The 57,671-nt window shown below is 59.2% G+C and carries 48 protein-coding genes (2 of these 48 running past the window's edge); 26 read left to right on the top strand and 22 right to left on the bottom strand.

Features of this window, described 5'->3' with window-relative positions; genetic code table 11:
* The 3 genes from malQ to Enr13x_RS00885 all read right to left on the bottom strand — a co-directional run.
* Window positions 1–957, bottom strand: partial view of a 4-alpha-glucanotransferase gene (gene malQ, locus Enr13x_RS00895; protein WP_145384252.1) — the 5' portion only. The gene continues 591 nt to the left of window position 1, outside the view; 957 of the gene's 1,548 nt are visible here — the first part of the coding sequence; the start codon lies at window positions 955–957; its stop codon lies off the left edge, out of view.
* A gap of 573 nt (window positions 958–1,530) precedes the next feature.
* Window positions 1,531–2,973, bottom strand: coding sequence for a DUF1552 domain-containing protein (locus Enr13x_RS00890; RefSeq protein ID WP_145384250.1), 1,443 nt, complete (start codon window positions 2,971–2,973; stop codon window positions 1,531–1,533).
* Window positions 2,974–3,007: 34 nt separating this feature from the next.
* Window positions 3,008–5,617 carry a DUF1592 domain-containing protein gene (locus Enr13x_RS00885; protein ID WP_197455682.1) on the bottom strand — a complete coding sequence of 870 codons (2,610 nt, stop codon included), beginning with the start codon at window positions 5,615–5,617 and terminating at the stop codon, window positions 3,008–3,010.
* A 575-nt stretch (window positions 5,618–6,192) separates the two neighbouring features.
* On the opposite strand from Enr13x_RS00885, the gene Enr13x_RS00880 reads away from it, so the two are divergent.
* Window positions 6,193–6,411 carry a carbon storage regulator gene (locus tag Enr13x_RS00880; RefSeq protein WP_145384246.1) on the top strand — a complete coding sequence of 73 codons (219 nt, stop codon included), beginning with the start codon at window positions 6,193–6,195 and terminating at the stop codon, window positions 6,409–6,411.
* A gap of 438 nt (window positions 6,412–6,849) precedes the next feature.
* Here the strand turns inward: Enr13x_RS00880 and Enr13x_RS00875 are convergent, their stop codons facing one another.
* The 3 genes from Enr13x_RS00875 to Enr13x_RS00865 form a co-directional block, all read right to left on the bottom strand.
* On the bottom strand, window positions 6,850–7,329 hold the full coding sequence (locus tag Enr13x_RS00875) for a universal stress protein (RefSeq protein ID WP_145384244.1): 480 nt from the start codon (window positions 7,327–7,329) through the stop codon (window positions 6,850–6,852).
* 130 nt (window positions 7,330–7,459) lie between these two features.
* On the bottom strand, window positions 7,460–9,649 hold the full coding sequence (locus tag Enr13x_RS00870; protein WP_145384242.1) for a cation:proton antiporter domain-containing protein: 2,190 nt from the start codon (window positions 9,647–9,649) through the stop codon (window positions 7,460–7,462).
* Window positions 9,650–9,858: 209 nt separating this feature from the next.
* A complete protein-coding gene (locus tag Enr13x_RS00865) occupies window positions 9,859–12,135 on the bottom strand; it encodes a SulP family inorganic anion transporter (RefSeq protein WP_145384240.1) in 2,277 nt (758 codons plus the stop codon).
* 737 nt (window positions 12,136–12,872) lie between these two features.
* Here Enr13x_RS00865 and Enr13x_RS00860 point away from each other — a divergent pair.
* The 8 genes from Enr13x_RS00860 (at window position 12,873) to Enr13x_RS39520 (ending at window position 25,872) form a co-directional block, all read left to right on the top strand.
* Window positions 12,873–14,411, top strand: coding sequence for an ATP-binding protein (locus tag Enr13x_RS00860; protein ID WP_197455681.1), 1,539 nt, complete (start codon window positions 12,873–12,875; stop codon window positions 14,409–14,411).
* Window positions 14,412–14,451: 40 nt separating this feature from the next.
* On the top strand, window positions 14,452–15,900 hold the full coding sequence (locus Enr13x_RS00855) for a sigma-54-dependent transcriptional regulator (RefSeq protein ID WP_231744025.1): 1,449 nt from the start codon (window positions 14,452–14,454) through the stop codon (window positions 15,898–15,900).
* Window positions 15,901–16,167: 267 nt separating this feature from the next.
* Window positions 16,168–17,697, top strand: a complete 1,530-nt coding sequence (locus tag Enr13x_RS00850; RefSeq protein WP_145384233.1) for a DUF3375 domain-containing protein — start codon at window positions 16,168–16,170, stop codon at window positions 17,695–17,697.
* The gene (locus tag Enr13x_RS00845) at window positions 17,694–18,368 is read left to right on the top strand and encodes a DUF4194 domain-containing protein (protein ID WP_145384231.1); all 675 of its coding nucleotides are present in this window, start codon (window positions 17,694–17,696) and stop codon (window positions 18,366–18,368) included. Before Enr13x_RS00850 ends, Enr13x_RS00845 begins: the two co-directional genes overlap by 4 nt.
* Entirely contained in the window at window positions 18,361–21,768 is a 3,408-nt protein-coding gene (locus Enr13x_RS00840) for an ATP-binding protein (RefSeq protein WP_145384229.1), read from the top strand. The genes Enr13x_RS00845 and Enr13x_RS00840 overlap by 8 nt, the downstream gene beginning before the upstream one ends.
* Window positions 21,765–22,919, top strand: a complete 1,155-nt coding sequence (locus tag Enr13x_RS00835; protein WP_145384227.1) for a Wadjet anti-phage system protein JetD domain-containing protein — start codon at window positions 21,765–21,767, stop codon at window positions 22,917–22,919. Before Enr13x_RS00840 ends, Enr13x_RS00835 begins: the two co-directional genes overlap by 4 nt.
* Before the next feature lie 274 nt (window positions 22,920–23,193).
* The gene (locus Enr13x_RS00830; protein ID WP_145384225.1) at window positions 23,194–24,447 is read left to right on the top strand and encodes a putative DNA modification/repair radical SAM protein; all 1,254 of its coding nucleotides are present in this window, start codon (window positions 23,194–23,196) and stop codon (window positions 24,445–24,447) included.
* Window positions 24,448–24,456: 9 nt separating this feature from the next.
* Window positions 24,457–25,872, top strand: a complete 1,416-nt coding sequence (locus Enr13x_RS39520) for a UdgX family uracil-DNA binding protein (RefSeq protein ID WP_145384223.1) — start codon at window positions 24,457–24,459, stop codon at window positions 25,870–25,872.
* A 588-nt stretch (window positions 25,873–26,460) separates the two neighbouring features.
* Here Enr13x_RS39520 and Enr13x_RS00820 read toward each other — a convergent pair.
* Entirely contained in the window at window positions 26,461–27,600 is a 1,140-nt protein-coding gene (locus tag Enr13x_RS00820) for a sialidase family protein (protein ID WP_145384221.1), read from the bottom strand.
* Between the two features lie 333 nt (window positions 27,601–27,933).
* On the opposite strand from Enr13x_RS00820, the gene Enr13x_RS00815 reads away from it, so the two are divergent.
* Window positions 27,934–29,037 (top strand): hypothetical protein, encoded by a 1,104-nt coding sequence (locus Enr13x_RS00815; protein WP_145384219.1) that lies wholly within the window; start codon window positions 27,934–27,936, stop codon window positions 29,035–29,037.
* A 465-nt stretch (window positions 29,038–29,502) separates the two neighbouring features.
* Here Enr13x_RS00815 and Enr13x_RS00810 read toward each other — a convergent pair whose 3' ends face one another.
* Entirely contained in the window at window positions 29,503–30,267 is a 765-nt protein-coding gene (locus Enr13x_RS00810; protein WP_145384217.1) for a hypothetical protein, read from the bottom strand.
* Window positions 30,268–30,796: 529 nt separating this feature from the next.
* Here Enr13x_RS00810 and Enr13x_RS00800 point away from each other — a divergent pair.
* Together Enr13x_RS00800 and Enr13x_RS00795 are read left to right on the top strand one after the other, a co-directional pair.
* Window positions 30,797–31,270, top strand: a complete 474-nt coding sequence (locus Enr13x_RS00800; RefSeq protein ID WP_145384214.1) for a DUF1579 domain-containing protein — start codon at window positions 30,797–30,799, stop codon at window positions 31,268–31,270.
* A 6-nt stretch (window positions 31,271–31,276) separates the two neighbouring features.
* On the top strand, window positions 31,277–32,218 hold the full coding sequence (locus tag Enr13x_RS00795) for a histone deacetylase family protein (RefSeq protein ID WP_145384212.1): 942 nt from the start codon (window positions 31,277–31,279) through the stop codon (window positions 32,216–32,218).
* Window positions 32,219–32,231: 13 nt separating this feature from the next.
* Here Enr13x_RS00795 and Enr13x_RS38735 read toward each other — a convergent pair whose 3' ends face one another.
* Both Enr13x_RS38735 and Enr13x_RS37570 read right to left on the bottom strand, forming a co-directional pair.
* On the bottom strand, window positions 32,232–32,369 hold the full coding sequence (locus Enr13x_RS38735) for a hypothetical protein (protein ID WP_231744024.1): 138 nt from the start codon (window positions 32,367–32,369) through the stop codon (window positions 32,232–32,234).
* A 108-nt stretch (window positions 32,370–32,477) separates the two neighbouring features.
* A complete protein-coding gene (locus tag Enr13x_RS37570; protein WP_197455680.1) occupies window positions 32,478–32,615 on the bottom strand; it encodes a hypothetical protein in 138 nt (45 codons plus the stop codon).
* A gap of 274 nt (window positions 32,616–32,889) precedes the next feature.
* Between Enr13x_RS37570 and Enr13x_RS00790 the strand changes: the two genes are divergently transcribed.
* Complete coding sequence (locus Enr13x_RS00790) at window positions 32,890–33,348, top strand: hemerythrin domain-containing protein (protein ID WP_145384210.1); 459 nt, start codon at window positions 32,890–32,892, stop codon at window positions 33,346–33,348.
* On the opposite strand, the gene Enr13x_RS00785 is transcribed toward Enr13x_RS00790, so the two are convergent.
* From Enr13x_RS00785 to Enr13x_RS00750, 8 genes are all read right to left on the bottom strand, one after another.
* Window positions 33,333–33,752, bottom strand: a complete 420-nt coding sequence (locus Enr13x_RS00785; RefSeq protein ID WP_231744023.1) for a c-type heme family protein — start codon at window positions 33,750–33,752, stop codon at window positions 33,333–33,335. The two genes, Enr13x_RS00790 and Enr13x_RS00785, sit on opposite strands and share 16 nt — an antisense overlap.
* A 296-nt stretch (window positions 33,753–34,048) precedes the next feature.
* Window positions 34,049–34,384, bottom strand: coding sequence for a cupin domain-containing protein (locus Enr13x_RS00780; protein ID WP_145384208.1), 336 nt, complete (start codon window positions 34,382–34,384; stop codon window positions 34,049–34,051).
* Between the two features lie 239 nt (window positions 34,385–34,623).
* Complete coding sequence (locus Enr13x_RS00775) at window positions 34,624–35,094, bottom strand: PA2169 family four-helix-bundle protein (protein ID WP_145384206.1); 471 nt, start codon at window positions 35,092–35,094, stop codon at window positions 34,624–34,626.
* Window positions 35,095–35,292: 198 nt separating this feature from the next.
* Complete coding sequence (locus Enr13x_RS00770) at window positions 35,293–36,498, bottom strand: AI-2E family transporter (RefSeq protein ID WP_145384205.1); 1,206 nt, start codon at window positions 36,496–36,498, stop codon at window positions 35,293–35,295.
* Between the two features lie 71 nt (window positions 36,499–36,569).
* Window positions 36,570–37,535, bottom strand: coding sequence for an AarF/UbiB family protein (locus Enr13x_RS00765; RefSeq protein ID WP_145384203.1), 966 nt, complete (start codon window positions 37,533–37,535; stop codon window positions 36,570–36,572).
* Window positions 37,511–38,230: an ABC1 kinase family protein gene (locus Enr13x_RS39295; RefSeq protein WP_145384201.1), complete on the bottom strand. Its 720-nt coding sequence runs from the start codon at window positions 38,228–38,230 to the stop codon at window positions 37,511–37,513. Before Enr13x_RS39295 ends, Enr13x_RS00765 begins: the two co-directional genes overlap by 25 nt.
* A gap of 222 nt (window positions 38,231–38,452) precedes the next feature.
* Entirely contained in the window at window positions 38,453–38,917 is a 465-nt protein-coding gene (locus Enr13x_RS00755; protein ID WP_145384199.1) for a response regulator, read from the bottom strand.
* A gap of 358 nt (window positions 38,918–39,275) precedes the next feature.
* Window positions 39,276–40,523: a mechanosensitive ion channel family protein gene (locus Enr13x_RS00750; protein WP_145384197.1), complete on the bottom strand. Its 1,248-nt coding sequence runs from the start codon at window positions 40,521–40,523 to the stop codon at window positions 39,276–39,278.
* A 300-nt stretch (window positions 40,524–40,823) separates the two neighbouring features.
* Here Enr13x_RS00750 and Enr13x_RS00745 point away from each other — a divergent pair, with 300 nt between their 5' ends.
* The 11 genes from Enr13x_RS00745 (at window position 40,824) to Enr13x_RS00690 (ending at window position 48,646) form a co-directional block, all read left to right on the top strand.
* Window positions 40,824–41,255, top strand: coding sequence for a CsbD family protein (locus Enr13x_RS00745; RefSeq protein ID WP_145384195.1), 432 nt, complete (start codon window positions 40,824–40,826; stop codon window positions 41,253–41,255).
* A gap of 2 nt (window positions 41,256–41,257) precedes the next feature.
* Complete coding sequence (locus tag Enr13x_RS00740; RefSeq protein WP_145384193.1) at window positions 41,258–41,665, top strand: hypothetical protein; 408 nt, start codon at window positions 41,258–41,260, stop codon at window positions 41,663–41,665.
* On the top strand, window positions 41,662–41,865 hold the full coding sequence (locus Enr13x_RS00735; protein WP_145384191.1) for a hypothetical protein: 204 nt from the start codon (window positions 41,662–41,664) through the stop codon (window positions 41,863–41,865). Before Enr13x_RS00740 ends, Enr13x_RS00735 begins: the two co-directional genes overlap by 4 nt.
* A gap of 6 nt (window positions 41,866–41,871) precedes the next feature.
* On the top strand, window positions 41,872–42,357 hold the full coding sequence (locus tag Enr13x_RS00730; protein WP_145384189.1) for a phage holin family protein: 486 nt from the start codon (window positions 41,872–41,874) through the stop codon (window positions 42,355–42,357).
* 4 nt (window positions 42,358–42,361) lie between these two features.
* The gene (locus Enr13x_RS00725; protein ID WP_145384187.1) at window positions 42,362–42,625 is read left to right on the top strand and encodes a hypothetical protein; all 264 of its coding nucleotides are present in this window, start codon (window positions 42,362–42,364) and stop codon (window positions 42,623–42,625) included.
* Window positions 42,626–43,459: 834 nt separating this feature from the next.
* Window positions 43,460–43,735: a hypothetical protein gene (locus Enr13x_RS00720; RefSeq protein WP_145384185.1), complete on the top strand. Its 276-nt coding sequence runs from the start codon at window positions 43,460–43,462 to the stop codon at window positions 43,733–43,735.
* 139 nt (window positions 43,736–43,874) lie between these two features.
* The gene (locus Enr13x_RS00715; RefSeq protein WP_095741812.1) at window positions 43,875–44,054 is read left to right on the top strand and encodes a YqaE/Pmp3 family membrane protein; all 180 of its coding nucleotides are present in this window, start codon (window positions 43,875–43,877) and stop codon (window positions 44,052–44,054) included.
* Window positions 44,055–44,151: 97 nt separating this feature from the next.
* Window positions 44,152–45,195 carry a mechanosensitive ion channel family protein gene (locus Enr13x_RS00710; protein WP_145384184.1) on the top strand — a complete coding sequence of 348 codons (1,044 nt, stop codon included), beginning with the start codon at window positions 44,152–44,154 and terminating at the stop codon, window positions 45,193–45,195.
* Between the two features lie 147 nt (window positions 45,196–45,342).
* Window positions 45,343–46,476: an endonuclease/exonuclease/phosphatase family protein gene (locus tag Enr13x_RS00705; RefSeq protein ID WP_145384183.1), complete on the top strand. Its 1,134-nt coding sequence runs from the start codon at window positions 45,343–45,345 to the stop codon at window positions 46,474–46,476.
* A 311-nt stretch (window positions 46,477–46,787) separates the two neighbouring features.
* A complete protein-coding gene (locus tag Enr13x_RS00695; protein ID WP_145384179.1) occupies window positions 46,788–48,251 on the top strand; it encodes a sigma-54-dependent transcriptional regulator in 1,464 nt (487 codons plus the stop codon).
* Between the two features lie 50 nt (window positions 48,252–48,301).
* The gene (locus Enr13x_RS00690; RefSeq protein WP_145384177.1) at window positions 48,302–48,646 is read left to right on the top strand and encodes a hypothetical protein; all 345 of its coding nucleotides are present in this window, start codon (window positions 48,302–48,304) and stop codon (window positions 48,644–48,646) included.
* A gap of 19 nt (window positions 48,647–48,665) precedes the next feature.
* Here Enr13x_RS00690 and Enr13x_RS00685 read toward each other — a convergent pair whose 3' ends face one another.
* Complete coding sequence (locus Enr13x_RS00685) at window positions 48,666–49,397, bottom strand: DUF2071 domain-containing protein (protein WP_145384176.1); 732 nt, start codon at window positions 49,395–49,397, stop codon at window positions 48,666–48,668.
* 901 nt (window positions 49,398–50,298) lie between these two features.
* Here Enr13x_RS00685 and Enr13x_RS00675 point away from each other — a divergent pair.
* The gene (locus Enr13x_RS00675) at window positions 50,299–51,114 is read left to right on the top strand and encodes a glycosyltransferase family 2 protein (protein WP_145384175.1); all 816 of its coding nucleotides are present in this window, start codon (window positions 50,299–50,301) and stop codon (window positions 51,112–51,114) included.
* Window positions 51,115–51,144: 30 nt separating this feature from the next.
* Window positions 51,145–52,131 carry a sulfotransferase family protein gene (locus Enr13x_RS00670; RefSeq protein WP_197455679.1) on the top strand — a complete coding sequence of 329 codons (987 nt, stop codon included), beginning with the start codon at window positions 51,145–51,147 and terminating at the stop codon, window positions 52,129–52,131.
* A 75-nt stretch (window positions 52,132–52,206) separates the two neighbouring features.
* Here the strand turns inward: Enr13x_RS00670 and Enr13x_RS00665 are convergent, their stop codons facing one another.
* The 3 genes from Enr13x_RS00665 to Enr13x_RS00655 form a co-directional block, all read right to left on the bottom strand.
* On the bottom strand, window positions 52,207–56,013 hold the full coding sequence (locus Enr13x_RS00665; RefSeq protein WP_145384173.1) for a DUF4347 domain-containing protein: 3,807 nt from the start codon (window positions 56,011–56,013) through the stop codon (window positions 52,207–52,209).
* 353 nt (window positions 56,014–56,366) lie between these two features.
* Entirely contained in the window at window positions 56,367–57,323 is a 957-nt protein-coding gene (locus tag Enr13x_RS00660) for a glycosyltransferase family 2 protein (protein ID WP_145384172.1), read from the bottom strand.
* A 169-nt stretch (window positions 57,324–57,492) separates the two neighbouring features.
* Window positions 57,493–57,671, bottom strand: partial view of a glycosyltransferase gene (locus Enr13x_RS00655; protein ID WP_145384171.1) — the 3' end only. The gene runs 1,159 nt beyond the window's last position; the window shows 179 of its 1,338 coding nt (coding positions 1,160–1,338); the start codon falls outside the window, past its right edge; it ends in the stop codon at window positions 57,493–57,495.

The raw sequence follows: 57,671 nt of genomic DNA, 5'->3' as shown, positions 1-57,671 counted from the left end.
GGCCGCGAATCCGCGAAAGTGATCCAGACGCACCAGATCCACTTGGGCGAGCAACGCGCGGACACGATCGATGTACCAGCGGTAACCGGTCGCCCGCAGCGCCGGCCAGTCGTAAACCGGATTCCCCCACAGCTGGCCATCGGCGCTGAAGTAGTCGGGCGGGACTCCGGCGACCTGACGCGGTTGACGCTGTTCGTCCAGCAAGAACATTTCCGGGTTGGCCCACACGTCGCTCGAGTCGGCTGAGACGAAGAACGGCAAGTCACCGATCAATCGCACGCCCTTGGCATGGGCATAGGCTTTCAGTCGGCCGATCTGGCGGAACACCAGGAACTGCGAAAAGCGAACCTGATCGATTTCGGTCGCCAGATCGCTTTCGGCTTGGGCCAACGCGCTCGGATCTCGATGAACCAGTTCACTCGGCCACTGCAGGTAATGTTCGCCGTGCCGATCACGCAGCACGCTGAACATCGCGAAATCGTCCAGCCAGTGTGCGGCAGCCTGACAGAATTGTTCGTAAGCCGGTCGCAGTTCCGCCTCACCGGCACCGCCGCGAAAGTTGGTCCAGACCGTCGAGAGCAACCGCTGTTTGAGGGCGATGACGGCGTCGTAGTCGACCAACGTCTCCGAGCCGGCCGGATCGGGGCTGAATTCGGCGGCCTGATCCTCGGCCCGCAACAGTCCGTCGGCGACCAGATCGTCGGGGCTGATCATCAGCCAGTTGCCGGCGAAGGACGAGAGCGAAGAATACGGCGAGTAACCACACCCGATCGGCCCCAGCGGCAAGACTTGCCAACAGGTTTGTCCGGCGTCGTGGAGCCAGTCGATCCAAGCCCGCGACTCGGGACCGAAGTCGCCGATGCCGTAGCGTGACGGCAGCGAGGTGACGTGCAACAGGACGCCCGCAGCGCGATCATGGAGGGAAAACACAGGGGTTGGCTGGCGCTCATCTGTCATGCGGGTCCCTTTGATTGGCTGTCATCATCTCGTGGACGAGTAGACCGCAGCCGGCCAGACCGCAGCCGGCCAGGTGGAGTGCGTGCAGACTGTTGCGGCATCCCACTCGTCGCAAACGGCCTGCAACAGATCGGGCGACGGGGGATCAGTCAAGCCGGTCACCCGGCTATCGCGGTTCAATCCGCGTTGCCATGCCCTAGCGCCGGTTTCATCCTCGAATGCGGCAGCGATTCCACCGGGCTAACCATGGAAAAGAAGACCCGCCGATAGCAGCGCGAACCCACGGATGACAGGCTGCAAAAAATCCGTGGGTTCGCGCTGCCATCCGTGGGCCCAGTCATCCTTTCATCGTTCCGCAAGTTGCAGCCTGGTCTACCTTCGCTCGACCAACACCACCCTCGATTCAAATCGAGACAAAGCACTAGTGCTTCGTCAACTTTTATACTTAGGGTACCGCGGAAAAGGGGTCAGGCACCAAAAATGCGAAGCACCCTGCGGGCCATTTGGTTTTTGGTACCTGACCCCTTTTCCGCTCGACAAACGCAGGCTCGAAAATTGAAAGCTGACAAGGCACTAGGCACGAATCGCATCCACGGCTCTCGCGTCACGTTTCTGGGGTCCAAGGCGATCGTTGCACCCCATCGCGGTCAGCATCGTGTTGTAGACATCGACCCCCTCGGCGCCCACGTCCAAGATTTGGCCGGTTTTGAAGCGGCCTCCGGCACCGCTGATCGCATGAAAGACGCCGGAGAGTTCCCGTTTGACGTCGTTGTGGCGTCCGTCGCCGGACTCGGTGGAAATCGTGATCAGCGAGTTTTCCAAAATCGTCTTGCCGTTGGCGTCGATCGAATCCGTGGTATCGAGCCGGCTGAGGAAGTAGGCGACCTCGCGCATCTTCAGGTGCGCGTGGGCACGCAGCGCTTCGTTCTTTTTGTTTTCCTTGAACTGATGCCACCACTCGTGGCTACAGCCCGCCGAGCCGGACTTTTTATGTTGCCCTTCGTCGTCGAACTGAAACACCTTTCGTCCGTCGTATTCGTAATCTCCCTTCAAACGAATCCGCTCGCCGGCGGCCAAGAACGTCAGCGCGCCGAACCGCGTGCGATCGGTTTGAATCGCCAACGCGTACAGATCGGCCATCAGACGCCATTCCGACGAGAGTTCGTCCAAGGTGATGTCGATCCCTTCGCCACCCGGATCGGCCGATCCGCCATGCAGTATTTTTGACCGCGCCGGCAACGGAGGCGCGCCGGCGACTTTGCCCTTCATCGCATACGCCCGCTGTTCGAATTCACGAATCCGGTCCAGGTGCTCGGCGATCCGTGCCTTGGAAGTGGACCCGAGTGGCGAGTTGGCTCCGGTGTAGAACTTGTACTGGTCGACCACCGCATCGAGCACGCTTCGTTTCAGACGGTCGCGTCGTTCGTTGGGATCGTCGCCCGTCGCACCGATGGTGCCGAACACGCGTTCGAACAAATCCCGCGGTTTCTCCTGCATCGTCGCGGCGACCGTCCCGTCGGCGTTGTAGCTGTGAACGTAGCGACCGATCCGGCTGCGGCGAAAGAACGTGCCGGCGACCAGCGTGGGCACCATGCCGGCCGGCATGCCGTCGCGATAGTGGTTGCGACGAATCACTTGATCGATCGAAGCGCCACCGGCCTTCGCTTCACCATCGGGCGGCTCGGCGGTGAACGCCGCGGTCGCCCCGTCGTAGTGCGCGTTGATGCCTTTCTCGTCAGCGCGCAACTGATCGACGCCACGCATGATCAGCAATTTTTTGCTCAGCGGTTGGAGCGGCTCCAGCACTCCGTCAAATCCTTCTTGCTGCAGCGGTGCGGGAATGCCGAGTCCGAAAAAGACATTGAAGGCCCGGACCGGAACATCCACCTGCTCGGCAGCCATCGCCTTCGTCAGCGTCATCTCCTCCAACAACGGCAACCCGATCGTGACCGCCCCGGCGCCTTGGAGCGCGACACCTTTCAGCATGGTGCGGCGGTCGATTGGTTTCCTGTTCATCAGCCTGTTCTCCCGAAATCGGTTTGTTTTGGTGCTACTGGATCGCTTCGGTTCTGGCCCGCTGAACCAGATCACTCATCACAATCGCGGTGATCAAATCGGCGTAGGTTCCGCCGGCTTGTTGCGCCGCTTGGTGGATCTTGGCGACAATCGGGGCATCTTCGGCAACCAGCGGTCTGCCCAGCGCGAACTGTGTCACTTTCCAGGTCAAACTTTGCCGCACCCGCTCGCTGGTCGCCAACAGATCCATCAACTCGGCCGAATTCTGATAGGCGACCGGTTTCGCCGTGCCTGGAAACAGCACTTCGCCGTCGTCGCGAAGCTTGTTGCCGTGTTCGTCGGTTTCGTGGTACGCACCGATGCCGTCGAACTTTTCCAGTCCGAACGCCAGCGGTTCGAAACGCGTGTGGCAAACCCCGCACTTGTTGTCCGCGATTCGACTCTCCGCGATCCCGCGCTGGGTCAGCCCCGTTTTGGTCGGCGGCGGAACGGTGTTGACGCAGGGCGGAGGCGCGTTGATCGTGCCTCGCAGCAAATCGTTCAACACAAACAGACCGCGGGAAACCATCGACGCTTCATCTCCGCCGATCGTCAAGACACTCGCTTGGGTCAGCAAGCCGCCGCGGCTGGGAACCTTTGACAGATCGTATCGAGCGGTCTGCTTGCCGGTCGGTTTGATGCCGTAATGCCGCGCCAGGGCCGGTGTGGCAAAGGTGACTTGGGTGTTCAACAGATCCGACAGCGGTCGATTCTGTGTCCAGACCACCTCTTTAAAATAGGCCAATGTTTCCTGTTGCATGTCCGCGGCCAACTGCGCGTCCCAGTTCGGAAATGTTTTGGCATTGGGCCGCAAATTGGCCAAGCGTCCCAGGTTCAACCACTGGGAAACAAACTCCTGCGAACGATCCATCGTGCGCGGATCGTTGAGCATTCGTTGGACATGGGATTCGACCACGTTTCGGTCCGACAATTCGCCCTTGTCCGCCGCCCGCAATAACGCTTCGTCCGGCGGCGCTCCCCACAAGATGTAGCTGATCCGCGACGCCAGTTCATAGTCATCCACGGGCCGCGAACTGCCGTCACCGTGCTGGTATTCGATGCGATAGACGAACCGCGGCGATTGCAGCATGGCTTGCACGATGTAGCCGATCGCTTCCTTGAAATCACCACCGGCGCTGGCGACCGTCGTCGCGATCCCGCTGTACTTGTTGATCTCCTGGTCGTCCAGCGGTCCCCGCAGCAACCATTTGCCCATCGCCGCGACGTGATCGCGCATCGTGTCATCGGTGGAAAGTTTACGACTTTTGGAGAACCGCCCGGCAAACTCCAGGATGTCCATCCGGCCGACGATGATTTCCGCCAACTTGTTGTAGGCTTCGACGTGTTTTAAATCGATGTTCAAATTGTAGGCGGTGTTGTTGAAGCCATCGGCCCGCAAGTCCGGCGGCAGAATCTGACGAGCCTCCGTGGCGATCTCGACGCCGACGGCGCTGCGGACCGTGGCGATGTACTCGTTCACGGTCAGCCGCTGCAACCAGACCTCACCCGCCTGCCCTTCGTTTAGATAGACCGCCGGATCGATCGCATCGACGGGCCACGTCGCACCGGAGTCGATCCACTTTCGCAGCGAGTCCTTTTCGTCGGATGACAGCGGTGGGCGATCTTTCGGCATGTCATCCGAGGAAACCAATTCCCACAGCAGACTCTGTGACGCGTTGCCCGGCACAACCACCTTGCCGCTTTCGCCCCCGGCCACGGCGGACGCCTTGTGGGACAGATCCAGTTCGCCCTGCTTGATCGCCGCGTCGTGACATTCCAAGCAATGCTTTGCAAACAGCGGCGCGACGTGTCGATCGAACAGCCGGATGTTGGCGTCGACCATGCGTTCCTTCGCTGACGCCGCTTCGGCACGGCTTCCGGCTGCGAAGTTCTGCTGGACGTCTTTGTCCGTGAGCGCCCGGTCGTAGATGGCCACCCGATGCAGCTCGCCTAACCAGGGGCGATCCTTTGTCGCTTCATTGGCCAGAAACAAACGCTGCCGATTGTCCCAATTGCGAAAGTTTCCCTTGACCGTCTTGCTGGCCACGCGTTTCCCATCCAGATAAATCAACGCCTTGCCCCTCGCATCGCGGGTGAACACGACATGCGTCAACCTTGTTTGCAGGGACCGCTTGGGACTACTCGTTGATGGCAATCCGTTGTTGTCGCTGCCGGTCGCTCGCAGCCGGACATCGTAAAGATCCTTGTCTTGGCCCAGGGTCAGATTGCGATTGCTGGTGTCGGCGGAGATGGAAACGATCCGGGCCGGGCCGGCTTGGGATCGATTGGCCGGTTTCAGCCAGGCTTCGACGCTGATCGCATTGGACTTCTTGACCGCAGCGATGATTTTCGTGGCCGGCTCGGTCGACGCGATCGACGAGGACGATTCCACCACCAGTGCCCCGCCGGACCGTCGCACCCGACTGGATCGATCGATCACCAAGTTCAGCGGCTTGCCGACGCCGCCGCGATCGACAATCGTCTGCCCGTCGTCTTCGCTGAAGTCGTATCGCACCAGCAAGCCACGTTCGACGCGATCGGCGGCAAGTGAGACCGGCCCAACAAACGCCACGCAGACCAACGTCACCAGAATCCGAAATTGCACGAGATGCCTCATCAGGTTTGATCACACTTGGAAACGGGACGCGACGGTCATGCAACACATTGACGTCATGCATTCGCGAGGAAATCGACACATGCCCCAGAACGTGGACTGGGCGACGACCGCGGCCCCCCTTCAACCTTGATCCAGTCAGTCACGTTGGAAATCGCAACCAAGCCATTGTAACGTGAGACCGTAAGTCGTGACGACTTCCGCTACCGCCGGGGGCCTCATTTCTGACTTGGACCAGGCACTCGCCGGTGGTCGGAAGCCGGCGGCCGGAAACGGTTCCACGACAAACGAACGTGATCGGGGCGGCGTTGGAAAGAATCCTGCCAAACCGGCAAACTTTTTCTGCCCCCTGCAGTCGGCTGCAGTCAAAACAACCGATGCTTGCAAATGGATCGGGCGCGCCAGGGTGCCGAAAAACGTCACCACGGTCAGGATTTCCCGTTATCCGCGGAAACTTTTGCCAAAATGGGACGATTGGCTCAAGATTTGCAAACCATGAAAGTTCATCTGCCGCGGTGCCCGACGCACTGGTGGGCAGCGCCCCACAATCTTCTCAAGGATGGACGATGTTAGTGCTCACTCGCAAGATCGGCGAATCGATTCAAATCGGATCCGACATCATTATCAAGGTTTCAAATATCTCCGGCGGCCGAGTGCGGATCGGCATCGACGCGCCCCGCGACGTGGCCATCCAGCGAAGCGAGTTGGTGCCGTTCAGCGGGCCTGCGCCTGTGCCGTTTCACTCGACGCCCGCCTGCGGTGATCTCAACACGCAAGTGTCCTAACGCGTAGTACAGCGTCTATCGGTAGATGTCATGCGAGAGAGCCATGGACCATCTGGCAATCGGCTTCCCTGGATCGATCGAACAGACGATCTCCGATACCACAGCAATGGATCACACCCACGGATGGCAGAGCGAACCCACGGATCCCAGGCTGCTTTTCATCCGTGGGTTCGCTCTGCCATCCGTGGGTTCATTTAAATCGGGCACTCGGGGCTGTCTTCAGGCTGACGCTTCCAGCGTCGCACTGCAACCCGCCGGTTTGACTCCGCGATCCAATCAGACGGATGACCGACGCATGACGTTTACCGCTAGACGATCCAGTAGTGCATGCCAACGGGCCGTCGGGCATCGCCTGGGCCGTGCCGGAACTCGAACGCACAACCGTTGGTTGAAAGATGCACCCATGGCGTGGTGGTTGTTCGCCGCAAACGTCCCGATTCACTCCCGCAGCACCAGGACCGGACAGTGCGCCAGCCGCGCGACGCGTTCGGCGGTGGAACCGATTAGCAGACGTTTCACACCGGTGCGGCCGTGTGATGGCAAGACGATCAAACCGAACGCGTGGTGTTCGGCATACTCGGTGATCCCGTGGGCGGCTTCGTTGACGGCGGTGTCAAAATTCAACCCTTGATGGCGGCCGTCACTGAACTCGTTCTTCAGCGACTCGAGCGCCTTTTTTTCATGTTGATCGTCGATCTCGCTGGCCAAATCGACATCGGGCACCCCCAACACGCGCCCGGCGCCCAGTTCTAGCGCCATGTCGCCGGAATACCCATACAGTGGCGACGGATCGACGACGTGTAAGACGGTGACGTTCTCGTTTTTTCCCGCGATCTTGATCGCCGTTTCCACGGCCGCCCGAGAGAACTCGGAAAAGTCGTAGGGTGCCAGGATTTTCGTGTTATCAAAATAGTTCATGTCGGGCGCTCGTGGAAATAATGCTGTCGTCTCTTCAATGGCACACCAGGGACGCACTGGCGATCCGTCCATCCGTTCAGTTTACCTTTTTCCATCGACGATGAACCGCCTTTCCGCAACTGCAAACGGTTCAACTGCGGACGATCAGCCGATGCAACTCGGCGGGGTCGGCGGCGGCGAGAATGCGTTCCCGCTGCGACTGCGTACCGATCAACCGCGCGATGTAGGAGAGACAGGCCAGGTGTTCGTCGGGCTGGCCGGCGGGGCTGAGCAACATGAACACAATTTCGATCGGCAACTCGGTCAGCGGACAGAACAATGGACTCGTCGGACGTGCGACCATCAAGGTTGCGCGATCGACGGCGCTGGACCAAGTGTGCGGCAACGCGATCCCGTGCCCGAGCAAGCTGGTGTAGTCCTCTTCGTGTCTCCAGATCTCGACCAGCATCTGCTCCGCGTCGATGCCGGGCAACTGATTTCGCAGCTGAAGCAGCATCTCGCGATAGAGCTCGCGGAGATCGGTTTGCGAGGTAAAAATGACGTTCTCTTGGATGAGCGGAAGGACACTGGTCTCCTGTTCCCCGCGGGGATCGTACACCAACCATTCAACATCGTCGTCATGAAGCTCACGAGCGTCCCCGGGCACCACTCTGCCATCGCGCACCGTGATCAAGACGTTCTCGGGCTCGGGTAACGCGTCCGTCGCGCGCAGGCGGATGTCCAATGGCGGCGATTCACTGTTGGGATGCATCCAATGATTCAGTGGCAATTCGGTCCAGATCCGCCGTCCGACCAGCAGGTGTTCATGGTTCGCCGTTTGATAGCCGGACTTCTCCCAGCGAAACAACGTCGCCTCCTCCAGCAATTCCGACCAACGGCGACACAGCATCCGGTTTAAATCGGCGTTTGCCGTCAGTGCCAGTAGATTCCCGCATCGGTAGAACGCGGCATGCTTTTCCGGATTCACTTGCATGGCGTCTTCATTGATGGCGATCAATCCGTCGCGTTCGGCCGCCCGCACCTCGCGAGCGTTGGTGTCGATCAACACGACATCCACGCCGTGCCGGGTAAAGAACTTTGCGACTTCACGCCCCAGTGCATGCGCCCCGACGATGATCCACCCGGTGGGCACCGGACGGACAACACCCAGCCACCGTCCGACCGATCCCGCCGTGAACCCCTGTACCACGACCGTCCCGGCGATGACCGAGTACGTGAAGGATTCGAGAAAGACCGCGTTTTCAATGCCGCGTCGACGCAATTCCAACGCGAAAACCGACGCCATCGATGCGGCCACGATCCCGCGGGGGGCGATCCAACACAGGAACAATTTCTCTTTCAACGTCAGGATACTTTGACCGGTCGAAAGAAAGATGTTCAGCGGCCTGACGATCAGCATGATCCCCGTGACGGCGAGAATCAGATTCCAGCCGAACTCGATGAACGCACGCAATTCCAGGTTGGCGGCCAGCAAAACAAACAACAATCCGATCGCAAAATCTTTCAGTTCAATCTTGTAGCTGACAATCTCGCGCAACTGCGGCGTCTTGCGGCTGCCGAGAACCAGACCGGCCACCGTCACGCTCAACAACCCGCTCTCGCCGATCGCCAGATCAGCGACGGCAAAGTTCAACATCGCCATCGCCAGGACGAAGATGTTGGTTTGTCCCTTGCTGATCCATTGCCGTCGCAACAACAAATCCATCAGAAAACCGAACGCGATCCCGAACACCACGCCGACCGCAAACCGCAGCAGAAAGTCTTTGACGACCAACTGTTGCGTGCCATCGGTACTCACGTAGAACTCGAAACTCAACAGCGCCAGGAAGACGCCGATCGGATCGATCAGTACGCCCTCCCAGTGAAGAATGTGATGCAGTTTGGACTGGACCCGAATCCGATGCAGCAACGGGCCGATCACGGTGGGACCGGTCACGATCACCAGACTGGCCGCGAGCACGCAGAAGGCGATGTCAAACCCAAAGATCAATCGCAACAGGACGGCGGTTCCGATCCAGGTGACCAGCACACCGATCGTCAACACCCGGCAGATTTCCTGACTGACGGTCCGGTATCCGCGCAGATCGAGCGTCAAGCCGCCTTCGAACAGGATGATCGCGACGGCCAGCGAGACGATCGTCCGAAGTCCATCGCCGAGCGCATCGGGATGCACCAGCCCCAGCACCTCGGGACCGGCCACCACCCCGCCGACAAGCAACAGGACGATCGGCGAGGTCCGCAGGTAGGACGCCACCGTGAACAGGCACACGCCCAGCGCTGCCGCCAGCGTGAAGCTCGTCAAGATTTCGTTGGTATGCATCCAGCTTCCTGCGTCCGATCATGATCTCGGCCCCAACGCACACGCGCAAACACACCGCTGGGCATGACCACTTCGGGTGATGCCGCAGCTCGGGATGTCGAGCGGAAAAGGGGTCAGGTAACAAAAATGCGAAGCACCCTGCGAGCGATTTGGTTTTGGGTACCTGACCCCTTCTCCGCGGCACCCTCAGTTTAAAAGTTGACGAAGCGCTAGACGTTTGCTTGGCGCGATGCGTGCGAAGCGGCCGCGTGGTCCGTCATGAAATCAATTTCGCCGGTTTTGACATCATACAGCGCACCGACGACCATCGCTTCGCCGGTTTCGACCGCTTGGCGGATGGCCTGGCTGCGGTCCATGATCTCGCGGACCGTTCGTTGCACGTTTTTCCGCGCGACCGCGTCGATACAGGCGTCCTTGGCCTCCGGTGTCATGCTGCTGATGCCACGACACTCGTCGGGATCGATCACTTGCTGGATCTCCGTCACGATGGAGTGCAGGTGGCCGCAACCACTGGCCTGCTCGACATCCGCTCCATCTTCGAACAGCTCCACCGACGACGTGACCGCGCCGCAGCGGGTATGACCGAGCACCACGACCAGTTTCGCGCCGGCGACCGCGACGCCGTATTCCATGCTCCCCAACGACTTGGTGCCGATGATGTTGCCGGCAACCCGCACGCTGAAGATGTCGCCGATGCCGAGATCGAACACCAGTTCGGCGGGAACGCGCGAGTCGATGCAGCTGAGCACCACGGCCAACGGGCTTTGCCCCGTCGCCGTCGCGCCCACCTGACGACCGAAATCGCGCGTGATGCGGTGCCCACTGCGGAACCGCTCGTTGCCGTCCCGCAGAATCTTCAGCACCTGATCCGGCGTGATGCGACTTTGTAGCTCGCGTGTCGAATAGTCCGCGAACTGGATGTCATCGTGTAGTTCATACTTCTCTCGAAATCCGCGCAGGCTGACGCTGACACCCCGGGCGGGTCCGATGTTGTTCTTGAAGTCACGAATCAGGCTCAGGATGTCGGGGTCGATGTAATCCGAACCCGAAGCGTCGATCAACAGCTTGGTCCCCCGGGCCGAACTGGTAAACAATTTGTCCAACGCGGCACGATTTAAAAAGCTGACTTGATCGGCCAATTCGATGTGGACGATGTCGCCATCGAGGTGCGTCTCGACGACCCGGCGGATCGGGCGACGCAAGTTGCTGTTGAGGATGAACAACACACTGATCATCAATCCGATCAGAATGCCGATCAGCAAGTCCGTCAACACGATGGCCAAAACCGTCGAGATGAACGGGATGAATTGATAACGACCCTCCTTCCACATCTGCGCGAACAATTGCGGGCTGGCAAGTTTGAATCCCGTCACCAACAAAATCGCCGCCAACGAGCTCAGCGGAATCATGTTCAGATAGACCGGGAACAAACCGACACAGACCAGCAGCAAGACGCCGTGAAACACTGCCGATAACTTTGACTTGGCACCGGAGTTGACGTTCACGCTACTGCGGATAATCACCGACGTGACCGGAATACCACCGATCAAACCGGACGCGACGTTGCCGCACCCCTGCGCCAATAGCTCGCGACTGGGCGGAGAACTTCGGCGTTGAGTGTCGAGCTTGTCGGTTGCTTCCAAGTTCAGCAACGATTCCAGTGAGGCGACGATGGCGATCGTGATACCGCCGATGTAGACCGCGGGGTTGGCCCATTGGGAGAAATCAGGCGTCCGCAAAAAACTGCCGAACTCCGAGAAGCTTTCCGCCACCGGAATTTGGACCAAGTGCGTCACGCCGATCACCCAGCCGCCGCCGAACCCGGCAAACAGAGCTTGCAGTGCGACGCCCACCAACACCACCACCAACGGCCCCGGGACGATCGAGTTCTTCAGCGGTTTCGTCCGATCCCAAATCAAGAGCAGGACGAGCGAGAGCAGTCCCACCACGGCGGCACCAAAATGCAAATCACCGGCGATCAACGTGTAAAGTTCTGAGAACGTGTTTTGTTCATCCGGCTGCGAAAACGACATTTCGCCTTCCGGGTCGGTGTCGTGACCGAACAGGTGGGGGATCTGTTTCAAGATCAGGATCACCCCGATCGCAGCCAGCAGACCCTTGATCACGCTGGAGGGGAAAAACGCCGAAAGCGCCCCCGCCTTGGCGATGCCCAACCCGATTTGGATCAAACCGCCGACGACGACCGCCAGCAAGAACGCGTCGAACGTGCCCAAGTTCGCGATCTGGGCCGCAACCACCGCCGTCAATCCCGCCGCCGGGCCGCTGACGCTGGTATGCGATCCACTCAACGATCCGACAACGATCCCGCCGACGATCCCAGCGATCAGACCGGAAAACAACGGCGCACCGGACGCCAGCGCGATCCCCAGGCACAACGGAAGTGCCACCAAAAACACCACAATCGACGCCGTGAAGTCACGCAGAAGATTGGTCGGTGCGAGTATCGAGTTGGATGAGTCATCCATAATCCAGCTGTTCTCCATCAATGTTGAAACGAATCTTTCGCGTAATCGTGCGACACGCGCACGTCGAAGCGGGTTTTCGCTTAGCAAAGGTCGGGCCAACTCGCTCGGGCTGGTCCAACGGCACCCTGGAATACCTCTGCAATCCTACTGAAATTCCACCTGACGTGCAGACCGATCGCCGATTTAACGCTCGATCGCAACGCGGAACCGGTCTAATGTTTGTTTCAATTGTCGATTTTCAGTCGCGCTGACTGTTTTTCGCCCCTGGCTGGCGGTACTGGCTGGCTGAACTGCCTGCCGAACTGCCCGCCAGGCAAGACGAGCCAGGAAACACAATCGGGGTCGCGGTGGGTGATCGGAGACCAATGGATCGGAAACCCCAACCGCAACGCTGTGAGGCATTTTTTAGCGGTAGGGCGCGAGCCCTCCGGTGTTTGGGCAAAGTTGCGGAACCGGAGGGCTCGCGCCCTTCCGCTAACACCTTAAGAACCACAGGAAAAAATGCTTCACAGCGTTGCCCCAATCGGATCGGAACCAAAAAAGCGTCGCAAACCAATGATCCAACGCATCCTGGGCACGGCGTTTGCCAAAGGGCGATCGGACGTGTCGCGTGTCCAGCAGGAATCAACCCTGTCCGGGTTTGCTTCAGCCACTCCATCGACGTCACACCACCAACCGACCGCGCTCCAATTCCCGACGATCTGGCTGGATTTCATGCACATCACGAGACCGATTCCATGAAGCTGCGCGACAAGATTGGTTGCTTTCTGCCCGTCACCGGATGCATCCTGTTGTGTCTGGGCATTTCGGGCGCGTGGTACGTGATTGAAATTCAGAAACAGAATTCGCGTCTGCTGGACATCAACGTCGCAAGTATTCGATGCGCCGAAGAATTGGAATTGATCGCCCGTGAGATGCGACATGAACTGGACCGTTTTCTATTGACGATGGACCGCAACTACCTCGTCAGGGCGGCGGAAAAACAGGGCACGGCCAACGAGTGGCTGTCCAAGGCACGGCAACTTTCCGGATCCGACCAGGAACAAAGATTCGTCGCCGATCTTGCGCACCGACTGGAAAAGTATTTTGGCCAGCTGCATCAGTTGATCGATGACCCGGACACCGAAATCTCCTCCGAGGTGGTCGATCAGCTGGAAGAAAAAACGCTTTCCGAGCAAATCTTGGTCGCCGCCCACCACTACCTGAAGTTCAACGAGTCGGAACTGGAACAAAGCAATCAAGAAAACCAACGATTGGCCCAGAAGCTGGCCATGGTGATGGTTTTCTTGGGCATTTGCGGTGCCATCGCCGGTTTGGAAGCCGGCTACGGTGTCGCCCAAGCAATCAATCGAACCATGTTCATGCTGTCGGTCCCGATCCGTGATGTCGCGGGCAAGCTCGAAACCGTCGTCGGACCGGTCGAGGTCTCCGCAGACCCCAGCCTACGCGATCTTCAACGGGTGCTCGAAACCGTTTCGTCGCGTGTCGGTTCGGTCGTCGAACAGTTGCATCAACGGCATCAAGAGATCGTCCGGGCGGACCAGTTGGCGGCGGTCGGAAAACTGGCCGCCGGTCTGGCACACGAATTGCGCAACCCGCTGATGTGCATGAAGACGTTGGTGCAATCGGCCCGACGCAACCCCGATTCGGCCGGCTTGAACGCCACCGACATCGCCGTCCTGGATGAAGAGATCACGCGGGTCGATAGTCTGCTGCAAACGTTCCTCGATTTCGCCCGCCCCTCCGACCCCCAGTTCTGTCTGGTCGAGCTTTCACCGATCGTGCATCAAACCGTGGACTTGGTGACAGGCCGCGCCGAGACGCGAGACATTCGCATCGACTGTCAACTTCCCTGCGCATCCGCTCAGGTCCGCGGCGACGCCATGCAGTTGCGACAGGTGTTGCTCAATCTGCTGCTCAACGCCTTGGATGCGGTGCCCACCGAAGGCAGGATTACCGTTACGGTGGAACGGATCGGCCACGAAGATGTCCCGAGTGCAGCGCCGAATCGGCCGACCGAGTGGGTATGCTTGAGCGTCGCCGACAACGGTTGCGGGATGCCCGCCGACCAGCGTGACCGAGACCGCATGTTTGAGCCGTTTTTCAGCACCAAGGATCCAGGTCTGGGGCTCGGTTTGGCGATCTCCCAACGAATCATCGACGCACACGATGGCCAGCTGCTGGCCGAAGATCGTCCTCAAGGCGGTACGGTCGTCAAGGTGATCCTGCCGTTGCCACCGACCGGCTCGCAACCCCGCCTCAACGCGCATTGCTAACCCTTTCCCGCATTGGACCTTTCCCGCATTGGAATCGAATGTGCCGAAATTAATCATCATTGATGACGAACCCAACCTCCGCTACTCGCTCAAGAAAAGTCTCGAAACAGACAGCTTGGAAGTGGTGACCGCTGCGACCGCCGAAAGCGGCATCGCGGCCGTTCGCGAGCATCAGCCCGATGCCGTCATCTTGGACGTGCGGTTGCCCGACATGTCCGGGTTGGACGCCTTCAGCATCATCCACGACCTCGATGCCCGTGTCCCCGTGATCATCATCACGGCGTATTCGACGACTGAAACCGCGATCGATGCGATGAAGCGGGGCGCATTCGAATACCTGCTCAAACCCGTCGAATTCGAAAAGTTACTGACCACCGTCCAAAACGCCATCGACGTCAGTCTGATGAGTCGCACCCCGGCCCAGTTCGGGATCGATTCAGACGGCGACACCTCCGCGGACCAAATCGTCGGCCGGTCCCAGGCCATGCAAGAAGTCTACAAGTTGATCGGCCAGGTCGCCCCGCAAGACGTCAATGCGCTGATCTTGGGTGAAAGCGGAACCGGCAAAGAAATGGTCGCCCGCGCGATCTACCAACACAGCCGCCGCGCCGAACGACCGTTCCTGGCCATCAACTGCGCCGCCCTGCCGGAAAACTTACTCGAAAGCGAACTGTTCGGACACGAACGCGGTTCCTTCACCGGCGCCGACAAACGCCGCATCGGAAAGTTCGAACAGGTCAACGGCGGCACCATCTTTCTGGACGAAATCGGCGACATGACTCCGGCAACCCAAGCCAAGGTGCTGCGGCTGCTGCAAGACGGCAGTTTCGAACGCGTCGGCAACAACGAAACCATCCGCGTCGACGTCCGAATCATCGCGGCGACCAACCGCAACTTGCTGCAGATGGTCAAAGAAGGCACGTTTCGCGAAGACCTGTATTACCGCATGAGCGTCTTCATGATCCAGTTGCCGCCGCTGCGTGAACGGCCCGAGGACATCCCGGTGCTCGCCGAACACTTTATCCACCTGCTCAACCGAGACATGCAAAAACAGATTCGTTCCATCGCGCCCGACGCGATGCAGCGGCTGAAACACTACCGCTGGCCGGGCAACGTCCGTGAACTGCAAAGCGCGATGAAGCACGCGCTGGTGCGAAACGTCGGCGAAGTGCTGACGGTCTCCTCCTTGCCGGATACCTGCCGCGACCTTCAACCGGACGCTTCGGAACAACATCGGTCGGAGCTGGATGCCGAGAACATTCGCATCTTCATCCACGATCTGCTGTCCCAGGAACAACCGAACGTCTATCACGAATTGCACAGCGAAATCGACCGCATCCTGCTTCCCGAGGTGCTCAACCACGCCGAGGGGAATCAGGCCCACGCCAGCGAATTATTGGGCATCGCCCGGAGCACGCTGCGAACCAAGATCACCGATCTGGGACTGACCTTCGAAAAACGGCTCAAAGCGGATTCCGACAGCCGTTGAGGCAACGCCGTGAAGCATTGACTCCCCGCGTTTTGGGAGGTTTTAGCGGCAGGGCGCGAGCCCACTGCCACTTACTTTGACGCCAAACGGGGTGTTTTTGTTGGCGGTAGGGCGCGAGCCCTCCGGTCTTTCACGGTGTTTTTTGAAGCGCAACCGGACGGCTCGCGCCGTTCCGCTAACACCTTCACAGCGCAGCCGTTGAAGCGGCAAATCCGAACGTCGATCTCGGCTCTGACCCTGCGCTCCCGTTGTGATTAAAATCGGGCCATGAACCTCGACGCCGTCACAACCTTTTTGGAGTCTTCCCCCACCGCCCGATTGCTCAAGGCGGACCTCGGGGCGTTCGTCGTTTACTTTCTGCGGCAAGCGTTCAAATCGAACACGCAAGATTCCGCGATCTCGTTTTCCCACGACGAGCTGGTCAGCCGATTGCAGGTCTTTCAAGACGAACTCCGCGACGACGAACGCCCCGTCTTGCTCGGCGCGCCCGATCGGTACTTGCGCGAGTGGTCCGATGCCGGCTGGCTGCGACGCTTTTTGCCCGCCGACTCCACCGGCCCCCACTACCAACTCACCCGCTACAGCGAAGACGCCATCCGGTTTGTCGATTCCATGCTCCATCGTGACACCCGTCTGGTGGGCACCGAGAGCCGGCTGCGGTTGGTCATCGACACCTTGGTCGACCTCGTCCGCAACGCGTCGCCGGACCCCGATCGGCGATTGAAAGACCTGCTCGCCCAGAGGCAGCGGATCGACGACGAGATCGCTTCGATTCGTGGCGGCGGCGAAGTGGAAACCTACCACCCCGCACAGATCCGCGAGCGGTTCTACACCGCCGTCGATCTGCTCAAGACCCTGCAAAGTGATTTTCGCGCCGTCGAAGACCGATTCGAAGCGATCGGCCGCCAAGTGCAGCGCGAGGCGATGAAGGACGACCGTCGCCGCGGTGAGATCCTGGCCACCGCACTTGATGCCGAAGACCTGATCAAACAACAGGACGAAGGCGTCAGCTTCGACGCCTTCGTCGCCTTTCTGTTCGCCCCGCATGCCCAAGCCAAACTGCGTGAAACGATCGCCGAAGTCACTCACCTGGACGCCATCGCGGACCAGCGGGCGGCGCTCCGGCACGTTCGCGCCATGGTGCCGTCACTGTTGGCCGAAGCCGACAACGTGCTGCGGCAAACCGGACGCCTGTCGCAAACCCTGCGTCGATTGCTGGACGACCAATCCGCCGGACACCGCAAGCGGACCGCCGAAGTGCTACGCGACCTTCGCACGCTGGCGTCGCGATTGAAACACGACGTCGCCCAGTCCTGCCAGGAACCACCCGAAACCCTCGGCTTGAACGTCGAAACCTCGATCGGGTTGACGTCCCCGCTGACGCGCCCGTTTTGGACCCCGCCCCAAGTCTTTGACGTCGCCCCGGAAACACACGTCGTCGATTTCGAAACGGCCCGGCGCGAAGCCAAAAAACTGGCCCACCTGCAGCGACTCGAATGGGACCGCATGCGCGACGTGATCGCCCACGCCACCGGGAATTCGCCCTCGGTTGGACTGCCCGAACTTCTAAAGATCCGCCCTCTCCACGTCGGCATCATCGAACTGGTGGGATGGATCCAAATCGCGCACGAAGACGGGCACCGCATCGATCGCGACGCAACCGAAACCATTGCCGTGACCACAAAAGACCCCAGCACAGGAAAAGAACACCCGTTGTGCGTGGTCGTTCCGCGGGTCACCTTTCACCGCACACATGAAAAAGCCACGGTGCCGATTCGAACGAAACGACCACGATGATGAACGAATCCAAACACGAATCCTTGGACCCCGACTCGCTGCCGCCTCCGGTCCCCTGGGCACCCGCCGCCGTCCGATTGCTGCAAGGCATCGTCTATCACGATGACGCCGGCGACAACTGGGAACGAATCCTCGCCGGTGTGACGCCGCTGAGCGATTACTTTGCCCGGATCGGACTGATGTTGATCGTCAACGAAGAAGACGGCATGGCTTACTTGCGGCAGATCGAAGCCGAAGTCTTGCCGCCGGATTATCCGCCGATCCCAAAACTGTTTCGCAGCATCCGCCTGAGCTTTGAGGCCTCGCTGCTGTGCGTGCTGCTGCGCGACGAACTGCGCCGATTCGAAGAAGAAATCCATCGCGACGACCGCTGCGTCATCACCCAGGCTTCACTGTTGGATATCTGGCAATCCCTCGTCCCGGGCAACGACGACGCGGTTCGCGCGAATCGCAACCTGGGCGGCCAACTCCGCAAACTGGAGGAACTCAAGTACGTCAGGCGTTTCGAGAAACAACCGCCCAGTTGGGAGATCCGCCGCATCCTCAAAGCCAGGTTGCCGTTGGCGGAATTGGAACGATTGCGAACGGATCTGACCGCTGAATTGAAACGCCGCGAAGCACAGGCTGCGGACGCCGAACCCGAAGACGCCATGGAGACAACGGATGACTGAATCCACGTCGCGGCCACGCCCCCTGTCGCTGTTTGACACCGGCGCAGACGCCGCCGAATCGCCTCGACAAAGTGGTTTTCGCCTGTCCACCTTCGAAGTCTTCAACTGGGGAACGTTCGACGGGCAAGTCCACTCGTTCAAACCCCACGGTGCGACCTCGCTGCTGGTCGGTGAAAATGGCGCCGGAAAATCGACGCTCGTCGACGCCATGCTGACGCTGCTGGTCCGCCCCGGTGTTCGCAACTACAACGTCGCCGCGGGGGCCACCAAAAAAGAACGTGACGAACGGACCTACATCCGCGGCGCCTACGACCGCACCGCCGGACGCGACGAGAAACCTCAAATCCAATACCTGCGCGACGGCAGCGGGTTTTACACCGCGCTGCTGGCGACCTTTGCCAGCGGCACCTCGGACAAACAGTTCACACTCTGCCAGGTCATGTACTTGACCGCCTCGGGTGATCGCAAAATCTATTACGCCTTCGACACCCGAGCCCGCAGCATCGCCGGCGATCTGGGCGGATTGAAGTCCGGCAGCGAGATCAAATCCGCCCTGACCGATCGGGGATTCCAAGTCACCGAAAGCTACAAGCAATACCACGGCTGGTTCCAACGACAGGTCAAGTTTCGCCCCAAGGCGATGGACATCTTCAACCAAACCGTCGCGGTCAAAGATGTCCAGCGTCTCGATCAGTTCATCCGCGACCACATGCTGGAAAAGAAACCTTGGAATGACAAAGTTTCCAGCCTGTTGCAGCATTTCGCCGAACTCAGCGAAGCCCACCGAGCGCTCGTCCAAGTGCGCCAACAATCCGAGTTGTTAACACCGATCATCAAAACGGGCCGCCGCTATCGAACCGCCAACGATCGATTGCAACAGGCCCGCGACCAACACGAATCCGCACCGCTGTTCTTTGACACCGCGATCGCCGACTTGCTGCGTCCGCTGTGTGATCAATGGAAACTGCGAATCGAGCACCTGGACCAAGAGATCCAACTGCTGGACCAATCACTCAACGCTAGACGCAGTGATGCGGCGCGACTGGAACACGAGATCGCCCACAGCGGCGGAGCCAGATTGCAGCGGCTGCCGGACTTGATCGCCGCAGAGGAGCAGCAAGCGAGATCGAAACGTGAAAAGCGGCTTGTGCTCGAAGCGAAATTGAAACAAGCCGGCATTCAGATCGCCATCAACAGTGCCCAGCAGCTTGAAAAAGCGCACCAACTCGTTTCGCAAACCCGTCAGGCTCTGATCGAGCGTCGGCAGACCGCCACCGAACAATTAAGCCGCTGCGATTACGAACTAGGTGTCCTGCGGAATCAACTTGACGACGATGCATCGGAGCTGGAATCGCTGCGCCGCCGCAAGGGCAATTTGCCGGACGCCTTCATCGAAGTCCGCGCGGCGATTTGTTCTGCCTTTCAATTGTCTCCCTCGGATCTGCCCTTTGCGGCCGAGTTGGTCACCGTCAACCCCGATCACGCCCGCTGGGAAGCGTCGATCGAACAGGTGCTGCATTCGTTCGCGCGCACGCTGTTGGTGCCCGACGACCTGTACGCCAAAGTTTCCGGCTACGTCGACGCAAAACGCCTGGTCGATGGCCGCGGTCGGGGGCTGCGATTGACCTACGATCGGGTCGCACCGACGGCATCCCCCACCGATCCGGTTTCCGATGAACTGTCGTTGCCGGAAATGTTGCACTATCGCGACGACCATCCGTTGGCGTCTTACGTCCGCGGTGAAATCCTGCATCGCTTCGACCACCTCGCCTGTGAAACGATTGCCGAGTTTCAAATGGCCAACCGACGGGCGATGACCATCCATCGACACGTCAAACAAAACCATCGCCAACACGCCAAGGATGACCGCAGCCGCCAAGACGATCGCCGACATTTTGTCCTCGGCTGGGACAACCGCTCCAAGCGTGAAGCTCTGGAACAATCGATTCGAGATCAGCAGACACAGATCGCAACGCTTCAGTCGCAGATCGCGTCGCTCCGCCGAACCAGCGATCAAGCCACGTCGCTGTTGACGGTTCTGGACGAAGTTGCCGTGATGACGGATTTTGATGCCATCGACGATCACCGCCATGAGTTCGACGCCTCGCAGTTGCGTCTGGAAAAAGAAAAACTGGAAGCGTCCAACGACCGCGTCAAACAACTGAAAGCCAAGTTGGCCGATGTCAACGCCGAGCTCGAGGGGCTGGAGTCGGACCGCGATCGCAATTTCGACGAACGATCCAAAACGCAACATCAACTCGACAACGGCAACCGCACCCTGCAATCGGTCCAGGAGGGACTGGCCGCGGCCCGTGACGACGGCAGCCTAGACCGCGCCCAACAACACTTCGCCGGAATCGAAACGCAACTGGGCGACCGAAAACTGACCATCGAGAACATGGGGCGGTTGCCGACCGAAGTCACCCACCAGCTTTCCGCTCAGGTCAGCGATCGAGAAAAACGTGTCAGCCCCATTCGTGACGACCTGACCCGGGCGATGGGTCGATTGCTGACGAAGTTCCCGGTCTTTGAGTCCGAACTGAGCCCGACGCCGCAGTCGCTGCCCGACTTCGAGACGCTGCAACAACGAATCATCCAAGACGATTTGCCCAGGCACGAACGCCGCTTTCGACAACGTTTGAAAGAAAAGGTGCTGCAGGAAATCGGTTTGCTGCACGGTTCGCTCGAAGACGAACGCGAAGAGATCCGCAGCAAGATCGAAGTGCTCAATGAAGCCCTGCGACGACTCGATTGGCGACCGGGAACCTACATGCGGCTGGAACCGAGTGAGACCACCGACGCGGAAATCCGTGACTTCCGCCGCGATTTGGCCGGCTGTTTGGAAGGCACACTGGGTGGAACCGACGATGCCAACGAAGCCACGTTCGGCCGCATCGAAAAACTTGTCGGACGATTGCGCGACGATGCCAATTTGCGATGGCGTGAAAAAGTCATCGACGTGCGAAACTGGTTCAAGTTCGCCGCCCGCGAGTACGATGCCGCCACCGCAGAACCCGGCAGCTACTACGACGGCGGCACCGGGCAATCGGGTGGTGAAAAAGGCAAATTGGCATTCCTGGTGTTGGTCGCCGCGATCGCCTACCAATACGACTTGCGGCCCGATGAAACCGACAGCGATCGTTTTCATTTTGTCATGGTCGACGAAATGTTCTCCCGTAGCGACGACACGCGGGCCAAGTACGCGCTGAACTTGTTCGCCCGCTTCGGACTGCAATTGGCAATCGTCGCCCCCTTGGATGCCAAAGCGAAAATCACCGAAAGCTATGTCGGGATGTACGGACACATCATCAAAGACCCCGACACCAACCGCAGCGAACTGATCAGTTTGACGGCCGAACAATACCGCGCCGTCCAGGGCGAGGAAGACACAAACGGATGATCACGCCGGATGCGATTGCCGACAAAGCGAAACGGATTTACCCCAAGGCCGTCAAGGCCTGGCTGTCGGGCCAACTGGACGCGTTCTTTCCGCATCGTGTGCCGGCCAACCTTTCCCTTGCCAAGGACCACGCCGCCGCGATCGAGCAAGTCGACCGGCTTCGTCAAGCATCCAAAGACATCACCGGCACGGGTTACACCGTCCGGTACGAATCGCGTCGCAGCCGAACGCATGGATTGAATCAGTTCCCCACCGCCATCGTGATCGATTCGATGCAGGATCTGGTCCGTTTGGCGGGGTGTGCGGCCGAGTGGACAGCACTCCGTGGGGCGGCCGAAACACTTCGCCGCCGCAAACCGGAACTGGTGCCCTGGCTGATCCAACGCGGCAACTGGAAACAACTGTTGGACGTCGCCGACGTCCTGGACGGGTTGCTCGACATCGTGGACTATTTCCAATCGCATCCGCGCCCGGATTGTTTCGCCCGCGAATTGCCGCTGGCGGTTTCCACCAAGCTGCTGGAGACCCATCGACGCCGACTGGCAACCTGGCTGGACACCGTTCTGCCACCGCACACCATCGATCATCGCTACGGTTACGACGCGTTTGAGCCCCGCTACGGATTGCGTTACGCCCGCCCGCATTTCTTGCTGCGAATCCTGGACGACGCGTTACAGGCTGAACTCGGTCTACCGTTCGAGGAACTGTCGCTGCCCGCCGAGTCGCTTTCGCAATTGCCGGTGACCGAGGCGAGGATTCTGATCGTTGAAAACAAAATCAATCTGTTGTCATTGCCCGGCCTGGAACGCGGCGTGGCGTTGGGCGGACTGGGAAACGGCGTCACTCAATTGGCCGATGTCCGCTGGCTTCACGAGAATCCGGTGTTTTACTGGGGAGACATCGACGCCGATGGCTTTGTCATCTTGGACCGATTGCGGCAAGCCTTGCCCGGCGTGCAAAGCCTGCTGATGGACGAGAGCGTGTTGGATCAATTCCAAGACTTGGCGACAGCCGGAAATGGATCTCAACCAAAAGAGTTGTCGCACCTCAACGACGCCGAGCGAGTGTGCTACGAAACGGTTTGCCGTACCAACCGAAGGATCGAACAAGAACACCTGCCCATGGAACGGTTGGTCGAGCTGCTCGGATGATGCCGCAGCACGGCCGCCTGGGATCGCCAGCACATCACGCCACGTCCGCTCGCTCCCAGCGAGAGCAGGTCGTGTCTTTTCCTGCGTCACCCTCCCTGGCAGGGAGGATCGAGCGAAGCGAGGGGAGGGTCGGTTGGTTGACCCTCAGTGATCGCCGCCTCAGAGCCCCCTTTCCGGCAGCACACACCTCAACGTCCGGCCGGCTTGCCAAACGCCTACCATCCCAAGGTTTCCTGCCTTTACAACTCATCTCTCTGGTTCTGCCTCAGCGGAAATGGACGTTCGTGACAAACTTGCGATTCTCGCCGACGCGGCCAAATACGATGCCTCCTGCGCCAGCAGCGGCTCCAAGTCCACTCGGCCCGGCAGCAAGATCGGCAGCACCGAGGGAATGGGGATCTGCCACAGCTACACGCCGGACGGGCGATGCATCTCGTTGCTGAAAGTCCTGCTGACGAATTACTGCATCTACGATTGCCAATATTGCGTCAATCGGATCTCCAGCGACACGCCGCGGGCTCGATTCTCCGTCGACGAAGTGGTCTCGTTGACGATCGAGTTTTACAAACGCAACTACATCGAAGGACTGTTCCTCAGCTCAGGCATCATCCAGACTTCGGATTACACGATGGAGCAACTAATCTCGGTTGCGAAGAAATTGCGAACCGAACAACACTACGGCGGCTACATCCATCTGAAAACCATCCCCAACGCGTCACAGCCCCTGATCGAAGAGGCCGGCATGTGGGCCGATCGATTGAGCGTCAACATCGAACTGCCCACCGAAGGCGACCTTCACAAGCTTGCTCCAGAGAAGAAGAAACCTGAAATCGTCGACGCGATGCAGGGGATTCGGCAAAAGATCGACGAAACCCAAGACGATCAGAAAGCGGGGCTTCATCCGCCAAGCTTCGCACCGGCCGGGCAAAGCACACAGATGATCGTCGGGGCGACGGACACACCGGACGTCGAGATTTTGAAGACGGCTGCTCAGCTCTACGACGGCCAGAACCTCCGTCGCGTCTATTATTCGGCCTACAGCCCCATCCCGCACGCCGATGCCCGATTGCCCGGCCAATCACCCCCGCTGGTCCGCGAGCATCGACTTTATCAAGCCGATTGGTTGATGCGGTTTTATGGTTTCGATGCGAGTGAAATTGTTGCCGAGGCCGATCAGAACCTTTCGCTGGACATCGATCCGAAACTGGCCTGGGCTCTCGCCAATCGGCATTTCTTTCCGGTGGATGTCAACCGAGCGAGCCGAGAAGAGCTGTTGCGGATTCCCGGCATCGGAGCGCGAAGCGTCAAACGCATTTTGAGCATTCGCAGACACAAGACCGTGCGTCGCGAAGACCTCAAAAAGCTGCGAGTCGCTTGGAACCGAGCCAAGTACTTTGTCTCGACCGCGGACCACAATCCCGAACTCGCCAACCTGGACAAGTCCGATCTTCGCGGCCGCGCACAACCGAAACACAAACAGCTGATGTTGTTCGACACTCGTCAATCCGCCCTGACCGGAGAGGTCTAAGTTCGCGTCATGCGATTTGTGAAGGTTCAGACGTTCGACCAATGGCGAGTCACGGCGCGACGATTGCTTACCGCCGACGTGCCGCCGGAGCAGGTGGCCTGGATGGCTGACGACGAGCAACATTCCTTGTTCGATTCAAATGACGACACGGAGTTCCCTGCGACACCGACTGCCTTCACCGTCCCCAAAGCGTTTTTGGAACTGGCCAAGACCGTCGCCTGTCACCGCGCCGGGACGCGTTGGTCATTGCTCTACCGAACCTTGTGGCGTCTGGTGCGCGGGGAACGTCATCTGTTGCAGATCACGACCGACGATGATGTTCACGAGCTGACGACGATGCGGAAAGCGGTCACGCGAGACGTTCATAAAATGAAGGCGTTCGTGCGGTTTCGCAAAGTGATCGATTCAGGCGACGAAGAGGTCTACGTCGCATGGCACCGGCCGGATCATCGTATCGTCCGCTTGGCCGCTCCGTTTTTCAGCCGCCGATTCAGCGGCATGAAGTGGTCGATCCTCACGCCCGACGAGTCGGTGACCTGGGACCAATCGTCACTGCGGTACGGCCCCGGCGTGCCGGTCAGCGACGCCCCGGATGATGATGCGCTCGAGGAACTTTGGAAAACGTATTACGCATCGATCTTCAACCCGGCGCGGGTCAAAGTCGACACGATGAAACGGGAAATGCCGGTGCGTCATTGGCCGACGCTGCCGGAAACCTCGCTGATCGACGACCTGTTGCAAGCCGCTCCCGAGCGGGTGGCTGCGATGGTGGATCAGAACGAGGGCTTTGCCGAGACGGCGACGCACTACATGCCCGAGCGAATCGATTTGGAATCGTTGCGTACCGCGGTGGGCGGTTGCCGAGCGTGCGATCTACACCGCCACGCGACACAGCCCGTGTTCGGCGAAGGGAGTCGGGATGCAAGGATCGTGTTGGTGGGTGAACAACCGGGGGACCGCGAGGATCTGGAGGGGCGGCCCTTCGTCGGCTCGGCCGGCAAGCTGCTCGATGATGCCCTGAAACGGGCCGGGATCCGCCGCAATGACGTTTATCTGACCAACGTGGTCAAGCATTTCAAATTCACCGAAGCGACGACGTCCCGCGGCAAACGTCGATTGCACCAAAAACCGAACGCACGTGAAGTCTATGCCTGTCGGCCCTGGTTAGAAGCGGAACTGGCACTGGTCCAGCCCGTTGCGATTCTCTGTTTGGGAGCAACGTCATCGCAAGCACTCTTCGGACGTGACTTTCAAGTCTCCAAGCACCGCGGCGAAATCCGCGCAACCGATTGGTGCGAGCGCACGATGGCCACATGGCATCCCGCGGCGATCCTCCGCATGCCCGATGACGCGCGGAAAGCCCAAATGCACCAACAACTCATCGACGACCTGCGACGCATCAACCACCCACCCCCCCAAAACTAACCAACTCACCGGGGACAGACCCCAAACCACCGGGGACAGACCCCAACCACCGGGGACAGACCCCAACCACCGGGGACAGACCCCAACCACCGGGGACAGACCCCAAACCACCGGGGACAGACCCCAACCGCCGGGGACAGACCCCAACCGCCGGGGACAGACCCCAACCGCCGGGGACAGACCCCAACCGCCGGGGACAGACCCCAACCGCCGGGGACAGACCCCAACCGCCGGGGACAGACCCCAACCGCCGGGGACAGACCCCAACCGCCGGGGACAGACCCCAACCGCCGGGAACAGACCCCAACCGCCGGGGACAGACCCCAACCGCCGGGGACAGCCCCCAACCGCCGGGGACAGCCCCCAATGCCTAATGCGATGGCTTGGATGCAAGCAAAGGAATCACCACGGACAATATCAGGATTCCGTCGCGGCTCAGTTTTCGAGTGGTGGACCTAGTCAAAGATCCTTCTGCTTGGGATCTTTGACAAGATCCACTACGCCCTACCCGAAGAATGAGTTGCGGCAGACGACAAGGATAGCGGTCTGCCTAAGCCCAGCGGCCTGACCGAGTGATTGGCGGATCAGTCACGGGCGCACGTCCCCGAGATCGCTCCATCGCACGCGTGTGATCTGCGATTCGGCCAGGCCATTGTTTTTCGTGCGATCACCGCCGCAATGCCCGAGCAGGATCGCGTCCTCTGTGAACTCGATCGCAGTGTAGCAATACCAGCCATCGGGACTGTCAAACAGTGTGATTGAGGGTCGCCACGTCATCCCCTCGTCGTCACTGGTGGCCAGCGAGAGCGGAGTCCGTTTGCCGCGCAACTCGGGCGATATTTTTGCATGGTCGTTCCACACACAGACCAGCGTATCGCTCTGGGGAATGCGTTCGATGGTCGCCGGAGACGTCGGTGAGTGAAGCGTCGATGGCACCAGTGGCGTCCAGGTTGCTCCGCCGTCGCGCGAATGGCTCAGCAATTGGCTGCCCGCATTCGAGCGTACAAACATCATCACACGACCGTCGCGAAGCTCGACGACGCCTGGTTCTTGCGCGATCAGACGTTTGCCGCTGCGCTGGTCATGGGCCTGCAAGATACTCTTGCTCCGCCGCCACGACTTTCCCGCGTCATCGCTCAGACAACACAGCACCCTTCCGGTCCAATCGGGCTTCTTTTGATCCGGCGTGTGATGCAGCGCGAGCGGGACGACTAACCGTCCGTCACGCAATTGGATCACGCGATCGTTATTCAAGACGTAATATCCGATCTGGGAATCAGGGACGATTTCCCTCGGCTGACTCCATGTCGCCGCCTCGTCATCGCTGAACCGAACCACCGGCCGGCAATCCTGCAGCGAATCTTTTCTGAGATAAAACAGCGCAATCCGACCATCGGCCAAACGCAACAGTGACACCGACATGATGTTCAAATTTGCATCGCTTTCCAAAACCGGAGTGTCGATGTCGTCCCACGACTTGCCGCCGTCAAAGGAATAGCGTCCGGCAAGATGGGCGGACGAATGGTCGCCACCGCCACCGGTGAAATGCGTGTACACGAACAGGATGCGACCGTCATTGAGCCGAATAAAATCGCCTTCGCTGTTACGCGGGTTTGACGGCGTCGATGGAAGCCGAAGTGCGACAGCGTGCTGGGCGACTTCATCCCCCGCAATCGCAGCGGTGACGGTTGCCGTGACGACCACGGCAATAAAAACAAAATGCTTCATAAACAGCTCAGTGGATCTGCACCCGCTGCAACGCAAGGGCACGTTTTTGACAATCATGACGGATCAGGAGACTCGCCAACTGTAACAAAACCGACACTCACTCGGGGACAGACCCCACTCACTCGGGGACAGACCCCGCCTGGACGCTCACCCGGGGACAGACCCCGTCTTGGAAAAACGCCCACAAATCAACTTGACTTGACGCCTCCAGTCGGGTGGAATGACCGTAGTCAGGCAGAGTGAAAGATCACTCGTTTTTTCGCTGCGAATGGTCGAGAAAGATCCTCAGACCCGCAGCAGTTTCCAGAAACGAGTTGTGGTGGAGACTCTGCGATGGCAAGATCCATTCGTTCCGAAGTGGTGGACCCAAACGACGTTCAAATCTCTCACGTGATCAGCCGGACCACACGGGCGTGCTGGCTTTTCGGCGATGATCCGATCTCGGGAAAGAATTACGATTACCGCAAAGTTTGGATCGAAGAGTACCTGAAACGCTTTGCGGCAGGTTTCGGGATCGACTTGCTGTCCTACGTCATTCTCTCCAACCACTTCCACCTGATGCTGCGTTCTCGGCCCGATGTCGTGGCAACATGGGATGACACCGAAGTGGCCCGTCGCTGGCTGTTGATCTGCCCTGAACGAAAGGATGCCGAGGGCAACCCGATGACACCGTCACAGTCGGAACTGGATCGCATTCGCCAATCCCCCGAAAAACTCGCCGAGATCCGAGTGCGGCTGAGCAATATCTCCTGGTGGATGCGTCTGTTGAATCAGCAAATTGCTCAGCGTGCCAACAAGGAAGACGAGACAACGGGGCATTTCTTCGAACAACGCTTCAAAGCGATTCCGCTGGTCGACGAAGAGGCTGTTTTGGCCTGTTCTGTCTATGTCGATCTGAATCTGATCCGGGCGTGCATCGCGGAAACGGTGGAGTTGAGCGACCATTCATCGGGACAACTTCGCGTCGAAGTGGTCCAGGCAGCGCAACAAGCTCCACACGGCGATTCGAAAGCGTCGGCCGATGGCGCAACTCAAGCCGCCGATCCGCAAGCTCGCCGCGGGGACGCCTTTCTTTCGCCAGTGAATCTTCACGAGGGGACCGCCCCAGCTGGACCGCAGCCGAGCAAGACGAACGCCCGCTGTAGTGACAAAGGCTTCCTGGCAATGAGCGAGGAAGAGTACTTGGAGCTGTTGGACTGGAGCGCTCGCCACTTGGCTCCGGGCAAGCGAGGCAGCACGCCCGAAGGCCATCCGCCGATCTTGGAACGTCTTGGATTATCGCCGACGCTTTGGTTGTCGCTCGTCGCAGACTTCGGCAGCCTGTTTTCCACCATCGCGGGCCGTCCGGAGCGTCTCGATGCCCAGCGGACCAAGCAGACCGGGCGTCGTTTCTACGTTCCCAAGCAAGCCCGCGACCTATTCGGGCAAGCGGCTTAGCGATCCCCGCCTTCCAACGATCCCCCTCAAAGGAATCGAAGCCACGTTGCTGAGCGTCGCGCCTGGAAAGCACGATGTGACCGCTGGGAAGCAATGCAAGCGTCGTATCAGCTAGGTGCCCAAATTGACGGGCCACTGGTCATCGGCGAGAAAATTTCGGACTCGTCATCTTCAGTGACCCGGCGAACGATCCATTGACGCGGAACTCCCCAGTGGAAATGCGCCCGCGGCGCAGGTCGAGTGGTTCGACAGCCCTTTTCGTTGACTCCAAACCAAAATCGACTGAACAGATGTGCCATCGGGGTCTGTCCCCGTGCCATCGGGGTCTGTCCCCGTGCCATCGGGGTCTGTCCCCGTGCCATCGGGGTCTGTCCCCGTGCCATCGGGGTCTGTCCCCGGGTGATTGATGATTCCGTATCGTCGGAGACAGACCGTGCTGATGCGGATGATGCTTGGTTCTCGATCCTAATCCACAGACGGAACAACCCAGACGTTGATCTTCGTTTTGTTCGAGGGATCGATTTGGACATCAAAATTGTAGAGACCTAACTGGTCGATAGGTTGCGAAACCTCCGGTAGCTGGTCCGGTGTCAGATTGTAGTCCAGTTCTCGGTTGATCGCGTCGACCAGATCCTTCAACTCCAACGGTTCCAGCAGTCGATCCTGATCATTAGTGGTTCTTTCAATCGTGATGCTTGGAGTGACCTTGCGATCACGAGTGATCTCCGGTTGACGAGGCAGTCGTCGACGCAATTTTGACGGCGTCAAGGTTTCCAACGAGTAATCAACAATGTCGCTGCTCGAAAGGTACTCATCCAGCGATGTGATAATGACCGGAGTGCCACCCGCGCGGTTAACGACAATGGTCAACTGGTCTGGACTGACAAATTTTGGCAGCATTGCGGCTGGAAAACTTTGACCTTTTGGAATGACATAGAGTGTGCCGGAACTCTTAAGAGCAAGTTGCAAGGCGTAGCCCAGCCCGTCCATTCCAGTTGGATTCACTGCTTGTGCAAGACACCAGTCGGTGACGCCAGGGCAATCAGCCGGAGAAAGCGTGCCGTCGAGTAATCTTTTGACGACCGGAAATTGCTTCGAATCCAACTTCAACTGACGAAGTCGAGCGAGAGAGTTGCGTGGATCCATCGATTCCATGGCGTTCCACAGATCATCTGGCTCAGGATCGCACCCTTCCCGACCGGAGAACAACGACTTAAGCCAATCTATCACGGTGACCTCGATCGGCGATTAAATTAGACAATGATTGCAATCAGACGATTCGATAGAATATAGCATGGCTTGATTCCTTTCGTTTGTGCTGAGATTCCAATGTTCCAGGGGATAAACCAGAGGAGAGGGGATTTGGACCCGGAGGTGTGTGGCACTGCCCGGCGGTGCATGCGGTCCCTGATTGGACGTGGTCCGCACGTGTCCCCAAACCATCGGGGTCTGTCCCCGGACCATCGGGGTCTGTCCCCGGACCATCGGGGTCTGTCCCCGGACCATCGGGGTCTGTCCCCGGACCATCATCGGGGTCTGTCCCCGGACCATCTCGGACCATCGGGGTCTGTCCCCGGGGGATCGGGTGATCCGGGGTGTGTCCCCGGGGGATCGGGTGTGTATTTTTGGAAATTCAATGATTCCACTTCGAATTCGGCCATGATGGATCGACAAGCTGGAATCAATCCGTCGGGGCAGGTTGTCTCTCGACGGAGGCGTTCTTTCAACAGACACTCGATCGAAGCGGTAGGAATCAAGTATGTTTGCCAAACCACAAGCCGAACACGCCTGGCTGGATCAGCTGATCGGTGACTGGACCTTTGACCACGATTGTCAAATGCCCGATGGAAACACATCAACCGCCTCGGGCAACATGACGTGTCGCTCGCTTGGCGGTCTGTGGCTGGTCTGCGAAAGCAGCGGTGACGCCCCCGACAGCGGGCCGTGGTCGTCGATCATGACACTCGGTTTTGACCCGGTGAAGGACCAATACGTCGGCACGTTTGTCGGTTCCATGATGGCCAACCTTTGGCTGTATCATGGTATTTTGGACGCGAATCAAAAGCGGCTGGTGCTCGAGACGCTCGGCCCAAGCTTTGACGGCAGCGGGACCTGCAACTATCGCGACACGATCGAGATCACGGACGGTGACCATTGGCTGATGACAAGCTCGCTGCAAGCCGACGACGGCGAATGGGTACCTTTCATGACTGGCAAACACACGCGTGGCTGACCCCCGATGACCCTGCTTTATTACGACCCGGTGTTTCAAGAGCACGTCACGGGAGACCATCCAGAAAACGGCGGCCGGATTCTTCCGGTGATCCGGCATTTGAATTTTGTGGCACTGGACACCTGCTGCAAACGGCCCGCATGGGAGCCCGCTTCGCCGGAGCGGCTGCGTTACGTGCACACGCCCGACTACGTCGACCTGATCCAACATTTTGCCGCCAGCGGTGGCGGTTACATCGAACCGGATACCGTCGTCAGCGTGCGGTCGTACGACGTCGCGCGGATGGCCGCTGGGGCGGTTTGCGATGCGGTCACACGCGTGGTCGGCGGCGAAGACAAGACCGCGTTCTGCTTGCTGCGTCCGCCGGGTCACCATGCGATGCCGGATCACGCGATGGGATTCTGCTTGTTTAACAACATCGCCGTCGGTGCCCGCGTCGCGACCGAAGAACTAGGGATCGAACGGGTTCTGATCGTCGACTTCGACGTGCACCACGGCAACGGAACCCAGGCGATGTTCTGGGAAGCGGCCGACGTCGGTTTTTTATCGATGCACCGCTCGCCCTTCTATCCGGGGACGGGTGCGGCGGACGAAATCGGATCCGGCGCCGGGACCGGCACCACGCTCAATCTGCCGATCAAGTTCGGTACTCCACCTAGCGAACAGCTGCGCATGTTTGAACGTGAAGTCAAAGCCTTCGCGGCGAAGATCCAACCCCAACTGATTCTCGTCAGCGCGGGGTTCGACGCTCACAAGGATGACCCGATCGGTTCACTGGACTTGGAGAGCGATGACTTTGGAGTTTTGACGCGTTGCTTGCTGGACGTCGCGGATGAACATACCGACGGAAAATTGGTTAGCGTCTTGGAAGGGGGATACAACCCAGATGCGCTGACCGATTGCGTCAGGATTCATCTGGAATTCTTGCTGAACGACCGGCAGGAATAGATCGGCGTCTCCCCTATCCCATCGGATCGCCCAATCCCGAACCAGGCAAGTTTTGCAACACCGTATCCCCCGCACTGGATCGCCGCATGCTTGCACCAACCACGGCAATCTGCTCGGGAGCGAAAACCGTTTTCAGTTTCCGGATCGGCATGGCAGCTCGTTTGTTGGAACGGAAAGAACGACCGCCCCGCTGCCAATGCGTGCGGATGTGACACAGTGCGGACAGAGGATCACTCCGCCGCCCGCTTCGGTGAATTCTTCATAATGCTTCGCCAATGGTGGCGACTCCGGGCCCCCACGTCATGTCGAGCAGTTGCCGACGTGCGGCCAATCGGACGCCTTCCAGGTCGAGAAACACGGTCGCGTCGGCGCCGTGCTGTTGCATCAAATCAGCCATTTACTCAACGAGCCGGCACCGTGCACCTCGGAGCAGCGCTGATGCAGCAGCACCCGATGTGCCAAAGACGCATCGCCGGCAACCGTTTCACGCGGCATGGGAGTGACACCGGGGCAGCGACGGGGCGGTTTGATTCGGGTCGTCTACCACCGGTTCGATTGGCATAAGTGTTGCCCGCTACAGCGCTGTGATGCAATGTGACACACCACCACATGCATCATAATCCACCTGTACTCAACACAACACGCGACGATTCCGACCGGAGAGGACCAAAATGAGCTTGAATATCAGTGAACCGCTTTCTCAGACCTTTGAGGACTGGTTGAGCGAAGACCGCAAAATGAACGAGTCGCTCCGCGAGCTTCGAGACTGGATGAAGCAGATTGAACAGCTTGGCGTTCCCCATTTCGGAGAGACTGCCGATCGACTGCAACCGTTACGTGATGGGCTGGTCAAGCACTTCGATCACGAAGACGAAATGATCGCCAGCATCGGAAAATCGTTGCCGGAACCCTCGGCGGACTTCGATCACTTGCGTTCGGATTCCTGTAACGGTCATGACCTGTTGCGTGCCCACTTGGACGATCTATCGGCACGTCTACGCGAAACGGACCCGCCGTTTTCCTCATGGCAAGCTGCGATGCAGGAAGTCGAAGGTTTTATCGATCGTTTGGAACAGCACGAGTTGACCGAGACACGGGCGATCCAAGCGTTGCTTCAAAAGCTCTGCTGAATCAGCGGCATCGAAATCAACAGGCCGGCTGTTCGATCCTCGGTGCTCTTTCGATTCTTGACGTGACACTTCAAACATTGCGAGGCCAACCGAATCGGACCGGCGAATCGATAGCGTTCCGCTTCCACGGCTTCATGCATCGGCTTGCCGGCCTTGAGTGCCTTCACGGCCGCCTTCTCAAACTCATCCTCCGCCTGATGGTCGACGTTGACGACATCGGTTTCGACAATCAGCCACTTCATGTCGACGTCGTAACTTCGTGACAGTTCGCTAAAGACGTCCTCCAGCGAGGCCGAGGGGATTGCGTGCGCGTCGTCTTCGTCAAAGAAATCGCGATGAACGACTTGCAGCGTTCCCCCGATCGCCTCATGCAACAACTTGGCCCGTGCGCGAGCCTCAGACATCGATCTCGGTGCCGGGAATGGCTTCGCCGTTGAAGTCGCAGGCGGATCGTCGGCTGCCAGCTGCATCGACACACCCGACTGCAGCGACGCGCCCACTGCGCAGAGCAGGACTGAGACCCAAATCACGTTTCGTTTCATGCTATTTCCCGTCGGCAAGACTGCGGCGGCATGCCTTTCACACCACGCGCCTCGACCGAACCGCCTGCAAAGATGCATCCACCTTGCATCTTTCTAAGGTCCGACGGGGCTGCTGTCAATCGCGACGAAGGGTTCGCGGCGGAACGCCCGTCAAAGCACTAAGCCGGTTGGTCGCGGTCGTTGAAACGCGCCGGTGGGCAGGTTGCTTCGATGGCGACCACCGGGTCGATCACTCGGTAACGGTGTGGTGCGCCCTCGGGAACCAGCCACGAGTCACCGGACCCCAGCTTTGCCGTTTCGCCATCAAGATCGATTTCGAGCAGGCCGTCGATCACATAGCCGACGATCTCATAGTCCCGACTACGAACCTCGCTGAATCCACCGGCATCCTCGCTCCACCGGCGCAGGGCGACCTGTTTACCGGACGCGAGATAGACTTGCCCCATGTCGCCGGTTTTGACGTCGCGTTGGGGTGTGACTTGAGGGATGTCCATAAGCTTGCACGTTTGTGAAGGGATCAAAGAGAACTGAAAACGAGAGGCACAGTCGTTGTTGCGGATCAACCTGGGCGTTAGCGCGGTGAAGCCTTTTCCCTCATGTGTTTCTTGAGGTTTTAGCGGTAGGGCGCGAGCCCTCCGGTTCTACATCTTTGCCGAAACACCGGAGGGCTCGCGCCCTACCGCAAACAAATGCTTCACAGCGTTGCCTGGGCATCCGCCTGCGGAACAGACGTTTAATTTGCTTTGCAGGCGTCGCGGAGATCGCGAATCTTATCGTGACCGGCTTTGACTTTGGCATACTGTGCGGTCAAGACGTCGTTCATCGCGCCGCCGGCGGTTTCTTTCAACACCTCTTCGTAGGCTTCCTTGATGTGATCTTCGCCGCGCTCGGCTTCATTCAAAATCACCTGGGGATCACCGTTGTTCAGCTTGGCGCGGATGTCGATCCAAAGGCGATGCATTTTGGCGGCAACACTCCCGTCGTCCTGGGCCTTTTCGCCATTGAACTCGACGTACTGTTGCAACTCGCTGGCCATCGCCGACCGCTCATTGCCGATGCTGCGGAAGAGTGTGGAAAGTTGTTCATGATCGAGCTTTTCGGCCGCCTCATGAAAGCCTTCGTACGAATCAAGGTTGGCTTGAATCAGTTTCTGCAGTTTGGTGATGGTGACGTCGTTCAGGTTTGTCTTGGTTTCAAGACTCATGATGTTCTCCTCTACGAGTTTCGAATCCGCGAGACGAATCATCGCGCGGCGGGAGAAACGTTCGCAATGGGCGTGCCGATCCTCCGTCGGTTTGCCGGACAGAGGCGATTTGGCTGTCAATCGTGCGAACGCGAGCATGGTGCGACGAACGATGAAAAACCAGCTTGGCCGGATGGCGACCAGCATGCGAGTTGACCGCTAGTGACCGTTGCCGGATTCGTCGGTGTCGCTCTCATCGAGCGGACTCCCATCGAACTGCTCTCCGCCGAGCAGTGCGCTGACCGGCGACATCGTCTCCAAGCTTTGGCTGATCATCGTCAATGCGATCAGGATAGGCACGGCAAGAAACACCCCCATCATGCCCCACATCCATCCCCAAAAGACGATCGACAAGAACACCAGCACCGACGAAAGCTTCATCGACCTGCCGAGAATCGAGGGCGTGATGATTTGCCCCTCCAAGCTGGTCAGCACGGCGTACGTCCCGGCCACCAAGAATGCGTACGAAGCGTGGTCGTGATTGACGAGGGCGACAAAGAAGACCAACACGATGCCGACCATCGCACCGACGATGGGAACAAAATTCAACATCATCGCCGCGACACCCCAGAGCACCGGCGAGGGCATGCCGAGCAACCACATGGCGGTGCCGATCGCGATTCCCAGGCAGGCGTTGATCGCCGTCACCCACCCCAAGTAACTGCTCAGGGCGTCCTGCACCGATTCCATCGCTTCGATAAATCGTCGTTTGGAGGAAAACGTGGGCAGCGCGGACATCAAATTGCGGATCAGCGTGTCACCGGCCGCCATCAGAAAGTAGAGCAAGACGCCGGCGATCGAAATAAACGACATCGCGTTGCCTGTCCCGGCGATCAATGGCGAGGTCGTGGTCCAGGCGGTCGGTTTGATCTGAACCGGGACCGGTTTCTCTTCGGCCGAAAGGTTTTCTTCTTCAGCCGTCTTGGAAATATCTTCGGTCGCATCGTTGACGGTTTCCAAGTGATCGAAGATGAATGCGAGTTTGTGTTTCACCTCGCCCATCGAGCGGGGGACTTCCTGCAACATCTCCCGTGCGGGTCCGGACAGCAGATACATCGCGGCGGCGACGGCCAAACCAAGCGTCAGCATGGTCCCCGTCGCGGAAACGGCCGTCGGGATCCCCAACCGCGAACACGCCTTGATCATCGGGCGAACGGTCAAGTAGGCGAACAGCGCGACCGCGATGGGCATGAACAGGTTGCGACCGATGTAGAGCGTGTAAATGGACAACAACCCGGCACAGAGCCAAATCCCCAGTGCGACCCAACCGACACGCTGGGCCAGGACCCGGGTGGCCGCGTCGGCGTCCGCGCGTCGAGCATCCGATGGCGTGCTGTGTTCGAGTCCGTCACGTGTCGAGATCATCGGTTTCGTCCTATGGGGCGGTGACACTGGCGGGCGTGACACTGGCGGGGGTGACACTGGCGGCGGTGACATTAGCGTTCGTCGGCAACCATGGCTTGGTACAACAACACCAATCCGATTGCGGCGGCGATCAGGAAGAACAGGGTGGCCAGCACCGGGTATCCGAACAGCCGTCCGCCCGTTTGCATCCGCATGATCAGGGACGCCCCGACGATCATCGCCGCGACGATCAAGCCGGATGTGATTCGGTTGGCAATTTTGCCCAATCCTGCCAACAACGCCGCTTCGTCGATCGCATCGACATCGACACGTAATTGATTCTCGGCCAGCAAGCGAGTGATTTCGTTCATCCGGGCGGGCAGATTCGATGCCAGGGCGGCGGAATCCAGCGCCGCGGCCGCGATCTGGCTGACACTCAATTGTTCCTTGGCGCGGTCGGCCAACAGTTCCAACGTGTAGCCGCGGATGATCGCCTTGGCGTCCTGATCGGGATTCAGCTGCGCGAGCGTTGTCTCGAGCTGCAAAAAAGCTTTGCTCAGCAAAATCATTTCGAACGGCAACACCAATCCGTGGCTGCCGGCGACGTTGAGAAATTCGACCAGGGTGCGTCCCAAGGACAATGAATCAAACCCACCCTCATCGGCCGCCGCGACCACCCGCGACGCGGCGGTGCGAAAGGCTTTGGCATCGAATTCTTCGTCGGTTTGGCCGATCCGTCCCGCGATCGTCGCCGCTCGTTCGCCTTCGCCGGCGCTGAATGCCAACAACAACGCAGCGATCTCGCGACGAAGCATCGGCGGAAGGCTCACGACCATCCCGCCATCGAGCAGACCGATCTTGCCGCCATCGTGCAAAATCAGGTTACCGGGATGCGGATCGGCATGGAACAAGCCATTGATCAAGATCTGTTGCAGGTAAGCGCGCACCAATTCCTCGGCCAGGGCCGCCGTGTCGACTTCATTGAGCACCACGCCGCTGACGTCCTTGATTGCCGGTCCGGACAGATATTCCATCACCAGCACTTCGCTACAGACCATTTGCGAGACCGGCAGCGGGACACGGATGCGATCGCTCGCTGATTCAGCTCCTCCGCCAGGTGCTGCAGGTGGTTGGCTTCTTGCCGATAGTCCAATTCGCTTTTCAATGCGTACTCGACCGCGCCGACGAGCGAACGAAAGCGAAACTGTTTCCCGATGTCTGTCTTGTCATCGACCGTCGCCGCCAGTCGTTTCAGACTGGCGAGTTGCTCGGTGGCTTGCTGAGCGATGCCCGGGCGTCGAAACTTGACCACCACTTCACGGCCGTCATGCAACTCCGCTCGATGAACTTGCCCAATCGACGCGGTGGCCAGCGGGGATCGGTCGAAACGCTTGAACAAGACCGAGGGCTTGGCACCGAGCCCCTCTTCCATGATCGCTTCGAGTTCTTCCACAGAAACCGGCTCGACGTCGTCTTGCAGCCGTTCGAATGCGTCAACATATTCCGGCGACAGCATGTCCTGTCGGGTACTGGCGATTTGGGCAAGCTTGATGTAGGCCGTACCGAGCTGTTCGATATCGCGTGCACATTGTTCGGCAGCCTCCCGGACGGTCGCGGCGGCGTGAGAGCCGTCGACGTCCTTCTCTTTTTTTGTCCAGCCGAGTTGTTCGGCGAGGTCATGACGCCCATGCTTCCACAGCAGAACGGAGAGCTTGGCGTAATGGACACTATCGGCAGGCAGCGTGGTCAGCATGTCGGTTGTTCGGTGGTAGACGTAAGAAGCCCCCGGAAGCACTCTCCAGAAACGGCGGACAGCAAGGAGCAAAGCCTCTGCGGGAAGCAAACGCTATACCGAGCGTCCGATGGAAAGCTTTAACGCGACTCAGCGGCAAAGACTGGTGCGTGACCAACCAGCTTGGTGCTTCAACGACCAAGCCAAACCGATGTCGCCAATGCGGTCGAGACGTATGGCAGGCTACTGACGCTGGCCCGCAATCGGATGGTCACGCACCCAAATGCGGGTCGCGATCATTTTCAACGTGACTCGCAGCTGCGGAATCGAAACGGGCTTGGGCAAGAAGTACGTTTCCGCGTATTGCTTCGTCCTGGCCAAAATAGCGCGATCGGGCAAACTGCTGATCACAACAACGGGCACTGCGTGTAATCGGGGGTCGTGCGACCCGCGGATCGCCTCCAACAGATCAAACCCGCTCCACACCGGCATCTCGATATCGGTAATCACCACATCGATCGGATGTTGTTGCAGCTGGTCAAAGGCGTCTCGACCGTTCCCGGCTTGGACGGTCGCAACATCGAGTTGCCGAACCGTACGATCGACGATCACACGCATGGATTCCACATCATCGACGATCAGCGCGGTCCGCATTCCCAGCGACGTCAAGGAGCGAAGCGGCCCGTAGAGAGAAATCGGTTGAATCATCCGGCGTTTCTGAAGGACGGTGCTTGAACAATCATGCCGAATCGTCACACACCAAGATCAAGCCGCGATGAAGCATTGCCCGTTCGTGTCGACCGTTGGGTGGAATCGGCGAGAGGGCCAAAACCGATGACAGTCCTCGTCTCGATTCGGCACTCGATTCTTGAATTGAGCTTGCAAGGTCGGGCCGCAAACGACATGCCGAAAACCGCGCCGGAGAACACGGCACGCTCCGGACACGGCTGAAAGCCCAGTAAAACCGCCCAAAACGATCGACCGATCGCTCAATCGCGTCGAGCCGATTGCCCCCCGATCGACCAGACCGAATGATCCCCGATCAGAGCTCACGAAATTGAAGAGGTCATTGGGGAACCGCCTCGGCGAGCGTCTCGGCGACCGCCGGATTCTTGAACGTCAACGTGCGATAGGGGAACGGAATTTCAATGCCGGCACGGTCCAGTTCGCGTTTGATCGCCGCGACCACTTCATCCCTGCTGCGTCGGATATCGATCGGCTTGGACCCCGTCCACCAGGCGACTTCGAAGTTGATACTGGAACTGGCGAATTCTTGGGCAAACACTTCCACCGTTCGTTTGCCCAACACCGATTCACAGGACTGGACCGCGTGTTGGATGACGTCGCGCGACTGTTCGACGTTTTCATCGTAGGCTACACCACAGATGATTCGGACGCGGCGTTGCGGTTGACTGGTCAGGACGTCGACGTTGTTTTTGAACAGCGTCGCGTTGGGAACGACCGCCAATTCACCATCAAGCCTCTGGATCATCGTGTTTCGAATCGTGATCTGTTTGACCTGGCCGGTCAGGTCCCCGCAGGTGATGTAGTCCCCACGATCGAACGGGTAGCGCCACAAGATCAAGATGCCGGCAAAGAAGTTTTCGAAGATGTCTTTGAACGCAAACCCGATCGCGACCGAACCGAGCCCCAGCACCGTCAACGCTTTGGACGGCGTCATTCCCGGAAAGGCAACCACGGTGGCGACCAGCAGGCCGACGACCCAAATGGCGATGGCGGTGAATTGGTAGACCAGATCTTTCAAGCTGGCCCGCATGCCACGCTGGTCCAGCAAGCGGTGCACGGCCCAACCAACCGATTTGGCGAGCAATCCGGTCAGCACAATCATCATCAGAGCGGCCAGCAATAAGGGCGACCGCACCAGAAAATCCGTCCACAGGGAACTGAGGGAGCTGGTGACGACGTCGCGAGTCGATTCCAAATCGACCTGCTGATCAACCGACAGTTCGTCGATCACTGCCACGACGTCTTCCGTCTTGCGGGCAACGTTTGCCGCCCATTGACGATGCTCTTCGGAGTCCGCGCGTCCTTTCAGCGTCACGATACCACTGTCCAAGACCACGTCGATCTCGGTCAACCAACCGGCCTTCGCCGCAGCGCCGTAGATCGTCGACAGCCGCCGACGGATCGATGCATCATCGGCGACGCCCTCCACCGCGATGGTCTCGGCCGGACCGTTGGCATCGGCGGACGGCTGCGACGTTTCGGCCTGCTGCGCAGACACCGGCCTGAGCGAAACGGGCCCGACCGAAACGAGCGCGGACAGGAGAATCACAAATCGCACAAATGCCATGATGAAGTAGTTCGGGTGAAGGGTCCGTTTTGGTAACCATGCGGCGACCGGGACGCAAACGGTGTTCCAACACCCGATCGGCGGCGAACGCGACGAACACTTCGCTGAACCGCTGGACGATTTCCGCCCAGCCTGGTTCCCACCGCCCCACCGTTCGGCCCGATCCGAGCCCGGAAGCGGCCATTTTGCGGCTGGAAAACGGATTGGTCCGCGATATGCGTCGCAGAGGACTTGCGTCGCCGATTGGCGACTACCCGAAAAACGGGAAGACACAGAGTTTCACCAATGGAGAAAAATGAAATGGTCAATCGACAAGAGCTCAAGGGTCAATGGAACGAAGTCAAGGGACGCCTGAAAGAACATTGGGGCCAGCTCACCGAAGATGACTTGCAACGCGCCGAAGGTTCAGCCGATCAGTTGGTCGGTGTGGTCCAGCAAAAGACGGGGGCGACGCGCAGTGAGATCGAGTCCTTTCTCGACAACGTGCTCAACGGAAGCTTCAGCGATCGGGCTGCCGAAACCGTTCAACAATATGCCGACGCGGCACAGGCCGTGGCCAACGATGCGGCCGCCTACGCCCGTGACAATTACCGCCGACTGGCCTCACAATCGGGTGACTACACCGCAAAGGTCGCCGAGACGGTTCGCAGCCGCCCCGCCGAATCATTGGCGATCGCCTTCGGGCTGGGGATCGCGGCCGGTGCGTTGTTCTTTATGGGAAACAAGAAATAGTCATGGCCACCACGCTTGCCACCGAAAAACAGGCCGACGCGATCAAGCAGCGGATGGCGGAGATCCGTACCGAGTTGCCCTACGATGTCGACGACGCTCGCATGCGCGTCCGCGAGTTGACCGACTGGAAGTACCACATGGCCCGTCATCCGCTGCCGCTGTTGGCCGTCGCGGCGGGGGCCGGCTATCTGCTCGTCCCCTCGAAACCGAAACAGCCGCCCGAGCCGATCATCATTCACCAGGATTCTCGCGGCGACGCCACGCAATCGCGTCAAACGACGCCGCTTCCCGCGAAACGTGGACTCGTGGGCGGAATCGTCGGGGCGGTCACGTCGCTCGCCGTCAAGCAACTCACCACGGTCGCCACGAACCAGATCAGCCGACTTCTGTCCAAACCAGGAACATCATGATCGCTCCCCCATTTCCGTCGCGTCCCCTGGACGACGACCGGCTTGATGATGCAGACCGCCTTTCGAATCGCAACGAGCCGGGTGCGTCGAACGTGAACTTCGTGCAACAGACCATCGCCAAGCACCCGACGTTGGCTCTGGCCGCCGCCGGCGCGATCGGTCTGACTCTCGGTTGGCTCGTTAAACGCAAATGGCGGTAAAGGACCATGCACCGAAATTCAAGTTTCCAAAAAGTCATCCGCGACCTGATCGATCTCTGGGAATTGCAATGGCAGTTGTTCTCGGTGGATGCCCAAGCGGCGAAGCGAAGTCTGGGCCGGGCGATCGTCTGTGGACTGGTCGCGACCCTGCTGGTCGGCTCGGGATTCACCGTCGTTCTTTTCGGCCTCGGATTCCTTCTCGATGAATGGACACGACTGTCGACCGGCATGGCATTGCTGATCGTTGGTGCCGCGACGTTGGCGATCGTCAGCGTCCTCCTGCTGATCGCGATGGGCGCCGCCAAGTCGGCCGCCGCCGCGATGGATGAATCGAAGTCCGAGTTCAGCGAAAACCTTCGCTGGCTCAAAGCGACGCTCGTGGCGCCGGAATCCTCTCCGCGAAACCAGTTCCGCCGCGAATCGTTTTCCCATGACGGTCGTCACGACCGTTATCCCACCCCCGACACCGTCTCTCCCCTTACACGAAGGTAAATAAATGTCCGAAACGAACGCTCCCGACACGTCTGCCCAAAACACCAATCACCACAGCAGCGACCTCTCCCGGCACGCTCGCGAAACGGCGCAGCGGGTTGCGGCCGGTGCGAAGGAGATCGGACAGGATGCGGCCCAGCATTACGTCCAGGAACCGGCCAAAGACTTGATCAGTCTGGCCAAGGCGTATGCCAAAGACCACCCCGATGTCGCCGCCTGCTGGGCGTTCGGCCTGGGCATCGTGGTCGGGTGGAAACTGAAACCGTAACGCGTAGGGGCGCCGTTTTTTTGTTGCATCTTTTGCAACCCATTTCGTTTCTCTCCCTCTGGGAGAGACGGCGTTTGCGCAGCAAGCAAACGCCAGAGAGGGCCGGCGCTGCAAAAGTCGTGGCGTGTGGGACATCAATTGCTTTGCTGACGCATTTCTCGTTCCACCGCGGCAGCGGTTTCACGCCAACGGCGTGCCACATCAAAGCTTGGGGTCGCGTTAGCGCACCCCAAGTTCCGGTCACCATGAGGCCGCCAACCCCAGCGGGGTTGAACAAGGCGTTCTGCCGGGCTCGCGCGGTTTGCCCCCGGATCACAGCGAGTCGTTTGTTGAACCCCGCTGGGGTTCCAGTTCCCATTTCCACAAAACCCGGGGTGCGCTCCGCGACCCCGGGCTGTGTTGTGGCGTTTCGCTAGAAACGCAAACGCTCAGTAATACAGTGGACGTCCCTTGCGCCACGATCAAATCCGTCCCTTCTACAATTGACGTCCCGGCGCATGAGACGCTGTCGAGCCATCGCTTCTTCGACGCGATGACTGTCGTGGCTCGCTGGAGGTTGCAGTCGTCGTAAGCGACGAGCATCAGAGCAACCCGTCAGTTGCCCCCATCCTTAACCGTCACTGCAACGAAGGTGACGTTGACGCCTGGTCTTGCATCAACCGGCGTGGTTGCTCGGCTGTCAAATCTTCGTCTGAAGGAAGCAAAATCAGGTCTTTCTCTTGCTTCGTCGTCTCCGGCACACCCTTTGCGTTTGCTGATCCGCAGCGGCAAATGAACTTCTCACACCTCCACAGCCGATGTGCCGCCAAGCCTGTGAATCCCCATGGAATCAACATGTACAAGAAATTCCTTTACAGTTCGTTGTCGCTCGCGTTGGCACTTTCGACCGTAGGTTGCGACGTCGAACAAACTGAAGACGGTCGGCTGCCAGATGTGGACGTGGATGTGTCAGGCGATCCCGGTAACCTGCCCGCTTATGACGTAGACGGCCCCGACGTGGATGTTTCGACAGAAGAGGCGGAGGTCACGGTCCCAGATGTGGACGTCGACATGGAAAAGAAAAAGGTCACCGTTCCCGACGTGGATGTCGACTTGCCCGCCGACGAATAAACGTCGGTCCGATGGCGTGCGGGCTCGACCCGGTCTTGCACCAACGATTGATCAGCCATCGCGGCAATTCCGCCGCCCAACGAGTTCGATCGTCTTGTTTCACGCTTCCCAAGCCCCCCTCAAAAAAACGGAATCTGTTATGTCAACCACCGTCAAAAGCCAGAACACCCTCTTGAAAGTGATCCTCGCCATCTTGTTGCCGCCGCTGGCGGTGTTCATGGATCGCGGCGTCGGAACGCAATTCATCTTGAACATTGTTTTGACCCTGGTCGGATTTTGGATCATCGGAATCATTCACGCGTTGATCGTTGTGTTGTAAGCGTGATCTGAGATGCCGGGCGGCCCTCCCGTGGCGCGGTCCGGCAACTCACTCTCCCTGCCGGCCGACCTTCCCCCTCGTCACGAGCTCCGTTGCCATGATTGACAGTTTCTCCACACCGATTGCCCCTTTCTTGGCGCAAGTCAGCAGCGAGATGACGGCGGGTGAGCCGTCGTCGGGTGATGGGTCTGGCCCGGTCGATGAGACCGGTGAGATCGACGTTTCGGTCCTCACCGTTTGGGAGACCGTGGACAACATGATCGACGGATTTCTCGATCGTCTACCGTTCCTGTTGATCGGAATCGTGGTCTTTGTGGTCTTTTTTATTGCGGGCAAGTTTGCTCGCAAGGCAATCAAACGTGCGACGACTGACAAACCGTCGGCCAATCTGGGGCGAGTCGTCGGTCGGCTGGCTCAATGGGCACTCGTCTTTGTCGGCTTGTTGCTCGCGGTCACGATCATGGCGCCTTCGGTCACGGCCGGCAAGCTGATTGCGTCGCTTGGAATCGGTGGGGTTGCGATCGGTTTTGCGTTCAAGGATATCTTGCAGAACTTCATGGCCGGTCTGTTGATTTTGATCAATGAACCGTTCAGCGTCGGCGACCAGATCGTCTCCGGTGACCACGAGGGGACCGTCGAATCGATTGAAACCCGCGCCACCAACATCAGAACCTACGATGGCAAAAAGGTCGTGATCCCGAACAGTCAGATCTACACCAACCCCGTCGTCGTCAACACGGCGTTCCAGTGCATTCGCAGCCAGTATGATGTCGGCGTCGGCTACGGAGACGATTTGCGGGCCGCGGCCCGAGTGATGCAGCAGACGTTAGAATCTATTGATGGAGTGGTCGGCGATCCGGCGCCGGACGTCATCGCGACGGAGCTCGGCGGAAGCAGCGTGGTTCTGCGCGCACGTTGGTGGACCGCACCCGAGCGAGCCAACGTCGTCAAAGTCGGCAACGAAGTGATCGCCTCGATGAAAGAAGCACTTGACGACGCGGGAGTGGACATGCCGTATCCGACCAATGTGATGTTGTTCCACGACCAAACGGAAGAATCCGACGGCGACCGAACGCGGCAGCGTGAGGGGTGGCCGGCAGGGGACTCGCCGCCCCAGCCCCGGCCCGTGGGACGCGCTTAGGACGCTGCCGCATTGACTGTGCATTAACGGTTGTAAACTGGAGCAGAAACGGTGTCGGAAACCAGAATCGCGAACGGTCCTCCGGCCCATCGTGCATTCGAGCCCCACCCTTTCCTTGGCAAGTCGGAGGGCATTACGAGGATCCCCATGTTATCCGTCTTCAACGCTGTGATTTATTTGCTCTTCGGCATCTTGGTAGTCGGATCGCTGCTGCCGCTCAGCTCGCATCCACACTGGTTCATTCGCGGCTGGGATTTCCCGCGGATGCAAATCCTGGTGATCACATGGCTTGCCGCGGCGGCGCTGATCGCGACCCATGTGATCGCCGGACAAGCATCGACGATCAGGATGGCGGTCGTCGCCACGGTGACGCTGGCTCTGTCTGCTTGGCATTTGTTCCGCATCATCCCGTACACGCCCCTGGCTTCGCCGCAGACCAAAGCGTGGCGACCGGAACCATCCAGCGATCCGAACCAAGACGCTCGTCGGCTTCGGGTCCTGGTCACCAACGTGGAGGAAGAGAACGATCAATTCGCTCGCTGGCGAGAGGTCATTCTCGACCAGGACGCGGACGTCATCATCATGGCCGAGGTGGATCAGCGGTGGGCGGAGACGATCGACGAACTTAAACCGATCTATCCCAACCAGATCGTTTACCCCCAGAACAATTGGTACGGGATGGCATTGTTGTCGCGGTTGCCGATCCTCGAAAGTGAGATTCGCTTTCGGGTACAGGATGATGTGCCATCGATCGACACGGTGGTTGAATTACCCAGCGGTGATGACGTCCGAATTGTGGGCGTCCACCCGCGTCCGCCGGAGCCGATTCGCGACAACCATGCGACCGCTCGCGACGCCGAGTTGGTCTTGTGGGGCAACGAACTCGCCGATGACGACCGCCCGATCATCATCGGTGGTGACTTGAACGACGTCGCATGGTCACAATCGACGCGTCTGTTTTTGCGTCTCAGTCGATTGTTGGACCCACGCCGCGGACGGGGGTTTTTCAACTCGTTTCACGCCGATCGGATTTGGATGCGGTTTCCACTCGACCATGTGTTTCACTCCACCCACTTTGCGTTTCGCGACATGCGGCGTCTGTCACACGTCGGCTCGGACCACTTTCCGATCCTGATCGATCTGCAGCTGGATCCGCAGATGCATCATCAACACGACCGGCTCAGAAAAAAGGTGGGTGATGAAGCGGAAGCCGAAGAGCGGCTGCTGCGAGCGGAGCAAGCGGAATCGCTGGACGTCGAAACCTTGGCTCCGCAACCGTGAACCGGTCGGCCGGTGGTCGACGACCGACGCGACGTGCGGCCGATCAGTCAGCACTTTCTGGAAAAAGCGGGGGCGACCGGGGCGACGGCCGAAGCTGGCCAACCGGGCGACGATGCGGCGGTCCAGGCTCGGGATTCGGGCGAACCGTTCGAACTCGGTTGCGTTTGGCCCGCCTTTTGCTCGGTCAGCGACCAATCCGATCGACAAACCGCTGCATCGACGATATTTTTTTGTCCAGGTGATCTTCCATGGCAACAGGCACCACTTTTTCCGAACCCCAGCCCATCCTCCGATCCAAGTGGTCCAAAGCGATGCCTAGTCTTTTAGTCATTGATGATGACCGTGCGATTTTGGCTCTGGCGGAAAAAACGCTTTCCCCGATCGCGGACATCACGACGTGTGCCAGCGCCGCCGACGGCCTGGCCGAACTGCGCCGCGGGTCCTACGACGCGGTCTTGCTGGATATTCAGCTGCCGGACCAAAACGGGCTGGCCGTCTACTGCGAAATCCGCGAACACGACCGCCGAATCCCGGTGATTTTCATGACCGTCGAGGCGGCCAGCAACACCGCGATCGAAGCGATGCAGTTGGGCGCGTTCGATTACATCGCCAAACCCCTGCACGTCGAACCGCTACGTGACCTGGTCGAAAAAGCGATCGAGCAGCGCCAGATCAGCAGTGTGCCCGTCGCCATCTCGGCCGACGACGAGGGTGGCGACCAAGCGGCCGAGCTGTTCATCGGTCGATCACCGGCCATGCTGGACGTTTTCAAAGCAATCGGAAAGGTCGCCAAGCAAGATGTGCCGATTTTAATTCGTGGTGAAAGCGGCACCGGAAAAGAACTGGTCGCCCGGGCACTGTTCCAATACAGCCACCGCAGCGAGGAAACGTTTCTGGCCGTCAATTGCGCTGCCTTGCCAGACAATTTGCTCGAAAGCGAACTGTTCGGTCACGAGAAAGGCGCGTTCACGGGAGCGGAAAGTCGGCGAATCGGGAAATTCGAACAGTGCAACGGCGGAACCTTGTTCCTGGACGAAATCGGCGACATGGCGCCGGCCGTCCAAGCCAAAGTGCTCCGCGTCCTGCAAGAACAACGTTTTGAACGGGTCGGTGGCAACAAAGAACTGACCACCGACGTTCGGATCATCGCCGCGACCAACCGACCGCTGGAACAAATGGTCCAAGACGGCGAATATCGCGAAGACCTGCTGTATCGGCTCAACGGGGTGACCATCGAACTGCCGCCACTGCGCGACCGACTCAGCGACGTGCCGTCCTTGATTCGATTCTTTCTCGCGCAGGCCAAAAAAGAATTCAACAAACCCGACCTGGAAGGGCTGTCCCCCGAAGCGGTTGAACTGCTGACCGCGTACGACTGGCCCGGCAACGTCCGACAATTGCGCGCGGTCATCCGCCGCTGTGTGCTCGACACCGTGATGCCGGTCATCACCCCCGACACCCTCCCCGCCGCAATCACCGGCACCGTTTCACGGGTCACGAAAACGCCCAGCCATGATGTCGCCCCACCAGAAGAGCCCACCGCAGGCACCCAATTGCCACAATTGGTGCAGCGTTTGCTGGATGAACGTTCAACCAATATCTACGCCGAAGCGATGGAGTACATGGAGCGTTTTGTCATCCTGAAAGTGTTGCAAACGACCGATGGGAACCAAAGCCAAGCGGCGGAGATGCTGGGCATCACGCGAGGCAAATTGCGAGACCGAATCAACTCGTACAACATCGTGCTCAAGAGTGACGTGTTGGTCGAGGAATAAAGGCGACCGGCCAGATGCCGCCCCGAACCACACACCGGCGACCCAACAAGATGACCGAATCACAACGACAACGTTTCTCCGCTGCCCTCGGTCGAGTCGCGGGTGACGAGGAAGTACTGGAGATGTTGGCGAAGATTGCTGCCGAGGACGCTCCCGGATTGATGTCTCAATTGGACGATCACATCCAGCAATGTGAACTCGCCGAGGCGGCGAAGGTCGGTCACGCGCTCAAGGGGCTGCTGAGTACCTTTGAAACCGGCGAACCGGTCAGCGAGCTGCAACCGCTGATCGACGCGGCACGCGCCGGCGACGAAGCATCGGTGACGTCGGCTCACGCGTCGGTTCGACCACAATTAAAGACGCTTGTGACCGAAATCGACGCCCTGGCCGGCTGAACCGGATCGATGGGACCGGTCAGCCGCAATGGCCGCAGAGCGATTTTCGGCTGTGCCATTCGTGCTCGATGTCCCGCATCAACAGCGCGTTGTCAAACGTGACCGAGCCCGCTGGAAACAAGTCGCGATCATCGAAGAACGAAGAGTGCACGTTGCGAACCGAAAGCGGCTGCACCTGCCAGTTGACCGTTCGCAATTCCAACCCATCATATTTTGCCGCTGAGTTTACCGGTGAGTATCCCAGGGAACCGGCTTCAAAGAACTGCGAGCACTCGGCAACCGTCGCGAAAACGGATGTGTCTGGCAACGCCTCTGTGGTCCGTCCATCGACATCAACGTGGACCGTCCCGTCAACACTCGTCATGGCGACACGATAATCGTGCTCCGCTTCAAGGACGTCGAACCGGGCGCGATGGTGAACGCCAGGAAAGAGCCGACCACCGGCAAATGCTGTCATAAGCGAAGAGGTGTCGCGTCGTGGGATATAGACTCCCGTCTGACCAACGCCATTGACATCCCATTGGACGGCAATGCGGTGAGCGGCATTCTCCGAGGCGACGCCGAAGAACGAAGGCAGGTGTTTCGGTCGAATCTGCTTCAGACGGATCAGACAGATGCCGGCGACGCCAAATCCACCGACCATCTGTGGGCGGAACGGTTCCGGACAAACACGTGCCAGCACGTCGGGATCCACCCGATAATTGACGAGCACACGCCGGTCAATGAGCCCACGGATGATCGGGATGCGCATGCGAGACGTCTCACGAAAAAGGTTTGCGATGGATCTGTTCGGTTAAACCGCAGCCTCAACACCGAATTAACTTCACCGCTCCACGCGGGGACAGACCCCAGATCCACGGGGACAGACCCCAGATCCACGGGGACAGACCCCAGATCCTCGGGGACAGACCCCAGATCCACGGGGACAGACCCCAGATCCACGGGGACAGACCCCAGATCCACGGGGACAGACCCCAGATCCTCGGGGACAGACCCCAGATCCTCGGGGACAGACCCCAGATCCTCGGGGACAGACCCCAGGTCCTCGGGGACAGACCCCAGGTCCTCGGGGACAGACCCCAGGTCCTCGGGGACAGACCCCAGATCCTCGGGGACAGACCCCAGGTCCTCGGGGACAGACCCCAGGTCCACGGGGACAGACCCCAGATCTACGGGGACAGACCCCAGATCTACGGGGACAGACCCCAGATCCACGGGGACGGTCCACGGGGACAGACCCCAGGTCCACGGGGACAGACCCCAGGTCCACGGGGACAGACCCCAGGTCCTCGCGCGGGGACAGACCCCAGATCCTCGGGGACAGACCCCAGGTCCTCGCGGGGGGGATCCGCTGGCGCGGATCGGGGTCGCAAGCTGGAAGCTTACGCCACTTGTGTCTCCGGGGTCTGTCCCCAGAAAGGGAGCGTTCGCAGGCCATGCTAGCATCCATACGATCGGGAAAAAACGATCGCTCCTTGTCTCCTTGTCTCCTTGTCTCCTATTTCCCGCTCGACGTTGCCGCGACTTCGTGTTGACATTTGCGGCCGCTTTTTGCGAGGTTCGCGTTTCGGTTGCCGTTGTGCGTGGGGGATCCGCTGGCGGATCCGGATCGCAAGCTGGAAGCTTACGCCACTTGGTGGGAAACCAGATGAATGATGGATGATTTGTATCCGACGATCTCGGTGATGATGCCGTGTTGCAATAATGCCCGCTACATCGACGCGGCGGTGGAGTCGGTGTTGTCGCAACAGATCGACGTCCCGCTGGAATTGCTGATCATCGACGATGCTTCCACCGATGACTCGGTCGATCGCATCCGCGCGATCGACGATCCGCGAATCCGGTTGATTCGGAACAGGAGCAACGCGGGGATCTCACGGGTTCGCAACCAGTTGCTCGCCGCCGCCCACGGCCGCTTCTTGACGTCTCTGGACGGCGACGACGTGTACGTGGATCCGCGGAAACTGGACCGCGAGTGGGAATTGCTGCACCGCTGTCCGCATCCCGAACGAACGATCGTCTACAGCGACGTCAGGTGGATCGATGGCGACGGCGCGACGATGCTGCAATCCAGCGCGATCGCGCCGCCGATGGAAGGCATTTTGTACCAGGCGATCTTGGATCGCCGCGTGATGATCCCGCGGGACTTTTTGCTGTCGGCAGAATTGGCTCGCAGCGTCGGCGGATTTGATGTCGACCTGCCGATCTACGAGGACTGGGATTACAAGCTGCGGCTGGCCCAAAAAGCGGTTTTCCGATACACCGGTGCGGTCGGGATTGGCTATCGTCGACACGGCAGCGGCCTGTCCGCCGCAGCCGCACCGTTGCATCAAACATGCCAGGCGGTCATCCGCAAGAAACATGGCGGCGAAGGCAGTGACGGCGACCCGATGCGATTGCTCTCCCTGGCCGGGCGGCTGCACGGCATTTTGACCCGCAATCGGCTGCAGGACCGCAAGGCCGCCTAGCCTCTTCCCATATTGAAGTGTGAGTTTGTCGTGACATCTTCCGTCGTCTTTATTGTCTCGCAGCCGCGCGCGGGTTCGACGCTGTTGCAAACCATGTTGTCCCGGCACGGCGAGGTCCACGCCCCCGGTGAAGCCTGGTTGATGTTGCCGTTGGTCCACGCGATCTCGGGCTCACGCCGCGACGTGCAATCCCCCTATGATCAGTGTTTGGCCGATGACGCGGTCGGCGAGTTTGTGCGCGAGAATCTGAGCGGCGGATGGAGCGAAATGCAGGCCGAGATCGGTCGTGCGGCGGCGCGGATCTACGAGGCGGCTCGCGTCCGTGCGGGGGCAAAGGTGTTGATCGACAAAACACCCCGCTATTACTGGATCATCGAAGACCTGCTCAGTCTGATTCCGGATTGTCGCATCATCTTGCTGCGGCGCAACCCGCTGGCGGTTTTATCCTCGATCATGGAAACGTGGACTCGTCGCACGCGAGTCGGTTTTTTGAAAGATTACCGTGGCGACTTGTTGGAAGCCCCGGCGCGGGTCGCCGCCGCGATGTCGATCCAGGACGACCGGATTGTTTCGCTGCGGTACGAAGATTTGGTGCGTGATCCCGGCCAGCACTTGATGCAACTGCAATCCTTCATCGGCCTCCGCGCCGTCGACGGCCTGCAGCACTACGGCAGTGCCGAGCGACGCGCCTACGGTGATCCCAACGGGGTCCATCAGCATGATGCCGCGCAAGTCGATTCGATCGACAAGTACCTGCGGCGAGCGGCGACACGGGCGACCGACTGGAGATTGATGGACGACTACCGACGTCATCTCGGCCGCGATCTGCTGCAGCGACTGGGCTATGACGACGATGCATTGAAACGACAATTGGATGCCGTCAAACCGATCGGCACGGCACTGGCCCCGACGCTGTCGTCGCAGGTCTGTCCGCGGCCGGCGGAACCGCGACGCAGCGTGATCCGATTGCGACGCATGGCCGCCGATGTCGTGACGAAGTGGGGGAAAGCGGCGTAAGCATCCGGCTTGCCAATCACAGCCGCTTCGAGATGGCAAGCAAGATGCTCGCCCCACGCTTGGTGCACCGTCCGTTTAAATCAACAGGAAACGTCCGACGGAGCCGGACACGATATCGACGTAGTACAGGAATCCATCGGGGCCCTGTTGGATGTCGACGGCGAAGTTGGCTCCGGTCGCGAACACGTCGATCGAAGTCAGGTTGCCGGCCGCATCGACGCTGCCGTGCCGGACGACACCGCTGGCAAAGTCGGCATAGAACACGTCGTTGTCGTACTGGGGACCGTAGTTCAGGCCCGAACCGACGCTGCCCAAAACGATGACGTCGGTCCCGTTGGTGTGTGGCTGAGCGATGAAGGCGGGGCTGGCGGGCTGACCCGAATTGTAAAACCCTTGGGCCTGCGGCAATCCCTGATACGACGGCGTGCGGCGATTGACCCCTTGGCCGCCTTCATAATAGGGCCATCCGAAATTGGTTCCCGCGGGCCCGATGTTGATCTCTTCAAAGCTGACCAGCCCGGTTTCGCCAATATACAGCCGCCCATCATTGGGGTTCACCGAAAGCCGCCAGGGGTTTCGCAATCCCAGCTGGTAGACTTTGCTGCGGTTGGAATTAACGTCGCCGTCGAAGAACGGATTGTCGCTGAATCCTTGCCCGGTGATGGGATCGATGCGAAGGATCTTGCCGGAGAGGCTGTTGGGGTCTTGAACCCGCAGGGCACGTGGATCGGTTTGATTGAAACTGGCGCCGTCGCCGATGCCGACATACAGCGCGCCGTCGGCACCAAAGGCCAAACCGCCGACGGTGTGGGAGCGGCTGTCGCTGTTGATGAAGTCTTGGATGTAGCTGCCGTCGGGGTTCAGTCCGGCCGGCGGTTCGTTGAAATTGAGGGTGCTGTCGACGAACGCATTGAAGTTACTCCAAGTGCTGTTCGTCCCCAACAACGTGACGCTGCTGTTGGGGATCACGGTGGTGTAGTTCGTGGACGCATCCAACGTCATTCGGACCAACCGCCCGGCCCGGTTGCCCGACCCGTCGGGACCGGCCAAGGGGTTGCCGACGTAGTGATAAACTTCCGGCGGATCGACGGTGTAGTTCAAATAGATGTAGGGATTGTTGACGAAATCTGGATGGACTTCGAAATCAACCAATCCGCGATCCTGGACGTTGTTGGTGATGCCGGAGATGTCAATCATTTCCGTCAGCGGACCGCCATCGCGTGAAACGCGAACGATGCCGGCTTTTTCACCGACGTACAGGTTGCGTCCGTCGGGTGACCATTCGACGTTCAGTGGCTGATTCAATCCCGTGATGATGTCCTGGCGGATGATTTCACCGGTCGGGATCGTGGGCGGATCAGCGGCCGGTGTATCCAGCGTCATACTCCAGGAATGGATATAGGTGTTGTTGTACGCGGTTCCGGTTGCGGCCGCGAACCCGACATAGGCCTGGCTGCCGACGATGCCATCGAGTTGCAGCGTCGTTTTCATCAACGCGAACTCGGGCTTTTCATTGGTGTCAGAAATGTAGACCGACAGGTTGTCACTTTGCCCGTTGTAGTCGACCCAGGTGTAATAGACCCGTCCGTCGTTGAGATCATAGGGCGATTGAATCGTCCGGACCGGCGTGACCATCACGCCATTGACGGTGATCGTGATTTCATCGGCAAATTGTTCGTAAACATTTTGGAACGTATCCAGTTCGATTCCGATCGAGTTCTGCTGGGCGTTGTAGGCCAGTCCGCCGGAGTAGTTGCCGATGTCTTGTCCGGCGGTTCCGCCGGGCGAATTCTGGATGATAAACGCCAATCCCTCGCCTCCGGCAGAACCTTGCCCGCCATTGAATCGCGCGGCAAACGTGGCTTGGAAGGAGGTGTTGGCGTCAACGCTGATCGGCGTTCTGTGGTAGGCCGATCCGCGTTGCTGGGGGACCACGGTGGTCAATTGCAAATTGCCGTAGTTGATCGTCGCGTCGCGGTTGAGCTGCAGATTGGCGGTGGAATCAAACGAGGCATAGGTCGGCAAGCCCTGATCGATGTCCAAGATGTTGATGGTTGCCGTGCGTGGGGCAAGCAGGCTGGCGTTTTCCGATCCCGTCAATCGAAAACTGAACGACTCGGTCCCTTCGGCGATGCCATCTTGCAACAAAAAGACCGTGACCGATTGGCTCGTTTCACCGTCAGCGAAGACCAGCGTTCCGGAATTCGCCACGAAGTCGCTGCCCGCGGTGGCGGTCTCCGAGGCCGTGGCATACTGGACCGAAGCGGTGCCGTCGCTGCCGCCGACACGCGCGATCGTCAGCGTGACCGACGAATCGGATTCGAACACCGATGCAAAATCCTCCGCGAGCACAAAGCTGCCACTTTCGCCATTATCTGGCGGGTCGACGGGTGGATCCACTGGCGGCGGAGGGTTGTCGGCTAAGTACTGAAACCGGCCGTTTCCGTACAACGTTTCGCTCTGATAGAACCCGGCGACGATGCCTTGCCCGGCGACGTAGAACCCGGTCGTGTAGGTGGACGGTGCCTCGGTTTCAAACACCTGGCCGTCGATTCGAATCCGATCGACTTTCAGGTTTCGATCGATGCCGTTGTCGGGATCATAAAAGTCATTGGTAAACGCAATCTCGACCCGGTCGGCCGTGACCGTTTCGTTTGCCGTGTAGGAGTAGGTCGCGGGGCTGGCCGAAACATTTTCGAAGGTTCGAACGACATTTCCATCGATCAGCAACTCCATCCGCTCTTGCCCCATGTTTCCCGACGCGTCGATCGTGATGACCGACCCGCCACCGTTGCCGGTGGAAGCGAATTGGAAGTGACCGTTCGCGTTCAGGTATTCACTTTGACGAAAGCCCGGAACGATCCCGTCTTCCGATCGCCACGATCCCGTTGAAAAGACCGAGGAGTCTTCGGTTTGATACGTCACGCCGTCGACGACGATGCGATCGACGCGGAGGTTTCGATCCAATCCGATTTCTGGCCTCCAAAGATCGTTGATGAAATTGATTCGAATGTCATCGATCGAGGCATTTTCGATCGCCACGCTAAACTCGCCGAACAAACGATTGCTGGCATCGGTGCCGGTCATTGTCCAAGTGCCGACGACTTCGTTGCCGACTTGCAACTGCATTTCTTCTTCACCGATCTGACCGGCGGCGTAGATCTGGATCGACAAAGCCCCCGTGAACTGCGACAGCGCCGAGCGATCCAGGTCGTCGACGTGTGTCACCGCGCCAACCGTTCGCTCCAGATCCCAGTCGGCTTGGTGACCGGCGCTGCCCGTACGATCGATCGACGCCGCAACATCCAGGCCGGTGACGTGTGCGATGCGATTCAAGAACGCTTGCCCCTGGTCGCCCGCGGCGACGTCACAGCCATAGATCAGTAGGTCGCCGCCGGGAGCAAAGGAGGTTTTCCAACGCATCAACTCGGCGGCCCGATCGGCGACCGTGTCCGCGTCCACACGATCGTGTCCCAATTGCAATCGACCGGGCTGTCCGTGACTGATCAGGTGCACGCTGTGGAGTCCGGATCGATGGGACAGGATGTCAGTGATCTGTGAAACGGCGTCGGTGGCTGGATCGAGCACGACCAACTCGGCGTCGGCCGGGATCGCCGCTGAGAAATCAAAATCGTTGGCAACGCTCGGGTCGACGATCACCAGCGTCGCCGTTGGGTTCAGCGTCGCGGCCGAGATCTGGATCGAATCAGCCGCGGGCGTCGCGGTCGCCTCTTCAACGGCATCGGCGAGCGGTGCCGCGGCGACTGCCACACCGGCATCGGCAGCCAGCATGATCCGCGGTTCCATCGGGCCGGCAGTCCATCGGGGAGATCGACGTGTTTGATGGCGTTTGATGCCGGTGGCGGCGCTTGAGCGAACCATTGCAGCGACCCAGCTTGTGCAAAGAGAACGTGGCAGAACGTAGAACGTTCGACGTTACTCCCTGAGTCATGCAAAGCAAGACAGACCCGCTGAATCACTGGGGGGAATTACAACGGTTGGTCCGATCGTATCGGTTTCGCGGCGCGCTTCGTCGCGGCCCGGATTACACACGCGGACCAAACGCGTCAGATTGACGCGGGCGATGACGCCTGCGACTCGTTCCAAGACTCCCCCCTGGAATGTAATGCCGCGTGGCTCCGCCACTGGATTGCCAGCGGTCAGGAGGCGGAGCCTGGGCTGCAAGAGCAACCCGAGCGTTGACAGGCTGGAAGCCTATCCCACGTCGTGCTCGATCAGGCCGCGTGACGTTTCCAAAACACCCGCTTGCCGTTACGACGCATCTGCCGCCAATAATGCCTGGACGTCAACAATCCCGGCTCGTCGGCGGCAAGTGACAGCAGAGAAAGCAATCGTTGTTCAGGAAGAGAATCGGCCGATTCGATGACACGTCGCGTCATCCGACTGTGGCGGAGCAACCGCCGCCGATCGGCGGCTGAAATCCGATCATCGTCCGACAGGATGTAGGGCGTGATCCCGTCGAGCAGTTCCAAGATACTGGCGTTGCGGGCCGAAGTTTTTTGACCGGCGTGAATGCGGAACGCGGCGAGGGGCTGATCGGTTTTGGCGACCTTTATCCCCGCGTCGAAACCACGCAACCAGTAGTCGAAATCCATCGTGTAGTGGAGCGATTCGTTGAATGTTCCGATTCGCTCGCTCAGTCGTTTGGTCCAGAACACTTCGGGTTGGATAAAATTTCGATTGGGATTCGGGCGCAGCCAATGGTTCCACAAATCGAGGATTTCCGGCAACGTTGAAATATCCGAACATTGATCGCGAAGTCGTTTCCCTTGTGCGTTCACTTTCCGGCAGACACCTGAGAAAAGATCCGCATCCGGGTTTTCGTTCCACAGTGCTACGATTCGTTGAAACGCGCCCGGCAGGTAATAATCGTCGCTGTTGATGTAGGCGCAGATGTCGCCATCGACTCGTTCAAATCCCTTATTGATCGCGTGGGACTGACCGCGATCTGGTTCGCTGCACCAGAAAGCCAATTCGCCGCGGTACTTCTTGATGATGTCGACCGATCCATCCGAGCTGCCCCCGTCCACGACCGCGTATTGCAAGTCAAAGTCGCTGCCACGACCGTCTTGAGACAAAACACTCTGGATCGTTTGCTCCAAGTACTCCGCTTGGTTGAACGATGGGGTGACGATTCGGAATGTCGGACGGCGATGATTCGACGATGGCATGATTTACCAGTGGGTGACTAGTGCTTTGTCAGCTTTCAATTTTCGAGCCTGCGTTTGTCGAGCGGAAAAGGGGTCAGGTACCAAAAACCAAATGGCCCGCAGGGTGCTTCGCATTTTTGGTACCTGACCCCTTTTCCGCGGTACCCTAAGAATAAAAGTTGACGAAGCACTAGGCGGCGCGGCGCTGTGTTTGGTTGTCGGCCCCGATCAGGTTTCGATACAGTTCCATGTAGCATTGCGCTTGGGTATCCGATTGAAACTGATCCATGATCAGATCCCTGGCTTGGGCTCCCATCGCTTGCATGGCATCCGGGTTGGCGATCGCGGTCTGCAAGCGTCGGGCGAGTT

This window comes from Stieleria neptunia (assembly GCF_007754155.1).
GTDB classification, from domain to species: domain Bacteria; phylum Planctomycetota; class Planctomycetia; order Pirellulales; family Pirellulaceae; genus Stieleria; species Stieleria neptunia.
Note: the sequence above shows the minus strand (reverse complement) of the source record. Positions and strands in the feature narration are given on the sequence as shown.

Bases quoted from the DNA above. Each gene is read 5' to 3' on its own strand.
- Enr13x_RS00890 (WP_145384250.1), bottom strand. From the start codon at position 2,973: ATGAACAGGAAACCAATCGACCGCCGCACCATGCTGAAAGGTGTCGCG.
- Enr13x_RS00880 (WP_145384246.1), top strand. From the start codon at position 6,193: ATGTTAGTGCTCACTCGCAAGATCGGCGAATCGATTCAAATCGGATCC.
- Enr13x_RS00875 (WP_145384244.1), bottom strand. From the start codon at position 7,329: ATGAACTATTTTGATAACACGAAAATCCTGGCACCCTACGACTTTTCC.
- Enr13x_RS00870 (WP_145384242.1), bottom strand. From the start codon at position 9,649: ATGCATACCAACGAAATCTTGACGAGCTTCACGCTGGCGGCAGCGCTG.
- Enr13x_RS00865 (WP_145384240.1), bottom strand. From the start codon at position 12,135: ATGGATGACTCATCCAACTCGATACTCGCACCGACCAATCTTCTGCGT.
- Enr13x_RS00860 (WP_197455681.1), top strand. From the start codon at position 12,873: ATGAAGCTGCGCGACAAGATTGGTTGCTTTCTGCCCGTCACCGGATGC.
- Enr13x_RS00850 (WP_145384233.1), top strand. From the start codon at position 16,168: ATGAACCTCGACGCCGTCACAACCTTTTTGGAGTCTTCCCCCACCGCC.
- Enr13x_RS00845 (WP_145384231.1), top strand. From the start codon at position 17,694: ATGATGAACGAATCCAAACACGAATCCTTGGACCCCGACTCGCTGCCG.
- Enr13x_RS00840 (WP_145384229.1), top strand. From the start codon at position 18,361: ATGACTGAATCCACGTCGCGGCCACGCCCCCTGTCGCTGTTTGACACC.
- Enr13x_RS00835 (WP_145384227.1), top strand. From the start codon at position 21,765: ATGATCACGCCGGATGCGATTGCCGACAAAGCGAAACGGATTTACCCC.
- Enr13x_RS00830 (WP_145384225.1), top strand. From the start codon at position 23,194: ATGGACGTTCGTGACAAACTTGCGATTCTCGCCGACGCGGCCAAATAC.
- Enr13x_RS39520 (WP_145384223.1), top strand. From the start codon at position 24,457: ATGCGATTTGTGAAGGTTCAGACGTTCGACCAATGGCGAGTCACGGCG.
- Enr13x_RS00820 (WP_145384221.1), bottom strand. From the start codon at position 27,600: ATGAAGCATTTTGTTTTTATTGCCGTGGTCGTCACGGCAACCGTCACC.
- Enr13x_RS00815 (WP_145384219.1), top strand. From the start codon at position 27,934: ATGGCAAGATCCATTCGTTCCGAAGTGGTGGACCCAAACGACGTTCAA.
- Enr13x_RS00800 (WP_145384214.1), top strand. From the start codon at position 30,797: ATGTTTGCCAAACCACAAGCCGAACACGCCTGGCTGGATCAGCTGATC.
- Enr13x_RS00795 (WP_145384212.1), top strand. From the start codon at position 31,277: ATGACCCTGCTTTATTACGACCCGGTGTTTCAAGAGCACGTCACGGGA.
- Enr13x_RS38735 (WP_231744024.1), bottom strand. From the start codon at position 32,369: ATGCCGATCCGGAAACTGAAAACGGTTTTCGCTCCCGAGCAGATTGCC.
- Enr13x_RS37570 (WP_197455680.1), bottom strand. From the start codon at position 32,615: ATGGCTGATTTGATGCAACAGCACGGCGCCGACGCGACCGTGTTTCTC.
- Enr13x_RS00790 (WP_145384210.1), top strand. From the start codon at position 32,890: ATGAGCTTGAATATCAGTGAACCGCTTTCTCAGACCTTTGAGGACTGG.
- Enr13x_RS00785 (WP_231744023.1), bottom strand. From the start codon at position 33,752: ATGTCTGAGGCTCGCGCACGGGCCAAGTTGTTGCATGAGGCGATCGGG.
- Enr13x_RS00780 (WP_145384208.1), bottom strand. From the start codon at position 34,384: ATGGACATCCCTCAAGTCACACCCCAACGCGACGTCAAAACCGGCGAC.
- Enr13x_RS00775 (WP_145384206.1), bottom strand. From the start codon at position 35,094: ATGAGTCTTGAAACCAAGACAAACCTGAACGACGTCACCATCACCAAA.
- Enr13x_RS00770 (WP_145384205.1), bottom strand. From the start codon at position 36,498: ATGATCTCGACACGTGACGGACTCGAACACAGCACGCCATCGGATGCT.
- Enr13x_RS00765 (WP_145384203.1), bottom strand. From the start codon at position 37,535: ATGGTCTGTAGCGAAGTGCTGGTGATGGAATATCTGTCCGGACCGGCA.
- Enr13x_RS39295 (WP_145384201.1), bottom strand. From the start codon at position 38,230: ATGCTGACCACGCTGCCTGCCGATAGTGTCCATTACGCCAAGCTCTCC.
- Enr13x_RS00755 (WP_145384199.1), bottom strand. From the start codon at position 38,917: ATGATTCAACCGATTTCTCTCTACGGGCCGCTTCGCTCCTTGACGTCG.
- Enr13x_RS00750 (WP_145384197.1), bottom strand. From the start codon at position 40,523: ATGGCATTTGTGCGATTTGTGATTCTCCTGTCCGCGCTCGTTTCGGTC.
- Enr13x_RS00745 (WP_145384195.1), top strand. From the start codon at position 40,824: ATGGTCAATCGACAAGAGCTCAAGGGTCAATGGAACGAAGTCAAGGGA.
- Enr13x_RS00740 (WP_145384193.1), top strand. From the start codon at position 41,258: ATGGCCACCACGCTTGCCACCGAAAAACAGGCCGACGCGATCAAGCAG.
- Enr13x_RS00735 (WP_145384191.1), top strand. From the start codon at position 41,662: ATGATCGCTCCCCCATTTCCGTCGCGTCCCCTGGACGACGACCGGCTT.
- Enr13x_RS00730 (WP_145384189.1), top strand. From the start codon at position 41,872: ATGCACCGAAATTCAAGTTTCCAAAAAGTCATCCGCGACCTGATCGAT.
- Enr13x_RS00725 (WP_145384187.1), top strand. From the start codon at position 42,362: ATGTCCGAAACGAACGCTCCCGACACGTCTGCCCAAAACACCAATCAC.
- Enr13x_RS00720 (WP_145384185.1), top strand. From the start codon at position 43,460: ATGTACAAGAAATTCCTTTACAGTTCGTTGTCGCTCGCGTTGGCACTT.
- Enr13x_RS00715 (WP_095741812.1), top strand. From the start codon at position 43,875: ATGTCAACCACCGTCAAAAGCCAGAACACCCTCTTGAAAGTGATCCTC.
- Enr13x_RS00710 (WP_145384184.1), top strand. From the start codon at position 44,152: ATGATTGACAGTTTCTCCACACCGATTGCCCCTTTCTTGGCGCAAGTC.
- Enr13x_RS00705 (WP_145384183.1), top strand. From the start codon at position 45,343: ATGTTATCCGTCTTCAACGCTGTGATTTATTTGCTCTTCGGCATCTTG.
- Enr13x_RS00695 (WP_145384179.1), top strand. From the start codon at position 46,788: ATGCCTAGTCTTTTAGTCATTGATGATGACCGTGCGATTTTGGCTCTG.
- Enr13x_RS00690 (WP_145384177.1), top strand. From the start codon at position 48,302: ATGACCGAATCACAACGACAACGTTTCTCCGCTGCCCTCGGTCGAGTC.
- Enr13x_RS00685 (WP_145384176.1), bottom strand. From the start codon at position 49,397: ATGCGCATCCCGATCATCCGTGGGCTCATTGACCGGCGTGTGCTCGTC.
- Enr13x_RS00675 (WP_145384175.1), top strand. From the start codon at position 50,299: ATGATGGATGATTTGTATCCGACGATCTCGGTGATGATGCCGTGTTGC.
- Enr13x_RS00665 (WP_145384173.1), bottom strand. From the start codon at position 56,013: ATGGTTCGCTCAAGCGCCGCCACCGGCATCAAACGCCATCAAACACGT.
- Enr13x_RS00660 (WP_145384172.1), bottom strand. From the start codon at position 57,323: ATGCCATCGTCGAATCATCGCCGTCCGACATTCCGAATCGTCACCCCA.